General features: G+C 42.5%; 43 protein-coding genes (2 of these 43 cut by a window edge). 23 read left to right on the top strand and 20 right to left on the bottom strand.

Annotated features, from left to right (window positions below; translation table 11 throughout):
• Positions 1-2467, top strand: partial view of a methionine synthase gene (gene metH, locus P1X15_RS16250; protein WP_277339185.1) — the 3' portion only. 1343 nt of this gene lie to the left of the window's left edge; the window shows 2467 of its 3810 coding nt (coding positions 1344-3810); the start codon falls outside the window, past its left edge; it ends in the stop codon at positions 2465-2467.
• A gap of 197 nt (positions 2468-2664) precedes the next feature.
• On the opposite strand, the gene P1X15_RS16245 is transcribed toward metH, so the two are convergent.
• Entirely contained in the window at positions 2665-6042 is a 3378-nt protein-coding gene (locus tag P1X15_RS16245) for a methylmalonyl-CoA mutase family protein (protein ID WP_277339184.1), read from the bottom strand.
• 50 nt (positions 6043-6092) lie between these two features.
• Here P1X15_RS16245 and P1X15_RS16240 point away from each other — a divergent pair, with 50 nt between their 5' ends.
• Genes P1X15_RS16240 through P1X15_RS16230 form a run of 3 tightly spaced genes read left to right on the top strand, consistent with a single transcriptional unit; the run spans position 6093 to position 8868 of the window.
• Positions 6093-6548 carry a hypothetical protein gene (locus tag P1X15_RS16240; protein ID WP_277339183.1) on the top strand — a complete coding sequence of 152 codons (456 nt, stop codon included), beginning with the start codon at positions 6093-6095 and terminating at the stop codon, positions 6546-6548.
• The gene (locus tag P1X15_RS16235) at positions 6545-6874 is read left to right on the top strand and encodes a MerR family transcriptional regulator (protein ID WP_277339182.1); all 330 of its coding nucleotides are present in this window, start codon (positions 6545-6547) and stop codon (positions 6872-6874) included. The genes P1X15_RS16240 and P1X15_RS16235 overlap by 4 nt, the downstream gene beginning before the upstream one ends.
• Entirely contained in the window at positions 6871-8868 is a 1998-nt protein-coding gene (locus P1X15_RS16230) for a hypothetical protein (RefSeq protein WP_277339181.1), read from the top strand. Before P1X15_RS16235 ends, P1X15_RS16230 begins: the two co-directional genes overlap by 4 nt.
• 34 nt (positions 8869-8902) lie before the next feature.
• Here P1X15_RS16230 and P1X15_RS16225 read toward each other — a convergent pair whose 3' ends face one another.
• The 9 genes from P1X15_RS16225 to P1X15_RS16185 form a co-directional block, all read right to left on the bottom strand.
• A complete protein-coding gene (locus tag P1X15_RS16225) occupies positions 8903-11677 on the bottom strand; it encodes an alpha-amylase family glycosyl hydrolase (protein ID WP_277339180.1) in 2775 nt (924 codons plus the stop codon).
• A gap of 2 nt (positions 11678-11679) precedes the next feature.
• Entirely contained in the window at positions 11680-13527 is a 1848-nt protein-coding gene (locus tag P1X15_RS16220; protein WP_277339179.1) for a glycoside hydrolase family 13 protein, read from the bottom strand.
• A gap of 170 nt (positions 13528-13697) precedes the next feature.
• The gene (locus P1X15_RS16215) at positions 13698-15008 is read right to left on the bottom strand and encodes a SusE domain-containing protein (protein ID WP_277339178.1); all 1311 of its coding nucleotides are present in this window, start codon (positions 15006-15008) and stop codon (positions 13698-13700) included.
• Positions 15009-15051: 43 nt separating this feature from the next.
• Positions 15052-16647 (bottom strand): RagB/SusD family nutrient uptake outer membrane protein, encoded by a 1596-nt coding sequence (locus P1X15_RS16210; protein WP_277339177.1) that lies wholly within the window; start codon positions 16645-16647, stop codon positions 15052-15054.
• Positions 16648-16701: 54 nt separating this feature from the next.
• Entirely contained in the window at positions 16702-19674 is a 2973-nt protein-coding gene (locus P1X15_RS16205) for a TonB-dependent receptor (protein WP_277339176.1), read from the bottom strand.
• Between the two features lie 260 nt (positions 19675-19934).
• Positions 19935-21821, bottom strand: coding sequence for a helix-turn-helix domain-containing protein (locus tag P1X15_RS16200; RefSeq protein WP_277339175.1), 1887 nt, complete (start codon positions 21819-21821; stop codon positions 19935-19937).
• A gap of 12 nt (positions 21822-21833) precedes the next feature.
• Positions 21834-22628, bottom strand: coding sequence for a thymidylate synthase (locus P1X15_RS16195; RefSeq protein ID WP_277339174.1), 795 nt, complete (start codon positions 22626-22628; stop codon positions 21834-21836).
• 24 nt (positions 22629-22652) lie between these two features.
• Complete coding sequence (locus tag P1X15_RS16190; protein ID WP_277339173.1) at positions 22653-23270, bottom strand: hypothetical protein; 618 nt, start codon at positions 23268-23270, stop codon at positions 22653-22655.
• A complete protein-coding gene (locus tag P1X15_RS16185) occupies positions 23267-24550 on the bottom strand; it encodes an AAA family ATPase (protein WP_277339172.1) in 1284 nt (427 codons plus the stop codon). The genes P1X15_RS16190 and P1X15_RS16185 overlap by 4 nt, the downstream gene beginning before the upstream one ends.
• A gap of 342 nt (positions 24551-24892) precedes the next feature.
• Here P1X15_RS16185 and P1X15_RS16180 point away from each other — a divergent pair, with 342 nt between their 5' ends.
• The 5 genes from P1X15_RS16180 (at position 24893) to bla (ending at position 30086) form a co-directional block, all read left to right on the top strand.
• Positions 24893-25465, top strand: a complete 573-nt coding sequence (locus tag P1X15_RS16180; protein WP_277339171.1) for a dihydrofolate reductase family protein — start codon at positions 24893-24895, stop codon at positions 25463-25465.
• Positions 25466-25527: 62 nt separating this feature from the next.
• Complete coding sequence (locus P1X15_RS16175) at positions 25528-25893, top strand: DUF2200 domain-containing protein (RefSeq protein ID WP_277339170.1); 366 nt, start codon at positions 25528-25530, stop codon at positions 25891-25893.
• A 49-nt stretch (positions 25894-25942) separates the two neighbouring features.
• Entirely contained in the window at positions 25943-27814 is a 1872-nt protein-coding gene (locus P1X15_RS16170) for a DUF4139 domain-containing protein (RefSeq protein ID WP_277339169.1), read from the top strand.
• A 347-nt stretch (positions 27815-28161) separates the two neighbouring features.
• Positions 28162-29241 carry a serine hydrolase gene (locus tag P1X15_RS16165; RefSeq protein ID WP_277339168.1) on the top strand — a complete coding sequence of 360 codons (1080 nt, stop codon included), beginning with the start codon at positions 28162-28164 and terminating at the stop codon, positions 29239-29241.
• Positions 29242-29294: 53 nt separating this feature from the next.
• The gene (gene bla, locus P1X15_RS16160; RefSeq protein ID WP_277339167.1) at positions 29295-30086 is read left to right on the top strand and encodes a subclass B1 metallo-beta-lactamase; all 792 of its coding nucleotides are present in this window, start codon (positions 29295-29297) and stop codon (positions 30084-30086) included.
• 77 nt (positions 30087-30163) lie between these two features.
• Here bla and P1X15_RS16155 read toward each other — a convergent pair whose 3' ends face one another.
• A complete protein-coding gene (locus tag P1X15_RS16155) occupies positions 30164-31876 on the bottom strand; it encodes a GMC oxidoreductase (RefSeq protein WP_277339166.1) in 1713 nt (570 codons plus the stop codon).
• A gap of 89 nt (positions 31877-31965) precedes the next feature.
• Complete coding sequence (locus P1X15_RS16150; protein WP_277339165.1) at positions 31966-32496, bottom strand: gluconate 2-dehydrogenase subunit 3 family protein; 531 nt, start codon at positions 32494-32496, stop codon at positions 31966-31968.
• Positions 32497-32941: 445 nt separating this feature from the next.
• Here P1X15_RS16150 and P1X15_RS16145 point away from each other — a divergent pair, with 445 nt between their 5' ends.
• The 8 genes from P1X15_RS16145 (at position 32942) to P1X15_RS16110 (ending at position 44714) form a co-directional block, all read left to right on the top strand.
• The gene (locus tag P1X15_RS16145; RefSeq protein ID WP_277339164.1) at positions 32942-33397 is read left to right on the top strand and encodes a cold-shock protein; all 456 of its coding nucleotides are present in this window, start codon (positions 32942-32944) and stop codon (positions 33395-33397) included.
• Between the two features lie 280 nt (positions 33398-33677).
• Entirely contained in the window at positions 33678-34361 is a 684-nt protein-coding gene (locus tag P1X15_RS16140) for an RNA polymerase sigma-70 factor (protein WP_277339163.1), read from the top strand.
• 59 nt (positions 34362-34420) lie between these two features.
• Positions 34421-35440, top strand: a complete 1020-nt coding sequence (locus tag P1X15_RS16135; RefSeq protein WP_277339162.1) for a FecR family protein — start codon at positions 34421-34423, stop codon at positions 35438-35440.
• Between the two features lie 14 nt (positions 35441-35454).
• Positions 35455-39012 (top strand): SusC/RagA family TonB-linked outer membrane protein, encoded by a 3558-nt coding sequence (locus tag P1X15_RS16130; protein ID WP_277339161.1) that lies wholly within the window; start codon positions 35455-35457, stop codon positions 39010-39012.
• 19 nt (positions 39013-39031) lie between these two features.
• Positions 39032-40558 carry a SusD/RagB family nutrient-binding outer membrane lipoprotein gene (locus P1X15_RS16125; RefSeq protein ID WP_277339160.1) on the top strand — a complete coding sequence of 509 codons (1527 nt, stop codon included), beginning with the start codon at positions 39032-39034 and terminating at the stop codon, positions 40556-40558.
• 90 nt (positions 40559-40648) lie between these two features.
• Positions 40649-42094: a GntP family permease gene (locus P1X15_RS16120; protein ID WP_277339159.1), complete on the top strand. Its 1446-nt coding sequence runs from the start codon at positions 40649-40651 to the stop codon at positions 42092-42094.
• Between the two features lie 80 nt (positions 42095-42174).
• Entirely contained in the window at positions 42175-43278 is a 1104-nt protein-coding gene (locus P1X15_RS16115) for a mannonate dehydratase (RefSeq protein ID WP_277339158.1), read from the top strand.
• 131 nt (positions 43279-43409) lie between these two features.
• The gene (locus tag P1X15_RS16110; protein WP_277339157.1) at positions 43410-44714 is read left to right on the top strand and encodes an enolase C-terminal domain-like protein; all 1305 of its coding nucleotides are present in this window, start codon (positions 43410-43412) and stop codon (positions 44712-44714) included.
• A 216-nt stretch (positions 44715-44930) separates the two neighbouring features.
• On the opposite strand, the gene P1X15_RS16105 is transcribed toward P1X15_RS16110, so the two are convergent.
• Both P1X15_RS16105 and P1X15_RS16100 read right to left on the bottom strand, forming a co-directional pair.
• On the bottom strand, positions 44931-45251 hold the full coding sequence (locus tag P1X15_RS16105) for a helix-turn-helix domain-containing protein (protein WP_409049688.1): 321 nt from the start codon (positions 45249-45251) through the stop codon (positions 44931-44933).
• 2 nt (positions 45252-45253) lie between these two features.
• Positions 45254-45601, bottom strand: coding sequence for a type II toxin-antitoxin system RelE/ParE family toxin (locus tag P1X15_RS16100; protein ID WP_277339155.1), 348 nt, complete (start codon positions 45599-45601; stop codon positions 45254-45256).
• A gap of 158 nt (positions 45602-45759) precedes the next feature.
• Between P1X15_RS16100 and P1X15_RS16095 the strand changes: the two genes are divergently transcribed.
• Positions 45760-46566: a carbohydrate-binding family 9-like protein gene (locus P1X15_RS16095; protein WP_277339154.1), complete on the top strand. Its 807-nt coding sequence runs from the start codon at positions 45760-45762 to the stop codon at positions 46564-46566.
• Here P1X15_RS16095 and P1X15_RS16090 read toward each other — a convergent pair.
• The 3 genes from P1X15_RS16090 to P1X15_RS16080 are packed head-to-tail and all read right to left on the bottom strand — an operon-like array spanning position 46563 to position 48266.
• Positions 46563-47054, bottom strand: coding sequence for a DUF4231 domain-containing protein (locus tag P1X15_RS16090; protein ID WP_277339153.1), 492 nt, complete (start codon positions 47052-47054; stop codon positions 46563-46565). The two genes, P1X15_RS16095 and P1X15_RS16090, sit on opposite strands and share 4 nt — an antisense overlap.
• Positions 47055-47071: 17 nt before the next feature.
• Entirely contained in the window at positions 47072-47824 is a 753-nt protein-coding gene (locus tag P1X15_RS16085) for an HpcH/HpaI aldolase/citrate lyase family protein (protein ID WP_277339152.1), read from the bottom strand.
• A gap of 13 nt (positions 47825-47837) precedes the next feature.
• Positions 47838-48266: an ester cyclase gene (locus P1X15_RS16080; protein ID WP_277339151.1), complete on the bottom strand. Its 429-nt coding sequence runs from the start codon at positions 48264-48266 to the stop codon at positions 47838-47840.
• A gap of 313 nt (positions 48267-48579) precedes the next feature.
• Here P1X15_RS16080 and P1X15_RS16075 point away from each other — a divergent pair, with 313 nt between their 5' ends.
• Both P1X15_RS16075 and trxA read left to right on the top strand, forming a co-directional pair.
• On the top strand, positions 48580-49605 hold the full coding sequence (locus tag P1X15_RS16075; RefSeq protein ID WP_277339150.1) for a glycoside hydrolase family 43 protein: 1026 nt from the start codon (positions 48580-48582) through the stop codon (positions 49603-49605).
• 162 nt (positions 49606-49767) lie between these two features.
• Positions 49768-50154, top strand: coding sequence for a thioredoxin (trxA, locus tag P1X15_RS16070; protein WP_277339149.1), 387 nt, complete (start codon positions 49768-49770; stop codon positions 50152-50154).
• A gap of 103 nt (positions 50155-50257) precedes the next feature.
• On the opposite strand, the gene P1X15_RS16065 is transcribed toward trxA, so the two are convergent.
• Positions 50258-52351, bottom strand: a complete 2094-nt coding sequence (locus P1X15_RS16065; RefSeq protein WP_277339148.1) for an ATP-binding protein — start codon at positions 52349-52351, stop codon at positions 50258-50260.
• A gap of 253 nt (positions 52352-52604) precedes the next feature.
• The gene (locus tag P1X15_RS16060) at positions 52605-53525 is read right to left on the bottom strand and encodes a LysR family transcriptional regulator (protein WP_277339147.1); all 921 of its coding nucleotides are present in this window, start codon (positions 53523-53525) and stop codon (positions 52605-52607) included.
• 99 nt (positions 53526-53624) lie between these two features.
• Between P1X15_RS16060 and P1X15_RS16055 the strand changes: the two genes are divergently transcribed.
• From P1X15_RS16055 to P1X15_RS16045, 3 genes are all read left to right on the top strand, one after another.
• Entirely contained in the window at positions 53625-54728 is a 1104-nt protein-coding gene (locus P1X15_RS16055) for an alkene reductase (protein ID WP_277339146.1), read from the top strand.
• A gap of 81 nt (positions 54729-54809) precedes the next feature.
• Positions 54810-55934, top strand: coding sequence for an alkene reductase (locus tag P1X15_RS16050; protein ID WP_277339145.1), 1125 nt, complete (start codon positions 54810-54812; stop codon positions 55932-55934).
• Between the two features lie 140 nt (positions 55935-56074).
• On the top strand, positions 56075-57106 hold the full coding sequence (locus P1X15_RS16045; RefSeq protein ID WP_277339144.1) for a glycoside hydrolase family 113: 1032 nt from the start codon (positions 56075-56077) through the stop codon (positions 57104-57106).
• Here P1X15_RS16045 and P1X15_RS16040 read toward each other — a convergent pair.
• Positions 57086-57671, bottom strand: partial view of a DUF5686 and carboxypeptidase-like regulatory domain-containing protein gene (locus P1X15_RS16040; protein ID WP_277339143.1) — the 3' end only. 2024 nt of this gene lie beyond the right edge of the window; 586 of the gene's 2610 nt are visible here — the last part of the coding sequence; its start codon lies off the right edge, out of view — the gene reads right to left on this strand; its stop codon occupies positions 57086-57088. The two genes, P1X15_RS16045 and P1X15_RS16040, sit on opposite strands and share 21 nt — an antisense overlap.

Here is a 57671-nt window from a genome sequence, read left to right as displayed (position 1 = left end):
TTTCATGGTCGATTCGTCTAAGTGGGAAGTGATTGAGGCGGGACTAAAATGTTTGCAAGGCAAAGCCATCGTCAATTCTATCTCACTGAAAGAAGGAGAGGAAAAATTTATCCAACAAGCCGAAAAAGTAAAACGCTACGGTGCATCAGTGGTGGTGATGGCTTTTGACGAAGTAGGTCAAGCCGACAATTACGAGCGCCGCATCGAAATCTGCGAACGCGCCTATTGGATTTTGGTCAATAAAGTAGGATTCCCTCCACAAGACATCATCTTTGACCCCAATATCCTGACCGTAGGTACAGGTATGGAAGAGCACAACAACTACGCCGTTGATTTTATCAACGCTACTCGTTGGATTAAAGAGCACTTGCCTTATGCCAAAGTAAGTGGTGGAGTCTCAAACGTATCCTTTTCATTTAGAGGAAATGAGCCTGTTCGGGAAGCAATCCATACGGTATTTTTATATTATGCTATCAAAGCAGGTATGGATATGGGTATCGTCAATGCAGGGCAGTTGGGAGTCTATGACGACCTACCCAAAGACATGCTCGAACATTGCGAAGACCTGATTCTCAACCGCCGCCCTGATGCTACCGAAAGGATGTTGGCCTTTGCCGAAACCGTAAAATCTAAAGGTAAAGAACAAGTCATAGATAATGCTTGGCGCGCTCAACCCGTCTCCAAACGCCTCGAACACGCCCTCATCAAAGGACTGACTGAGTTTATAGATGAAGACGTAGAAGAAGCCCGTGCTCAGTCGAGCCGCCCACTTGATGTGATTGAAGGCCCGCTTATGGATGGTATGAACGTGGTTGGTGACTTATTTGGGGAAGGAAAAATGTTTTTGCCCCAAGTAGTAAAATCAGCCCGAGTCATGAAAAAAGCGGTGGCTTATCTTACTCCTTTCATCGAAGCTGAAAAAGCTGGCGGCGCTGCCGCCGCTGGTAAAATCTTGATGGCTACGGTAAAAGGAGACGTACACGACATCGGCAAAAATATTGTAGGGGTTGTATTGGGCTGCAACAACTACGAAATCATTGACTTAGGAGTAATGGTCCCTACCGATAAAATCTTGGCTGCGGCCAAAGAACACAACGTGGACATCATCGGTCTGTCGGGTTTGATTACGCCTTCGCTTGATGAAATGGTAGGTGTAGCCAAAGAAATGGAACGTCAAGGTTTTAAATTACCATTGCTTATCGGAGGAGCTACTACCTCACGGATTCATACGGCCGTAAAAATCGACCCTCATTATAGCGGCCCCGTTATCCATGTATTGGATGCGAGTCGTGCGGTGCCTGTAGCTGGAAAATTGACCCAAAATGAGCAAACTTACGCCGACACCTTGGCTGACATCAAAAAAGAATACACTAAACTCCGCGAAGACCACGCCAAACGCCAACAAGCGAAAGAAGCCGTAACATTGGAAGTCGCAAGAGCCAACAAAACTAAAATTGATTGGGAAAATTTTGAGCCTACCAAACCGAAGTTTTTGGGTAACAAGTACTTCCACGATTATCCGCTCGAAGACATTGCCAAATACATAGATTGGACGCCTTTCTTCCAAACTTGGCAGCTGCATGGTAAATATCCCAAGATTTTTGAAGATGCGACAGTAGGAGTAGAAGCTAAGAAATTATACGATGATGCCAAAGCAATGTTAGCCGAAATCATCAAAAACAAATCTCTGAAAGCCAACGCAGTCATTGGTTTTTATCCTGCCAATTCGGTAGAAGATGATATTGTTTTGCATGAGTTTGAAGAATTGGAAGTAAGTTTTGCAGGACAGGGCCAAGCCAAACGAAAAGATTTTAGAGTCAAAAATCTTGACTTGGAGGCTTCTAGCCTTACGCAAACAGTATTACATAACCTCCGTCAACAAAACCAAAAAGCGGCCAACCTTCCCAATTTGTGCCTTTCTGACTATATCATGCCAGCCTCGGCCAAACGTACCGATTACATTGGGGCTTTTGCCGTTACAGCAGGCATTGGGATTGAGGCGTTGTTGGAAAAATACGAAGCCGACCACGACGATTACAACAGTATCATGCTCAAAGCCGTCGCCGACCGTTTGGCCGAAGCTTTTACAGAACTTATGCACGAACGTGTCCGTAAAGAGTTTTGGGGGTATGCTCAAGAAGAAACATTCAGCAATGAAGAATTGATTTCCGAAAAATACCAAGGTATTCGTCCAGCACCAGGCTACCCTGCTTGCCCCGACCATACCGAAAAACGTACGTTGTTCGACCTCCTAGATGCGGAAGCTCAAGTAGGCATTCAATTGACAGAAAGCTTTGCGATGTATCCTGCTAGTTCGGTGAGTGGTTGGTATTTTGCGCACCCTGCTTCTCGGTACTTTGCCCTTGGCAAAATCGCTAAAGACCAAGTCGAAGACTATGCACTCCGCAAAAACATGAGCCTCGAAGACACCGAACGCTGGCTAGCTCCTGTGTTGAATTATGATTAAAATGCCAACGCAGGCAGGGTTCTAAGGCTACCGCAGGCAGGGTTTCGCACCCTGACTGCGTTTTTCTTTCAAAAGATTGACATGCTAAAGCAGCCTTTTTTGAGATGATTGAGAGAAGGCCAATGCCACCGCAGGCAGGGTTTTGAACCCTGCCCGCGGTTTGTTGCGGTTTGTTTTTCTGCCTGCTTGCATTTTTACTACATATTTCTCCGATACTGCCCTCCTACCTCATACAATGCCGCCGAGATTTGTCCTAAGGTACATACTTTAGTAGCTTCCATGAGCGATTCAAAAAGATTGGCGTTCTGAAGCGCCGCTTCCTTGAGTTGGTTGAGAGCTTCGGTAGCTTCGGCCTTGTGGCGAGTCTGAAAATCTTGTCGATACGATACCGCATATTGTTTTTCTTCTTCGGTAGAGCGAATGACCTCCGCCGGTAAAATCGTGGGCGAACCTCGCTCATCCAAAAATGTATTGACACCGATGATAGGCAATGCCCCCGTGTGTTTTTGCATTTCATAATGCATTGATTCTTCCTGAATCTTGCTACGTTGATACATACGCTCCATCGCGCCCAAGACGCCCCCACGCTCACTAATACTCAAAAATTCCTGATAAACAGCCTCTTCTACCAAATCTGTTAATTCTTCTACGATAAAAGCTCCTTGCAAAGGGTTTTCGTTCTTGGCAAGGCCAAATTCTCGATTGATAATCAACTGTATGGCCATCGCACGCCTGACACTCTCTTCTGTCGGGGTCGTAATTGCTTCATCGTAGGCGTTGGTATGGAGCGAATTGCAATTGTCATAAATCGCCAACAAGGCTTGTAATGTAGTACGGATATCGTTAAAAGCAATCTCTTGGGCGTGCAAGCTCCGTCCCGAAGTCTGAATATGATACTTTAGTTTCTGACTACGCTCATTGCCTTTATACTTGTTTTTCAGGGCTTTGCCCCAAATACGCCTTGCCACTCTTCCCAACACGGTGTATTCAGGGTCCATACCATTGGAAAAGAAAAACGAGAGATTTGGCGCAAAGTCATCAATGTGCATTCCTCGGCTGAGGTAATATTCTACAAACGTAAATCCATTAGAAAGCGTAAAGGCTAATTGAGAAATAGGATTGGCGCCCGCTTCGGCAATATGATAACCCGAAATCGAAACAGAATAAAAATTACGCACCTGATTATCAATAAAATACTGCTGAATATCGCCCATGAGTTTGAGCGCAAATTCAGTTGAAAAAATACAGGTATTTTGCGCTTGGTCTTCTTTTAGAATATCAGCCTGTACCGTACCTCTTACTTGACGAAGCGTCTCTGCTTTGATTTTTTGGTAAACTTCGAGAGGCAATACTTGGTCACCCGTAGTACCCAACAGCCCTAATCCTAGCCCATTGTGTCCTTCTGGCAAGGTTCCATTGTAAGTCACTTTGGGTTCAAAACAAATATCGCTTTGTGCTTGTAGCCATTTTTCGCATTGCTGGTCGATAGCCGCATTCAAAAAGAAACCCAACACAATAGGCGCTGGGCCGTTGATAGTCATCGAAACGGAGGTAGAAGGGTCGCACAAATCAAAACCGCTATAGAGCTTTTTGGCATCATCGAGATTGCAAATACTAACGCCCGAGTTACCCACTTTACCATAAATATCTGGCCGAAAGTCCGGGTCTTCGCCATAGAGTGTTACCGAATCGAAGGCCGTCGAAAGCCTTTTGGCGGGCATTTGCTTGGATAAATAATGAAAGCGACGGTTGGTGCGCTCTGGGCCACCTTCTCCTGCAAACATACGCGTCGGGTCTTCACCTTCTCTCTTTAGCGGAAAAACACCCGCCGTAAAAGGAAACTCACCGGGTACATTTTCGGTCAGCACCCACTTTAAAATATCTCCCCAATCGTTGTACTTAGGCAGTGCAATCTTCGGAATTTTGAGGTGCGACAATGTCTCCGTCCACAAATCTTGCTCAATGATTTTATCCCTCACCTTGAACTGATACTTATCGGCACGGTATTTTTTGACAGTTTCAGGCCAAGTTTCGAGCAATTTTTTACAATCAAAATGCAGACGACTTTCTATTTCTCGGTAAATATCCCGAAGGTTTTCCGCTTTGTCTACAAGCTGAAGTTGAGTCAATGTCTTAATTGTACCCTCAAGCTGATACAACTGACGCGCGATGGCGGCTTGGTCATTGACAAATTGCTCATAATTCCGCGCATTTTCGACAATTTCGGCCAAATACCGTACTCTATCCGGAGGCATTATACTGTTTGTCGGGCCTAATTGTGAATTCCTTTTTTTGGCCGAAAGCTTATTAAACAATTGCCCCTTTGTCCAGTATTCTTGGTTTGCTTGCTTTTGCTCCAGCACCTCCAACAATCTGAGATAGAGCGCATTCATGCCTGCATCGTTGAATTGACTCGCAATCGTCCCAAAAACTGGCAAGGCTTCTTCGGCCACGTCCCAAAGTTGGTGATTGCGACGATATTGTTTTTTTACATCGCGCAACGCATCAAGTGAGCCACGCTTATCAAACTTATTGATGGCGATAAGGTCGGCATAGTCAAGCATATCAATTTTTTCGAGTTGCGTAGCAGCACCATATTCGGAAGTCATTACGTAAAGTGAGACATCCGAATGCTCGATGATTTCGGTATCTGACTGGCCAATACCCGATGTTTCTACAATAATTAAATCAAAATGAGCCGCTTTACAGATATTAATGGCCTCAGAGATATGTTTACTCAACGCTAGATTGGATTGTCGAGTCGCAAGGGAGCGCATGTATACACGTCCACGGGCTATGTCGGGATGCAGAGAGTTCATGCGAATGCGGTCGCCAAGCAGCGCGCCTCCCGTTCTGCGCTTTGAAGGGTCAATAGAAATAACAGCCAATGTTTTATCCTGAAAATCAAGCAAAAAACGTCTAATCAATTCATCAACTAATGACGATTTTCCCGCTCCTCCCGTGCCCGTAATCCCCAACACAGGTGCATGGCTTTGGGGCAAAAGAGATAAGTCATTTTTGGCAAAAGCCTCGGGATTGTTTTCGGCTTCGCTAATTAGACGCGCAATGAGTTTGGAAGATTTTGACAGGGGAAGTTTTTTTAATTGGCCATTTAGTTCCCCTAACTTTGTGGGAAAATCACACTTTTCAAGTAAATCATTAATCATTCCTTGCAAGCCCATCTCCCGACCGTCGTCTGGTGAATACAAGCGAGTGATACCATAGGCGTGCAATTCGGCGATTTCGGCAGGTAAAATAGTCCCACCACCTCCACCGAAGATTTTGATATGCCCAGCGTCTTTTTCGTTAAGCAAATCGTACATGTATTTAAAAAACTCAACATGTCCTCCCTGATAACTCGTAATTGCAATGCCTTGAACATCTTCTTGAATGGCACATTCAACGATTTCTTGCACCGAGCGATTGTGCCCCAAGTGAATCACTTCTGCCCCCGAAGCCTGCATGATGCGCCGCATGATATTGATAGCTGCATCATGGCCATCAAAAAGGCTCGCAGCCGTTACAATTCTGACGTGATTTTTGGGTTGATAAGGTTTGACAATAGTATTTTCCATGTGGTTTGAATCAATAAAATCTCCAACGAAGATAGCTTATTTATTTTTTTATGAATTCAATCATTCCTACTTTGGTCGGAACTTGGTTTATTTGCTTTACCAATTTTCCGATGTGGCTCAAAGGCAACAAAACCAATCCTACTTTTAATTATTCTATCATTAAAGGAAAAGAGAACCAACTCCTCGATGAAGTAAAATTCTTAAAAAAAGGAAAAGAAAAAAGCATTAGAGGCATTGATTATCAAGACAATCAAGTCCCAAGCACCTTTGTATGGCGTGGTCAAGGGATGCTGCGAGTGTTGAAAAGCAAATGGCAAGTCAAATTACTGGATAAAGACGGGCAATGGGCCGTAATCTGGTTTTCCAAAACTCTTTTCACTCCCGAAGGCGTTGATGTCATTTGTCGCCCCCCTCGCCTTGATGCCGATACTTTTAACCACATCAAAAATCAAATGTTACAAGATTCGGTTCTCAAAAAGCATGTTCATACTCTAATCCAATTATGAAACCACTTGATCCTCATAAACTCTACTACAACATCAACGAAGTGGCCGCTCGTTATGGTTTTGAAGCCTCTAAATTACGCTACTGGGAAACTGTATTTCCGATGCTTCAGCCCGAAAAACGAAGCGGGGACAGAATTTATACACCTGCTGATATTGAGCTACTTGACGAGATTGTGTATCTTGTGGAGGATAAGAAACAAAAGCTATCGGTGGCTCGCAAAATCATCGAATCTGGTAAAAGCCAACGCAACAATATCAATCGTGTAATACAACAGCTCGAAACCGTCAAACGTTATCTGGAAGACATAAAAGAACTTTATAAGTGAAAAAAAACATCATGAAGATAGCCGTCAGTGCGGGAATTGTTTTAAGCATTTTTTTTTGGTGGCACACCCACAAAGAGCCTCAAGCAACATGGGTAGCCGAAACACCACCTCCCGCCCTCAAAGCCCTTCCTAAAACTCAGGCAGCTATCGTTCATTTTGAATTTGAGCCCGATCCCAACCGCTACGAAGACCAACAAATCAATCTACGCCTCGAACGCCGTACTGACAATCAACTCTACCTCGTAGATGCATCTCCACGCGAGCAAGGCCGTCAGACTTATTATGCGCTTAATGGGAGCGTCAATCGAGTGGATGCTCGTCAGCTTAGCCAACGGCCTATCTTACCCAATCGTTGGATTCATTTGGTCAAATACGTAACTGAAGTAAGCAATGTCAACTCAGAAAGTTGGCTCACTTCGGCCTTAAATGTAGCCGCCGGACAAGCCAAATTTGCCGCCTCCTATGAAGTCATTTTTTGGGTACGCGATTCTCTCTCAAAAACCTCATCTCCACTTGCCTACACCCAACCTCTGTGGCCCAACAATAAAGCGGTAGGCGATATTAAGATTTTTAAACAAACGCCCGCCTTTAAACTTCCTCCTTCCAAAAGATATGGCTCAGAATCCCTGCCCCTCGACGAGCCTGTTGCCAATCTCCAAAAAGTAAGTTGGAACATGGGCCACAATCGTTTTAAGCTTTACTATACCAACGAAGTATCTTCGATGGTGCAGCACGTAAAACCCACTGGTAGACGAGGTGTAACTCAATTTGATGACGCACAACTCGACAAAGCAGCTGATTGGCTGGCTCACAATAGCCCCTCCGACATCGTATCGGTTGATTTTGAACCTGGGAATGCTTCTGAAAAATGGCTTTGGGATATGTCTGATCCCAATTTCCGAAAAACCATGTACCGACTTTCTGAACGTATTTATAAAAAACACGGAAAATTGTTTTATTCATGGATTGGAGAGCCATTAACTTTTGATTTTCAAGGCAAACATTTCAAATTGGATGGCTACGCCAACGACAACTGGAGTGCTGACAAAAAAAACATTGACGATTATCTTGCAGTACACCAAAACCCGAAAGCAATCCAAAATATTCAACTGCCTTCGCCCGTGATATTGATGACGGGTTTTGGCTATACTTCCTCTACTATCAATACAGCCGATGCCACCGACCAGCCCGCCCAAGTATGGAAAGCACCTATCAACTGGTATTTACGAACTTTAGATATATTGAATCTCAAGGCATTGACAGCTCCGCCCAATCTTAAGCTTATGAATTTCTTTTGGCCTTATGAAGACAAACCCGCCGACGCTCGCCGTAGCCTCACACGCCGTTTTTCGGTAGGGAATGGTACCAAAGGTTTTATTCGACAAATTGATAATCGGGTGATGTACCCCATGAATCTCGTAAGAGATGCGGTGTTTGTTCATCTCTGCAACCCGCGCGTTTTTTATAGTAATTATTGGATTTTTGGACAATCCTACCATCCTTACCAAGCCCTGCGGTACGCCAAAATCAACGGGACTCTCTCGTGTATTTCCCAAAATACGGGCGGGTATTTTGTGTATGAATACCAAGGCCCCGACCAACCCCCTTGTCCTAGTCTCAACGAAGATTATATCGGAAAAGATGCCCTTGGCGTAGCTGTTATGGTACAAGCCCACGAGTTATTTGCCAAGTATCAAGGAATTTTGGATGGCACTCAGCTAAGAGAAAGCTATGGATTTGAATACCAACGTAGTAACCAGAAAAGCACCCAAGCCATTTGGAACAACGATACTGGCGAATTTGCACGGGCGTTTAAGTACAACCAGCCTTGGCTCCAAGTGTGGAAAAACCCAAAAACAGGCAAAAGCCTTCTGCTGTTTCAAGACAATTTTGCAGAAGCTTTTGAAAAAGTAACCTTTACGACTATAATCAATGGTAAAAAGATACAACGTACCGCTGAAGGTAATGCCCTTTATATAGAAGCATTAGATTAAGCCTTGGCAGCGTTTTTCAACGCCGCCAAGGGTGTTATTGTTTAACAAAACGTTTTACTTGCAAAGAATCTCCTTCCACAATTCGGAGGAGGTAGGTACCAGTCGGTAGTCCTTTTACAGAAATCTGTTGTCGAATAGAGTGAGTTGTTTTTTGGGGTAAAAAATGTTGAATCCGCCCTCCACTTATTTCCACAATTTCAATTTTTACTTCACCCTCGTATTTGCTTTCCCATTCCAAATGTAGCCATTCTTGGGTGGGATTGGGAAATAAAGCTATCTCTTCAATTACTTGGGGTAAGATAGAAGTTACGGTCTCCAGCCGCCACGGTACTAGGTTTGCCTCGGGAGTAGGAAGCTTCACCGAAGTCAAAATATGAAATTGCCCCGCCTGAAAATTAAAGGGGAAGTTGGAAGAAGTGACGTCTATTTCTGCACCCGTAAAATAGTCGTACCACCGTCCTACAGGCAGTGTTGTAGTTTGCATTGACAAACCAAAATTGGCAATCACCCGTACTTCCATACTAGGATGTACAAGTGTGAGGCGTTTGAGGGTTTCGGAAGTTTCGAGCGAGAAATCATTGGTTTTGGTGCTTGCTTGGGTAGTTTTGAAACGAATCAGCTCCGAAAAAACCTTGTACAATTTGAGTCGATTGGCATCCCTAAAATATTCCCACCGAATGGGTTTATTGCCAGTTCGACCGTTTTCATCAATAGATACATCATAGCCCAATTCACCAAATTGCCATAGCAGCTTAGGGCCGGGGGTCAAAAAAAGCAAAGCTGCGGCAGCCTTGATACGTTCAAGTGCCGTGGCTACATTTTTGACTTCAGGGCTACCGTTCATGATAGCATCATACATGACTCGCTCTTCGTCGTGACTTTCCATAAAACCAATCACGGCAGGGCGTTGGAACCCAGCGTGATTTCGCCAAGAAATCCTGTTGAAATTCCCCTTTCCTGTTTTGATTGTTTCTCGAAAAGCACCATTTTGATTGTCCCAGACCATCATACCATAATTCGTAAGTTCGGCTTCTTCTTGGTCGTCGGCAAAGTGCTCCAAAATCACGTAAGCGGTAGGGTCAGTTTTCCGGATTTGGTCATAAATGCGCTTCCAAATCGCAATTCGGCTTGCGTCATAACGCCCCCACCGCGCCACATCCGTTCCAGAATTGGTTTGGGTAAAACCTTTGGAAAGGTCAAAACGATAACCATCAAAATGGTATTCTTTCAACCAAAACTCATTGACGCGTTCTACATAGGCTTTGGTGGCGGGAGCTTCGTGATTAAAATCAAAAAATACGCTAAAGGGGTGCGTTGCTTGCTGATTAAACATGGGGCTATTGGCCGATGGCTGCGAGCCGTCCCAATACATTTTCACGTATGGAAACTCATAATCGGCCTGATTGAGTACCATATCCAAAATCACCGCCATCCCGTTTTCGTGACACTTGTCAATCAATGCTTTTAAGTCGTGCGAAGTACCGTAGGCTTTATCAGGGGCAAGGTGAAACGTAGGATTATAACCCCAAGATTCATTACCTGTAAACTCCATAATGGGCATTAGCTCAATGGCGTTGATACCCATTTTTTTTAGATACGGAAGCGTATCGGCTACGGTTTTATACCAACGACTTCCCACAAAATCACGCACTAGCAGTTCATAAATGACCAAATCTTCAGAAGCAGGACGTTTGAAATCCTTCACTTTCCAATCATAAGGCGTTTGATTGGTTTGCAACACCGACACCGTATTTCCTTGCGCTTTGGTAGGGAAAGGCATCAGATTAGGATAAGTGCTTTGAGGGATGAATTTGTCATTGTTTCGATCCAAAATCTTTTCGGCATAAGGCTCAGCCACACCTACTGTGCCATCTACTAAATATTGAAAAGCATATTCTTTTTGGGATGCTAAGTTTTTGATTTCGAGCCAATAAGTCTGACCATCGGAAGTCCGATTCATCAAAAATTCAGGCTTACTTTGCCAATCATTGAAATCACCTAATACGTATATAAACTTTTTTTCTGGGGCAAAAAACACCAACGTAGCTGACGAGGCCGAAGTATAATTGATACCTGTCCGCAAGCCCGACGGCAGCGGTACTACCAAGGGTGCAGGGTTGACGGTAAAACTAAATTCGTCAGTCACTTCTTGGTTATTGGCCGTGGCGGTTACCCTCACAATATGCTTTTGACTCGTGCTATTTCCCGTCGAAATCGTGGTGGATAAGGTCGTATCATTGGCCGAAGCTACCACTTTTCCATCCAAAGTTAGGGTCAATTGAGCTTTGGAAGAAGTACTCACCTGAATGGGCAATGGCGTATTGGCATCTACAAAGAAGTTTTTTTGCGTTGGAGTTTTGAAACGTACAAACAACTGATTGGCAGAATATAAGTCAAATAAAAAATCTTCGGTTTGGGCAGAGCCGCTAGCATTTTTGACTAAAACTCCCATCCAACGTAACGTTTTTCCGGCCGAAATACTTAAATATTTGGAAGGAGTGAGTTTGATACTCCAGCGATTGTCTCCCACGCGCGTCAATAGGCCTGGAGCAAAGGCTTGCCCAAAGTTGCTTTGGCCTGAGGGGCTAAACTCAGCCGTTTTATTGTCAGGATTACTTCCTCCCCACGCCCAAATATACAACCCGCTTGCTTGGTTGAGCAAGCCTGCTTTGCGACTGTCTTTTGCTTGGCTTAGGTCAAAAGTGAGGGTGATTTCCCCATCGGCTGTTGGGAAATCGGGCTTCACTACCAATGCTTGTGACCAAGCTACTTGCTGTGCAAGTAACCAAAAACTAAAGATTTTTTTCATGGTTATTTTATTTCTAAAATCATCGCTGTGGTTGCCGCTACGGTCAGTCCATCTGCAAGCGATGTCGTTTCGCCCGTAAACACATTTTTGGCGGAGTTGGCACTTTTAAGCATTTCGGCGTATTTATTCAAATCGAGCTTCAAGGGTTCTTTGTTTTTATTCATCACTACCATCACTTTTTGTTTGTCATTGTAACGAAAATATACATAAAGCCCATCACGTGCCGCGAAATGTTTCAGTTGGCCTGTCTGAACAGCAGAGGTGGTTTTTCTCCATTGAAGAAGTTTTGTCAAAAAATGTTTGGCTTCTACTTGCTGAGGAGTTAGACCTTTTTCGGTAAAAGCACTTGCCGTGTGGTCGGACCAGCCGCCGGGCATTTCTTTCCGAATCAAATCATCGCTTTTGGCCAGAGGGCTAGTCATGAGGACTTCGGTTCCGTAGTAAATTTGGGGCAATCCTCTGGAGGTACAAATGAAAGCCATACCCATTTTCCATAAATCAAAATTTTCGTGAATTTGGGAATAAAAACGGGTAATGTCGTGATTGTCAGCCATAACGACGAGTTCGGCAGGATTAGGATACACAAAATCTTGAGAAAGAGTTTGATATAATTTCGTCAAACCTGTGTTATAGATTTTATCGTCGTCGTTGAGGGCTTCAATCAAGGCCATTTGCAGCGGAAAATCAAACATACTTGGCATGGATGAAACGTAGCCATTGGCATTTTTTTTGCCGCGTTGCCAAAACGCCACAATCGCAGGATTGGCCGACCATTCTTCACCCACCATGTTGAAATTGGGGTACTCGCTCATCACTCTTTGCGACCATCTTGCCATGAAATCTTTATCAGAATAAGGGTACGTATCCACTCTAATACCATGCAAATCAGCGTATTCAATCCACCAAATCGAATTTTGAATCAAGTAATTTGCCATCAAAGGGTTACGTTGATTGAGGTCGGGCATAGTTGGTACAAACCACCCACTTGCGTGCAGTTCTTTATCGTATTCGCTGGCATGAGGGTCTTGAACACTCTCGCGGGCGTGGTGCGTGATTTGAATATTTTGTTGGAAATTGAGCCAATCGTCGGTAGGGAGGTCACTCATCCACCAGTGTTCGGAGCCGCAATGATTAGGCACCAAATCAATCACCAATTTAATCCCTCGTTTTTGGGCTTCTTTAGATAAGTTTCGATAGTCTTCGTTGGAGCCAAAACGAGGGTCAATTTTGTACAAATCCGTCATAGCATAGCCGTGATACGAGCCCATTTTTTGATTGTTTTCTTGAAGAGGGCAAATCCATAAAGACGAAAACCCTAAATCTCGAATATAGTCTAGGTGTTCAGTAATACCCTGAATATCACCGCCATGTCGCCTATCTTTTCCGTTTCTGTCTACTGGGTCAAGCATACCTGATACATTGTCGTTGGCAGGGTTGGCATTGGCAAAGCGGTCGGGAGCAATGAGATACATGGCATCGGCTGATGTAAAACCCTGACGAAGCGCGGAATTAGGCGCTCGGTTTTTGAGTTCATAATCGTAAGAAAAAACCGTTTTTCCGTTTTTATTAAACTTTATAGGAAATTTCCCCGCTTTAGCTTGCGGACTGATTATCAAATCAATAAAAAGGTAATTAGGGCTTTTGACCCGGATTACTTTTTGGAGTTTTACGCCTGCAAAATTTAATTGGGGTTGGGTCTCACCAATGTTTTTTTCATATACCAACAATTGGAGTTTGGTATCCTTCATTCCTACCCACCAAAAAGAGGGTTCAACACGTGAGGGATTTGCAAGCCCTATGAATGAAATCCATGAAAAAATGACAAAAAAAGAAGTAAGTTTAGAAAGCATAGGATAAGCCGTTTTTCAAGGTATAAGCTTCTGATTTTATGTGAGTGATATAAAAAAAGCACCGACAAAACTTCATCGGTGCTTATCTGAGTCACGAGATTCTATCAGTTTTTAATAAGTTAGAAGTGAAATGCAACACTAAGTGGATTCATCTACTTTTTGAAAAAACATTACTTTTTGGTGAGCTTATAAATGGGCTTGCTTGCCACCGAGAAGTCGAGTACAATATCATAAGTACCTGCTTTGACTACAATATTAGCTCCACCAGCTTCGAGTACCCCGTCGGCTTTGTCGTCACCCATATTTACGCCCCAATCATTGTTTTGACGAAATTTGATTTCTCCATCTTTGAGCGTGATGTTGTTGAGTTTCCAAATTCCTTCTGATCCAAAATCGGGCATAAAAAAAGCATCAGGACCATCCCAACCATTGGGTGCGCCACTTCCTACAAGTCCCCATACTTTATAAGGCTCGATGGTATATTTTAAGGATTTAAAATCGACGGTTATGAGATAGATTCCGGCTTTCACGGCGATGTTGTCACCCCCAGCTTCGAGCGTACCATCAGCGCCTTTGTCGCCATAATTGAGATCCCAAGCTTCATTTTGGCGGATTTTGATTTCACCGTCTTTGAGGGTAGCAATAGCGCGCCACTGGTCAGAGGAAGGGTCGTAGTTCAATGCCACATCAGGAGCATTCCAGCCATTGGGAGTAGCACTTCCTACAAGGCCCCATGAGAGTTTGTCGATGCTATATGTAAAGGCCGCTGCATCAAACGTAATTTTGTAAGTTCCGGCTTTTACTTTGATGTTGTCGCCTCCTGCTTCAAGGGTTCCGTTGGCTCCCGTATCGCCATAGTTTACGTCCCATTTATTGTCTTGGCGGAATTTGATTTCGCCTTCTAGCAGTCCTACATAAGCTACAAACACATTTGCTTTATCAGTTTTGTAAAAAGGTACATCTAGGCCATTCCAGCCATTGGGCGTAGCACTTCCTACTACACCCCAGTTGGTACTCAAATCAAGCTTGTCGAGATAAGGAGTCACTTTTACTGACATTACAGCCGAATTGAGTGTGGTACTTCCACCCAAAAAAGACTGCACTTTGATGTCAATGTCGCCTACCGTAGCCGGTTTTAAACCCATTTTCAATAAAATTGGATTCAACTCCGACGTTTTGAATACTTTCTTCAATTCGGTACCTGTAGTGATAGCCGTTGCATTGGAGAAATCTCCACCTTTTTTATCAATCAAAACCGTGTAAGCAGCGGGCGCATCAAACCCATAGTCGGGCTGAGGCCAAGAGACAGTCAAGGCGTCTTTATCGGCATTTTCTTTGATCAACACCACCGTTTGCGACGATAAGGTAGGCATAGGCACTGTGCCCGTTTTCATGACAGCCTTAATTTCGTCTTTTTCGCACGACCACAATACTGTGACTACAGTCGCTGCATATATGAATTTATGGAACCAATTTTTCATTTTTGTGCTCAATTAATTAGAGAAACAACTCATTTCTAGCCTATTAGTAGCCTGTATTCTGAATCAGATTAGGATTGGCGGTAAGGTCGGTTGAAGGAAGCGGAAAGATTTTGAGGTAATCTTGCACCGAAGCGCCGTCTTTTACGCCACCTTTCCACGACCATAAGTACGATGAACCTGTGTATTTGGCAAAGCGAATCAAATCGGTACGGCGGCTTCCTTCCCACGACAGTTCGCGAGCACGCTCGGCCAGTACAAAATCTGGCGTAAGCTCACTGGAAGTGATGTTGCCAGTAGCATTGCCATAGGCTCTCACGCGGAGTTTATTGACATACTCCACCGCTAAGGCCTTATCTCCTGCACCGCGTGCAGCAGCTTCGGCATACATCAAGTACGCATCGGCCAATCTAAACATCGGAAAATCGGTATCAGGATGCGTGAGATTGCTCCCAACGGCTCCCGTAGAGGTGATGTTTTTGTATTTAGGCATGGCATAGCCGTCGGTAAAAGTCGGTATTTCGTTGATTTCTAACTTTTGGCCGTCCGTATAAAACATCGCTCTTTTGTCGGTCTTGCCCGTAGGGTCAGCAAACAGTTTGACAAAAGAAGGCGTTACGCGTACACCGCCCCAGCCTCCGTCAAGACCGTAGCTAGAAGCAGGCATCGAACCACCCACTGGCGCATGGCAAAGAAAAGTCATCCCACCCCAAGTTTGGCTGCGATTGCCATCAGCGGCCAGTGCCCAAATCACTTCTGGCGAATTGTGGTTGTCGGCTTTGAACAAATCCTCGTATTTGGCTTGTAAATTATAGCCCGCATCAATTACCTTTTTGGCGTAAGTGGCGGCATCAGCGTAGCGATTGCCTTGACCCTGCGCTTCCGCATTAAGGTATAGTTTTGCCAAAAGCATCCAAGCGGCGGCTTTGTCTGCGCGAGCGTATTCGTTTTTGCGCGCATCAACCAACTCACCATCAATGGCTTTTAACTCCGACTCAATGTAAGCAAACAAATCTTTGGCATTGGTTTGTTTAGGAGGGGCAGAGCCTACTAGGTCGCTTTCGGTCACAAAAGGTACATTTCCACCAAATAAGTCAAGCGCGTGCCAGTAGCTCAATACCCGCAAGAATCGAGCTTCGGCGCGTAAGGCTTTGGCATCGGCCAACACCGCCCCTGTCACTCCTCTTTCCGAAAGTTTAGCATCGCTTGTTTCGCGAATAAATTCATTACAAGAAGCGATTTGATAAAATACTCGATTGTAGAAACCTCTCACGAAAGCATTGTTGGAAGACCATTTCATTTGGTGCAATTCTGGCAAACCAGCATCGTTCCAAGCGATGACGGCCTCATCGGTAGTGAGTACTTGCAGATACCAATAGTTTCGTAAATAGCTCGAAAAGCCTTCATCTTGGCCTTTGATATCTTTGGTGCGGTCGTCGCCAGCAGGGCCTTGCTGCCCTGTAAGCATCAAGCCAGCGTATAGTTTTGCGCCTACTTGTTTGTAAGCGGCGGGGTCGTTATAGACCGTAGCGGAAGTGACTTCATTGAAAGGCTGACGATCCAGGTCTTTGATACAAGAGGATACCGCCAACGATAAGGCAATTCCTCCTAAAGCTATATTTTTATTGATGAAATTCTTCATTGTATTGTTTTTGAGAAACAGTTTTATCAAACTCAAATCCATTCGTTTTTGTGCTTAGAAACCGATGTTGAGACCAAGGGTGTAAGTACGCGGAATGGGATAAATATTGTTGTCGATACCGCCGCTTACTTCGGGGTTTAAGCCAGTGTATTTCGTAATGACAAATAAGTTTTGAACCGTAGCCGCAATGCGAGCGGTGGTTTTTCCACCAAAAACATTACCCAAATTATAGCCCGCAAAAAGATTGTCCATACGCAGGAATGAGCCGTTTTGCATATAATAATCAGAGAAGTACTGAGGCGTAGCAAACTGAGTCACGTTGACATTAGGCACTACGTTGGCAAGGGAGTTGTTGGCACCTTGAAAAGCCTGCAACACACCATTGGCCGAGACGACGTTGTTGTACACATAGTTTCCAAAATTGCCTCTCATCACAAAACCACCGCTCCACTGTTTATAAGTAGCTTGGGCATTGAATCCTAAGAATACCCTTGGGGCGGGAGACTGATAATGATAGTAGTCGTCGATGGTAATTTTGCCGTCTTTGTTACGATCTACATACACCCCTTCAATGGGCTTGCCAGCTTCGTCGTATACTTGCTGTGCGACAAAAAACGAAGACGCAGGGTAGCCCACCGAATGAATCTGAATTGTACTTCCAACCCCTCCAGCGATACCTCCTACGAGTACTCCTTTATAATTCGGGTCATTGGCAGAGGTGAGTTTGGTGATTTTGTTTTGGTTGTAAGTCGCATTGAAGCCCAAATCCAACGTAAAATCTTCGGTATTGATGGCATTGTAATTTAATAGTAACTCAACGCCTTGGTTTTCAATCGAACCTACATTCGACAAGATTTCGTTGGTCAGGTTGGTGCCTGCGGCGATAGGCACTACATTGAGAAGATCAATGGTTTTTTTGATGTAATAATCGACACTTCCCGAAAGGCGTGCTTTTTTGAAAGCAAAATCCAAGCCTACATTTTGGGTCGTGGTTTGCTCCCACTTGATGTTGGCGTTGTAGCCTTCGGCACGCAGTGTGGTATAGAAAGTATTACCAAGTTGTTGTTGTGCGGTAGCTGTACTTGGCGTATAACGCGCCAAATAAGCGAAGTTTTGACCTACATCTTGCTGACCCGTAACACCATATCCCAGACGTAACTTCAAATCAGACAACACATTAGAGCCTTTCAAGAAATCCATTTCGTTGATTTTCCAAGCAAAGGCTGCCGACGGAAAAGTACCCCAGCGGTTTTCTTTGGCAAAACGTGAGGAACCATCACGACGCAATGTAAACGTGAGTAAATAGCGGTCTTGCAGATTCAGATTGGCACGCCCAAAAAAGGAAACCAACGTATTTTGGGTTTTATAAGGACTATCATTAATGATTTTTGTTTCGGCGGCATCTTTCGTAATGCTCGTAGTCGTATTGATAAAATCTTGGTACGAATAGCCTGCCATCAAATCAAGGCGAATGTCTTTGGCGATGTCTTTGACGTAATTGAGATAAAAATCAAGGAGTTTGTTGCTACGGTCTTGAGTATAGACTGTTTTTTCGCCCCCATTGCTAAAATTGGAAGCCGCCGAAGCTGGAATAAGTTTGTTACCATCGCTTTTTGAAAGGTCGTACCCCAGGTTTAAGTTGGCATGGAGTTCGGGTAGGAAATGGAATTTATAATCCAACTGCATATTTCCGATACTGCGCAGCACCTTACTTTTATCATTGGTCAAGTTCAATAGACCTAGCGGGTTTCGGGTGGCGATAGTGTTGGGTTTGCCATCAGCATTGACCCATTCGTAATAGCCGCCATAGGCTTCATTTCCTGAAAAAACAGGCTGCGTAGGGTCAAAAGCTACTGCCGCCCCAATCGCTCCTTGATTGGCAAAAGTATTGTTGATAGAAGAGCCTTTTAGGTTGATGTCAACCTTTAAATGGTTATTGAGTAGCATGGGTGTTAAGCCAATAGAAGCTGACGTACGCCCCATGTTTGAAGTTTTCAAAATACCGTTTTGATTGGTATATCCTACCGAAACCCGATAAGGAGTACTTTTCAGTGAGCCTGTTACGCTCAGGTTGTTGTCGGTACTGATAGCGGTGCGGTAGATTTGGTCTTGCCAATTGGTATTAGCAGCGCCAAGGAGAGATTTTTGAGTAGATGTTCCGTAGGTATTTACCAAAGTCCGAAACTCGTCTGCACTCAGTACATCGATTTGACCATTACGCTGGGCTACCGATGCTTGCGTGCTGAGATTGACACGCATTACATCCCCTTTTCTGCCTTTTTTGGTCGTAATCATAATTACCCCATTAGAAGCCCTAGACCCATAAATGGCCGTAGCTGAGGCATCTTTCAGGATGTTGAATGATTCGATGTCGTTGGGATTAATCAAACTCAGGGGATTGGCCGCGCCTCTCACTTCGCCATTGTCGAGTGGCACACCGTCTATCACAATAAGAGGGTCGTTGCTAGCATTCAAAGAAGCTCCGCCTCTAATCCGAATAGTGCTACCTGCTCCAGGCGCCCCGCCGTTGGGTGTGATTTGCACCCCCGCTACTTTACCTGCCACAAGTTGGTCAGGAGTTGCGATGTTGCCTTTGTTGAAGTCAGCAGAATTGATAGCGGCAATAGAACCCGTAAGGTCTTTTTTACGTTGTGAGCCATAACCTATCACAACCACCTCAGCAAGTTGCTTGTTGTCGTTTTCCAAAACCACGTCAATAGTGGTGCGTGTGGCTACTGGAACCTCTTGCGTAAGCATTCCCACAAAACTAAAAACCAAAGTGGCATTGGCCGGAACCTCCAATTTGTAATTTCCATTGCCATCGGTTTGGGTTCCTCTTACAGTACCCTTTACCAACACACTCACGCCCGGCAATATGGCTCCGTTGCTCTCGGTTACTTTTCCCGACACTGCGCGGTCTTGGGCCATTAGCGACATACTCGCCAAAACCCATACCATCATCAAGTATCCTAATCGTCTCAAACGTACATTTGACCGATTTCCCAACTGATAGAATTGAATAATCATAGGTTTGAATTAAAAAAAATTAGTAGTTAAGAAGCAGAAAATTGACTTTGAATAAACTAATAGTCAAATTGTTCTTGCAAAAGTACCATAGATATACCCCATCGTCGTTCCACTTTTTGAGATGGAACCTATTTTTCAGAAATACGTACAACAAATTGACAATGAGTACATTACAACAAATAAGTGTGTACCACTTTATAAGGTGGCACCTATTTTAGCAGAAAAAGAAGAAATAAATGGCTTGAATGAAGAGGCAATATCTAATCTTCTACGCGAGATTCGAAGAAGTATTCACGGGGAGTTTGTTGTGTCATTTTTTTGAAGGCACGATTAAAAGCCGTCTTGGAGTTAAAACCCACCTCAAATGCAATAGCCAACATGGTATATTGCCGGTTTCGAGGGTCTTCAAAACGCTGCTTAAATTCTTCGATCCGGTATTCGTTGATAAAATCAAAGAAATTTTTGTCGTACCCTTCATTGATGACTTTAGAGAGAAGATGCGGCGACATCTTTAGTTTAGAGGCGAGTTCATTGAGGGTTAGGCCAGCATTGGTATAGGGTTTTTGTTTATTCATAAAACCCTCAATTTTTTCTTTGTAGCTGTTGAGATTTTCCAGAAGCTCAGGTTCTTTTTCAATCAGGGGAGTCATTGCATCCTGAATCACTACCGAAGGCGATTCGTTGGGATTTAAGAATGGAATAGGTTGATTGGGGAGTTTGAAAATCTCAGGTTGGTGAATAGCAAAATACCCTAAGAAATAGGGAATCGTAGAGAAAGCAAGCCAAATAGTATCGATACTTTTGAGCACAATAAACCCTGTATCAATGCCCAAGAAATAACCAATACAAAAAATGACCCCCGAAAACAGCCATAATGCTAAACACACAGCCTGTAGCACAAGCACCGTAGATAGGTATTGGAGGTTTTGTTCGTAAGAGGATTGGGTAGTATAAAGCACCCGGTAGCTGCGAATCACCCTACGACACGATAACCAATAATAAACGTTGACAATCCATGCGATACTCCCCATACCCCAAAAAAGCCATACCAAATCAGCTTCGCGGTTTACAATCTTGAGTTGAAGGCTTTTCTCTTCCATAAAAAAATACGGAAGATATAACATCAACTGAACGCCCGGCAGTACAAAATGCCCCCACCATTTGGCGGGAAGTTTGGAGGTCTTGAAAAGTAATTTTTGAATATAAAAGTAAAAGAGAGGCGCGTAGAGAAACAAAACAAAATCAGGCACTAGCAGCAATTTGGTATAATTTTGAGCCACTTCTTTATAAGCACTTACGACCCTAATAAACACAATCAACGCACTAAAGCCGAGCGCTACCACCAGCCACCGATTGGCTGGACGGTTGTAATCTTGCATAGAAGTAATGGCAATAATCAATAGCAAACTCTGAAATGCCGAAAACAACAACAACAAATCATAGACTGAAATAGAACGAAAAGTACCTGAAAGGTCTTCCCAACTGATGATTTTTACTTCAATGTTGTCATTATTAGTTACTTCTTCGCGATATAACAGCCTATTGGGAAGGGTTTTCCCATTTTCTCGACCTTCTACTGTGTCCCAATCACCTCGCGTAAATTTATATTCAATACGCTCTAAATCAGATACAATCGTAACCCGATAAGTGCCATCAACTTGTGGGCTAAGGCGGTGGTATTCGTCGCCAGGATCCCATTTGTTGAAGTTTCCTGTAATATAAAGGGTGGCATCCTTGGGAGTATTGGGAGGGATTTCGGTCACTACAAACCGATACGTAGAATGTGACTCCCAACCGTCAAGTTTTATTTGGATAAGTTTGGGATTGGCCTCTGCTGATTGCTCATAAGTACGGTCAGGTCGGCTATTTCCGTGGGCATCTCCTTCTGCTAATCCCCAGCTTCCTTGCGTAATTTTATACTTAAAGTGACGAAGTGTATCAGGTAAATTCAAGAAATAAGTACCATCTTCTTGACGCTTAAATTCATATTTGAGGTCGCCAGGCTGCCAATTGTTGAAATCCGAAGCCAGAAAAAGGCGGTGGTTTCCCGTTTTGAAAGGCGCGTGTTGGATTACTTCCATCCTGATTTGGGATTTCCCCCAAAAAGGTACAAGCCAACACAGCACCAACCCAACGATATACCTCATTTTTATCAATTTTTACACAGCCACTGGTGCTTTGATGGCAGGCCAAGGGTTGTAGTTTTCAAGCGTAAAGTCTTCAAATGAAAAATCAAATACACTTTTTATCTCTGGATTTAATTTCATCACGGGCAACACTCTCGGTTCACGCGATAATTGCAATTCTACTTGCTCCAAATGATTGAGATAAATATGCGTATCACCGCCTGTCCAGACAAAATCGCCGTACTCAAAACCACACTCTTGGGCAATCATCATCGTCAATAAAGCATAACTTGCTATGTTGAACGGCACTCCTAAAAACACATCAGCACTACGCTGATAGAGCTGACAAGAGAGCTTGTTGTCTGCCACATAAAACTGAAACAAAGCATGGCAAGGGCTTAAAGCCATCTTAGGCAAATCTACTGGATTCCAAGCAGATACAATGATTCGGCGCGAGTCAGGATTGTTTTTGAGTTGTTTCAATACATCCTGAAATTGGTCAATCACTCGCCCGTCGGGAGCTTCCCAGCTACGCCATTGTTTGCCATATACGGGGCCCAAGTTTCCGTCGGCATCGGCCCATTCGTCCCAAATACTCACGCCATTGTCTTTGAGGTATTTGATATTGGTATCTCCCTTCAAAAACCACAAAAGCTCATGAATAATGGATTTGGTATGCACTTTTTTGGTAGTAACCAGCGGAAAACCGTCTTGTAAATTGAAGCGCATTTGATACCCAAAAACACTAATAGTACCCGTACCCGTACGGTCAGTTTTGCGAGTACCGTGGTTTAAAATATGGCGAAGTAAGTCGTGATATTGTTGCATGAAAAAATTTCTAAAATCTAATTTTTATTCAAACATAAACCTAAAATCGTAATCCGACAATACGGGGTTGTCATCTTTATCATGACGTTGGAATGAATGCCTCCTACTTATGCAAAGGCTAATATGGTTTAAATCAAGGATTTCAATGGTCTTTTCTGCACTCTCTCGTTCTAGGAATGAAGCTAAGGGATTCGGTAAAATTTTATGCTGTATATAGTCATATACAAAATAACGATTGTATTGATAATCAGCGCCATCTGGCCTTAATAGTTTTTCCTCAAAATCGTCATCTTTTGCTTCTTGGCAATGCTTACAAGCAATGTACAAATTCTCCCATTTACAAACTTCTTCATAAAACGCTGGATTTGTTTTTGGATGAAAATGGTCAATGGTATCATCTCCTCTTTTCAGGGGAAACCCGTCACAGTATGAGCAATGGTCATCAGTCATTGCCTTCAAATCAGGTAAAAGATGTTGGTTTAGTGTTTTGCCTTTTACTTGCGGCCATTGAAACTTGAACAAAGGTTTGGCTTTGGCTAAACGTTTTTGAGCATATTCCTCGCCATAGACCTGCCAAAGGGGTTTACCATCTTTTATTACTGTTAAAATTTCAGGGGCTTCGCTCCGATAAAATCTTCTCATACACTCGTCAATGAAAAATCATGATTTGTAAGTCTTTTCAATTGGCGTAGCTCCATGCCAAGAATACTGTCTAATTCGGTACTTTGTCCAGAAAGCTCACTTATAATGCTGCGCAACTTTTGACTATTTTCTTCATTTTGAATAGAAATAAACTCCTCTTTAATCTTTTGAAAATCAGACAATTTCTTCTCTACCTCTACTCCAAAACGCTTCTTGATTCCAAATATCTCTTCCAAAATGTAGTCATAACTGTTCGCATCTTCTGACAAGATTGGAGGACCTGCCAAAACGCTGTAACCATCTTTTTTCTCAAACCGATGCACCCAAGCACCATCTACCGAACCCACCACAAAAGGAGAATGAGTTGAAATAAAGATTTGTGCGTTTTTGAACAACTTTTGAACAACGGGCAAGATTTTTCGCTGCCATGCAGGATGCAGATGCACTTCGATTTCGTCCAATAACAAAATAAAATTCCGTTCCAAAATAGGCGTATCATTCACCCATTTCAGTCTATCCATTCTCATCAATAAGTCCCCCATCCAGCTCACCATGGATTTCAAGCCGTCGGCAAGCTGAGCAAAGTTTAGCAATTGTCCATCAACCTTGATTTTTACCCCTAAAGGATCTTCTTCTAAGTCAAATTTCACCTCAGATTCAATGATTTCGCCTAAGGCATTTTCAATGATTTCAATAGTATTTCGGTATTGCCTTGCTTTCTGACTGTCCCCTTTTCCTTTGGCTATGAGTTCACGTGTTTGGATATTGACTAGCCATTGAAAAAGGTTTTGCGGATTAATTGAGTTTGTAAAGTCGTTTGCTCTATACAGAGGTTTATCATTAATTTCCTGAATCCCTGTCACTTTAAAATCATTAATTTGACGATATCCCGAATAAGCTAAAATGATAAATTCAAACTCAACCATATTTGATTCTGCTCCTATCTTACTATTGTATTCATTAAGTATCGGCCCCCAATGGTCACTACGAAGTTGTCCTTGGTTTAAGTACCACTTCATAGGTGGTGAGGAGACAGAATATTGGATAGTAAAAGAACTCAAAGGTTTTGTCGTCCAAAATTTATTGACAATTACTTCTCCACTGGAAAATTTAGGAAAAGACAAACACTGCAAAATGGTACTTTTCCCTGTTCCATTCTCACCTGTAAGAATGTGAATTTCAGCTTTATCAACTTCCTTCTTTGGGTTAAAACTTATATCTATATCTCTAAAAGGCCCAATCTGTGCGACTTGTAATCTCTCAATCCGAAAGTTTTCCATTGGATTTGTGGTTAATTCTGTTTCAAAATAACAAAAAATGCCCCGCTATTACTAGCGAGACATTTCTGAAATCTTACACCAACACTCCCCATTTTGGTCTAATCACGATACTTGACCAAGTATTGCCTAAAAACATACCGCCTCTCCCAAATCGCCGTTGTGTATCTACAGAAATTGCCATGAATTGCAAAATTCCCCTAATGCTCTAAGATACGCTAAGTGTAGTGTTGAAACTATCCCAAAAGACAAAAACGACTTTTGGTGATTAGAATATAACAACTTTGTTCGTCAGAAACCTATCTTTGTCAAATATTGTAGATAAGCCCTCTAAATAAACCTTGTATGAGAAAAATTATTTCATTTATGCACATATCGCTCGACGGTTTCGTAGCAGGCCCCAACGGTGAAATGAATTGGATTGTCGTTGACCAAGAAATTTTTGATTATGTTGGTCAACGCATTAGCCAAGGCAACACTGCATTATATGGAAGAGCCACTTACCAGATGATGGAGAGTTACTGGCCTTCGGCGGGCGACAAACCTGATGCCACCAAACATGACATTGAGCATTCACGGTGGTATAACAGCGTCCACAAAGTTGTTTTATCCAATACCCTAAAAGACGCTGATTTGACTAACACTACAATTATTAATGACAACCTTGCGGACAGGATAAATGACATAAAACAACAAGAAGGTGGAGATATCTTACTTTTTGGCAGTCCCACCGCCACACATTCACTGATTCAGCAAAATTTAATCGACGGTTATTGGCTATTTGTTAATCCCATTATTCTGGGACAAGGTATTCCTTTGTTTGTAGACATCAAAGACCAAATAAAACTAAAACTAATAAGTACCCGTCAATTTACTTCCGGAGTAACCGAACTCAACTACGTACTAGACAACCAATAATGCCCCCCAACAAGGGCTATGTAGCTACATCGAATTCATTAAAATCAACCCATAACAGAACTATGAACGATACCATTCTGCATGATGAACGAATCGCAAAAATGACTTTTGCTTCTGTCTATCCACATTATGTGACAAAAGTTGAGAAAAAAGGCCGAACCATAGACGAGCTCCATAAAGTAATCCAATGGCTTACAGGCTTTGATCAAAAAGCCTTACAAAAACTCATAGATGAGAAAGCAACATTTGAACAATTTTTTCAGGAGGCAACTCTAAACCAAAACGCACATTTGATAACAGGTGTGATTTGTGGCTATCGCATCGAAGAAATCAAAAACCCATTAACCCAAAAAACGAGGTACTTAGACAAGTTGGTAGATGAGTTGGCAAAAGGCCGAAAAATGGACAAAATTTTACGCACAATTTAATATGAACACAAAAGTATTATTTCTATTGATTCTATAATATGTATATAAAATGAAAATCATTTTATTTTTTTTGTTAACAGCCCTTACGCACCATTTATTAGCTCAAACAAAACAACAAATCGTTGCTTCAACCATTGAAAAAGTAACCATTTTCTCAAGCGGTGGGCAAGTGACAAGAAAGGCAAAAACAAGTATTTCTCCGGGCAAAATTGTATTAGTCTTTTCAGGGATTTCACCCAACATTGACAAACAAAGTGTTCAAATAAAAGGCGAAGGCAACTTCACTATTCTATCTGTTGTTCATCAAAACAACTATTTAAATGAGCAAAAAAGGCGTGAAGAAACCAAAGTTTTAGAAAATCAAAAAGAAACCCTTAAAAAAAAGGCGAAGATAGAAAAAAGCACTTTGGCCGTTTTCAAAAATGAGGAAACCATGCTCCTCAAAAACCAAGAAATTAAAAGCTACAATACAGGCATTAAAACAGCTGACCTGAAAGAGGCGGTAGATTTCCACCGAAACCGACTGAGTGAGGTATTTTTAAAACAAATAGAAATTGAAGCCAATATCCAGAAATTAGACAGTAGTATTCATAAAATTGACCAACAGCTAAAAGCCCTCAACCAACCCAAAGACTTTGCAACAAGCGAGGTGTTAGTGACGGTTTCGGCCAAAGAAAACATAAATGCTAACTTTGAACTAACCTATTTTGTCAAAGATGCAGGTTGGTTTGCCAATTACGATTTAAGAGTAAAAGATATTACAAACCCAATTGATTTAACTTTAAAAGCCAATATTTTTCAAAATTCGGGCGAAGATTGGAAAGATGTTAAACTCACTATTTCAAATGGAAATCCCACAGAAAGTGGCGTCGCACCTTCTTTACAACCGTGGTATTTGCGCTTTGGTTATCCCTCAAATGACAATCTAAAACTATTGCAAAGTCGCGTCTCAGGAATACCTTTGGGTGAAAAAGGGAAAGAGGTAGCAGGTAAGGTAACTGATAAATCTGACGGAACAACGCTTGCAGGTGTGAATATAACAGTAAAAGGGACTAGCATCGGGACCGTGACTGATGCCAATGGCAACTATTCATTAAGGCTCCCCGAAAAGGCCCAAAACTTAGTTTTTTCGTTCATTGGTTATATAAATGAAGAAGTTCCTATCAATTCAAATTTGATAAATATGGCATTAGTTCCCGATCAGCAAGCCCTCCAAGAAGTAGTGGTGGTAGGATACGGTGGTACAAAAAGTGCAAAACCAAAAACGCGAAGCAATAGCCCCATTCCACTAGAAACTACCGAAAAATACCAAGCTACTACTCTAAATTTTGATATCGAAATACCTTATACGATTTTGAGCGATGGAAAGGTTTATACGGTTGATATTAAAAACCAGACGGTACCGGCTCTGTACGAATATTTTTTAGTTCCTAAATTAGAAAAAGCGGCTTATTTGACCGCAAAAATTACGGATTGGCAAGAACTCAACCTTTTAGACGGCGAAATAAATTTATTTTTTGAAGGTGCATTTTTAGGAAAATCCATTTTGGATGTACACCAGGCAAGCGACACACTTAATATTTCTTTGGGAAAAGACAAAAGTATTGTTGTGGATCGAAAAAAACTGAAAGAGTTTTCAAGCAAACAGTTTTTGAGTAGTTATAAGACCGAAAATAGAGCCTATGAGATTTCGGTAAGAAACAATAAATCACAAAGCATCCAGGTGGTTGTACAAGATCAACTTCCCATTTCTACTACCAAAGAGATAAGCATTGAAGAAGAGGATTATAAAGAGGCCATGTTTGAAAAAGATACTAAACTCCTTACTTGGAAATACGAACTCTCGCCCAAAGAAGAAAAAAAACACACGTTCAAATACCGCGTCAAGTATCCTAAAAATCAAATAGTTGTAATTGATTAAGCTATATCAACGCTAATAAATCAACCAACGCCGCTTAATTCACTCTTCGGGACCGCTAAAGTATCATAACTACTTATGCTAAAAATAAAAACCTATTTTGAGAGACTTGGTTTTGAAGGAGATGACCTTGAAAAAATACTAAGCGCTTTTGAATTACGCCATTTCAAAAAAAACGATTTCATTGTGGATTAGGAGTTTTCAGCTCAGCAATTTATATATTAGCTCAGGCAGAACTATGGTTATTATAATTTTCTCTATTTTTGGTTGGTAATACCTCCCCCACTTATCTGACATAAGTGGGGGTTTTCCCTTCTCTTATTAACAGTCATATTAAAAAAACATTTAAAATGAGCAAATTAACAACTGTTCTATTTGTATTTATTACCCATCTATGTCTTGGACAAAAAACCCTTTCATTTGCCGACTCCATTCGTAAAGCGCACCTTATTCCCGAAATTAGCTATGCCGTTATCGATAGTAAAACCACATTGGAAATTGCCGCTTTAGGCAAACACTCTGTTGCGCTTCCAGATACAGCCACCCTAAACGACCGATTTCACATTGGCTCAAATACCAAAGCCATGACCGCTTTTATCATTGCAAAATATGTGGAAAAGGGAAATTTAACATGGACTACCAAACTTTTTGACTTATTCCCAGAATGGAAAACAGAAAGTAAAGCCGAGTACGCGAACATCACACTTCAAGATTTACTCTCTCACAAAGCAGGTATACAGCCTTTCCAAGGAGAAAACGATCCACAAATTCCCGATTTCAAAGGCACAAAGCAAGAAAAAAGGAAGCAATTTGGGCGATTTGTGCTAACCTTAGACCCCCTAAAGCTCGACGAACAGCATCCATTTGTTTATTCAAATGCAGGATATACTTTGGCCACATTAATGGTAGAAAAAGCAACGGCTAAGAGTTGGGAAGAATTAGTAGAAATTGTATTTAATAGAGATTTAAAATTGGATGTAAAATTTTCTTGGCCCGAAAACCAAAAACAAAAAGATACATGGGGACATAGCTTTGACAATGAAAAACTCACTCCTATACCTTCAACCGTTGATTATCATTTAGATTTTACGGAGCCAGCAGGCGACCTAAACATTAAGCTCAAAGATTACATCAAATTTGTTCAACTTAATTTGGAAGGACTTAAAAGTCATAACAATTATCTTAAATCCGAAACATATTATTTTATTCATAAGGGTATTAAAAACTATTCAATGGGCTGGTATAATATTTATGAAAACGGAAAAGAGCTTTCTACACATTCTGGGACCGCAGGTACCTACTACACCCTTGTGCATATAGATAGACTCAACCATAAAGCTTATATTATTTTCACTAACTCATTCAGTCCGAATACTCAGCAAGGTGTAAGGCTTTTGATGCGAAGACTTAAAGCAAATTATGGAGGATAATTTTTTTAAAATGTATAACAACCTATTATTAAACAAGCATACAAAACAATCACATGAAAATTTTCTTCAAAGTTTTTTTGACACTTATAGTATCTATAACAATTTTTAATTGTAGTTCTCCGAAGAAGTATGGATTCAAATCCAAAAAAATTTATAAATCAGAAGATTTAATAATAACTCAGATTTCTGAAAATACTTTTGAACATACATCCTTTAAACAAACCAATGATTTTGGGTATGTTCCTTGTAATGGCCTTATTGTGAGAAACAGCAATGAAGCTATTATTTTTGATACGCCCACCAACGACCAAAGCGCCGAAAAATTGATTAAATGGGTCAATGAATCACTTCATTGCAAGATAAATGCCATTATCCCGACCCATTTTCACGACGATTGCTTAGGTGGACTAAAAGCTTTTCATAACCAAAATATCCCATCTTATGCCTATTTTAGAACCATCGAACTTGCTAAAGAAGATGGACTTGAAGTTCCTAAAAATAGCTTTATAGATTCACTTATTTTAAAAGTAGGAAATGAAACTATTGTAGCAAAATCATTTGGTGAAGGTCATACAAAAGACAATGTGATAGGTTATTTCTCAAGCGAAAATGTAATGTTTGGAGGATGTTTAATCAAAGAAATAGGTGCTAGCAAAGGATATTTAGGGGATGCTAACGTGGCAGAGTGGTCAGGCACCGTCGAAAAAATAAAAAAGCAATATCCGAATGTTCAAATTGTAGTCCCGGGACATGGAAAGTATGGAAACAAGAAATTGCTTGACTACACCATCGGCTTATTCAATACACAAGCATTTGGAAGTCAGATGTTCAACAAAAATCCCTAATCAGCTTGCTAATAAATTAAAAAGGCGTTGACCAAACTTCCGCTTTGTCAACGCCTCAGTTAAGGATATTCTAAAAATTAAATATTCCCTTTTTTCTTTTCTTTTACGGCAAAATCAGCCGCACGAGCCGTAAGAGCCATATAAGTAAGCGAAGGATTTACGCATGAGGCCGAAGTCATACAAGCGCCGTCGGTCACAAATACGTTTTTGCAAGCATGCACTTGGTTGTTGCCATTTAAGACCGAAGTTTTAGGATCGCGACCCATACGTGCCGTTCCCATTTCGTGAATCGCCATTCCAAGCCATGAACCACGGTCGTTGATTTTCACATTTTTTACACCTGCTTTTTCGAGCATCTCAGCGGCGTCGTTGCCCATATCAACGCGCATTTTACGCTCGTTTTCTTTCAGTTCAGCATCAAATACCACCAATGGCATTCCCCATTTGTCTTTTTCTTTGAAGTCGAGATACATTTTGTTTTCGTGGTATGGGAGGGTTTCGCCAAATCCACCCAAGCCCATCGACCAAGGCCCTGGTTTGGTGAGTTCTTCTTTGAAATCAGCCCCAAAACTCAATTCGGCTACATTGCGCTGCCATCCCGAACGGCTTCCGCCACCTTGGTATCCAAATCCACGGAGATAATCGCGCTTATCATTGCCGATATTGCGATAACGTGGAATATAAATACCATTGGCCCGACGACCAAAGTAGTATTTATCTTCGTCGCCTTCCCAAGTACCACTTGCTCCGACACGGAAGTGATGATCCATGAGATTGTGACCAAGTTCGCCACTATCATTACCAAAACCATTAGGAAAACGATTAGAAGTAGAATTCAACAAGATAGCAGTAGTACCCAAAGCCGAACCACATACAAAAATCAAGCCCGCATTATAGATTTTTTCCTCCAAAGTTACGGCATCAATAACACGCACCCCCGTAGCTTTTTTCTTGTTTTCGTCATAAATCAAATTGGTCACTACCGACTCAGGACGCAAAGTAAGACGTCCTGTTTTTACGGCAGGAGGCAACGTACAAGATTGCGTACTAAAATAAGCCCCGAAAGGACAGCCCAAAGAGCATTTGTTACGAAACTGACAAGCAGCCCGCCCGTTGTTGATTTGAACAGTGGTAGGTTTTGACAAATTGGCCACCCGCCCAATCGTCATTGTACGGCCAGGAAAATTCTTCTCAATGCGTTTACGTACTTCCTTCTCCACGCAATACATATCCATAGGTGGCAAAAACTCACTATCGGGAAGTTGAGGAAGTCCTAGTTTTTCGCCCGAAATCCCCGCGATTTTCTCCACATAGCTATACCAAGGAGCAATGTCTTTGTAGCGAATAGGCCAATCTACTGCAACGCCGTCCTTCAAGTTGGCTTCAAAATCGATGTCACTCAATCGATACGACTGACGTCCCCACATGATTGATTTTCCACCTACGATATTAGGGCGATACCAGTCAAATCGTTTTACTTCTTTATAAAGTGAATCAGAGTCATTCATCCAGTACTTTTCGGTCATCTCATTGTAGGGATAATCTCGACTCAACTTTGGATGGGTTTCTTTTTGTTCCATGGTCAGGCGGCCATTATATTGGGTCTGCCAAGGGTCTTTCATGGCGTTTTCGTAGCCGCTTACATGTTCGAGTTTATGCCCTTTTTCGAGCATCAACACTCGCAATCCTTTCTCTGTCAACTCTTTGGCAGCCCAGCCACCACTTACCCCCGAGCCAATCACGATGGCATCGTAGGTCATTTCTTTTTGGGAATCTATATTTAAATACATTTCGGTTTAAGGGAATTTGTGGTTTGTGTTGTGTAGCTTCTCTTCAAACACTCCCACACGTGACACATGAATACAGAACTTCTACTAGCTTATAAAGCCCAAGCTTTTTGACCAGGCTTAAGCGGTACACATCCTTCAAATCTGCCCGGAATCGGTAGATATTCTAGCGCTTGCTTAGCTCCGATTTCAGACGTAAAATAGCCTGTTACGGTCAATTCTTTCATTCGTAAAAAGAAAGGCTTATCATTGGACGTTGTATGCTTTACCATTTCGATTTTTTGGGTACCATTAAGTTCACTAAATCCTTTCCCAAACTTCGATTTACTTTCAGAATTGAGCTTTGTAAGACCCGTATAAAACGCCTCTTGGTCTTCTTTGGGATAGCAGTCGCGCATTACTCTGACGATAAACTTCTCAACGCCCGCAGCCTTAGCTCCTGGAGTAGAAGTAGTGGGGATAATCACATCAGCTACTTCGGCCAACAAAGCCTCTTGTTCGGCGGAGACGAGTACACTTTCCCCTAAATTAGTTTTTTGGCCCAATACACCGGCCATGGTTGGAGCAGAAATCATAGTCCCCAAAAGGAGGGCAACCTGCTGAATAGCATCTCTACGGTTCATGTTTTTTCGGGTGGTTTAGTAATGATAAAGAATGAATCGAGTCAATCTTACTAGCTCGGTTTCAAAAAACTATGCAAATAATAACAAAAGCCCAAAACTAAAAAATAACCCTTCAAATTCATGAGGTAGCTCACCGAAATAGCTACTGTCTGCTACCTCTTATAGGGATATCTATCTACTTGCTTGGTGTTCACTCCCTGAGTGAGTTTTTTTGATATAATATTTGAAAAAGCGAAATTATTAATCCAAAAATCACGTTATTTGTACTATATAGACTACCAAAGCCCTATTTTCCTTTGTAAACTTGTAGTTCTACAACTCTTATAGGCAATTAAGCAAGTCACTAAGCCGACCCACTTTAGTTATTTGGTATATCTCTTCACTCATCTGCTTTTTTTGTTACTTCCCAAAAAAGCAGATACAAACACCCAAGCAAAAGAAAAATATGGCCAGTTCACAAGAAACTTTCAGTAAAAAAGAACGCGAAAAGAAAAAACTAAAAAAGAAGAAAGACAAGGAGGAAAAAAAAGAAGAACGGCAAGCCAATGCCAAAAAAGGTATGTCGTTGGATGATATGATTGCGTATGTTGACGAAAACGGCAACCTTACAAATACTCCTCCTGACCCCCGCAAAAAGAAAACTATCAATACCGAAGACATTCCAGTCGGAATCTCAAAACAAGAAGACATCGATCCTGTAGAAACTGTCAGAGAAGGAGTGGTAAGTTTTTTCAACGAACAAAAAGGGTTTGGTTTTATTAGAGACCTCAAAACCCAAGAAAGTATTTTTGTACACGTTCATGAACTGTCTGGCCCTATCAAAGAAAACGATAAAGTCACTTTTGAAGTAGAAATACGCCAAAAAGGGCCCAGTGCCGTTTCGGTCAAAAAAATCAGTTAGCATTCGTTGATACTCTCATAGCAAACGCCTCCAGAAGTGAATTCTGGAGGCGTTTGCTATTTTACACATCCAATACCCTCATTATCAACAACATATCATTCATTCACACGCATATAAATGAACATTTCTCTTTTTTATTTCAATACACAAATAAATATCGTTCAAAAAAATAAAAATATTTTCCTATTGCTGTAAGGAGTTTTGTGTACACTGTTTGTCTTTATGATAAGTTACTCAAAGTTTAACAATTCCCACAGGAAGTTGTCATAAAGAAAGAAACATGGAGCAAGTCTATCCCGACCACAGCGACAACAAAGGCTCTACCCCTTTTGGAGAATCTCTTCCTCCTCATGCCGCTTCCGAGAATTATAGTTCTCATTTTGAGACTGATGATGAGCTGTTTATTCGAAAAACACTCGAAAAAAATCTTCGTTTAGGTGTAGAGTTGCTCTACAAGAGGTACTATCAGCCGATGTGTACTCATGCCGTCAAATTTGTAGGTTCAAGGGCAACAGCCGAAGACTTGGTATCAGAGATTTTTTTTCAATTTTATACCAAACAGACCTTCCTCGAAATCGACACCTCTTATCGTCTTTACTTATTTCGAACCGTACGCAATCGCGCCTACAATTATCTTCGTTGGGATTTGGGCCGCAAAGCCGACCTACTCGAAGCATCCCAAAAACCCATTTTGGACGAATCCCAACCTGACCAAATCAGTCAGTTTGAAGAATTGTATCATGACGTGGAAGAAGCCGTCAACAAACTTCCTCTTGAACGCCGTCGAATCTACCTCATGCGCAAATTTGAAGGAAAGAAGTACCAAGAAATCGCCGACGAACTCAACCTCTCTGTCAAGACGGTAGATGTCCAACTCAACCGCGCCAGTCAGTATATCCGCAGCCTCCTCAAAGACAAGTGGATGCTCTCCCTTATCAGCTTGCTTTCAAGTCTTTTCTTTTAAGATTTGGTAGCGTCTCTATGCTTTGACCGGTTTTTAAGAACTATTACTCTAGTGCATCAATGAAGGCAGAAATCAACAAAGAATTCATATTTAGCTATTTGTCAGGTAAGACATCGGCTTTACAAAAACAAATGGTGGATGAGTGGGTAAAACAGCCCGCCAACGAGGAGTTGTTCTATAAGTGGCTCGTCGAATACGAATATCAGCATCCGCAATACCTCACCCAACTCCCCGAGGCTCTCAAACAGTTTCATGCCTATGCCGACAAGTTTGAAGCCGATCCCACTTATGAAATCTTCAAAGAAACAAAGGCCTCATTAAAGTCTTCACCGAGGTTTTGGAATACACTCATGATAGCTGCCTCTTTAAGCCTCACTTTGATAGCATTAGGGTGGTTTTTTGAGGACCATATAGTGTATCAAACCCACTCGACTACGTTTGGAGAAACGCGCTCTATTTTGCTTTCGGACAAGACCCAAGTTACGCTCAATGCCAACTCTTCGCTTCGGGTGCCAAGGTTTGGATTTGGAGCAAAAACCCGCGAAGTATTCCTAAAAGGGGAAGCAAATTTTGCTGTCACACACCAAACCAACAATCAAAAATTTGTGGTTAAAACAGATAAAGATTTTGAAGTAGTGGTATTGGGGACGGAATTTACGGTCTATTCTCGCCAACAACGCGCCAAAGTAGTCCTCAACAAAGGCAAAGTACAGCTACGCTACCAAGAAGGCCAAGCTCAAAAGCAGGTCATGATGAAACCTGGCGATCTAGTAACCCTCGACCAACGCAATCATTTACAACAAATCGTAACCTCACAACCCGAAAAATACGCCGCTTGGAAAGACCATCGATTTGTGTTTGATGATACTACCCTAGAAGAATTGGGCAAAATCATGGAAGAAAACTACGGTCTCAAAGTCAAGATTGAAGACCAAGCATTGGCCAAACGCACTCTAGTAGGCTCTTTCAGGGCTGAAAATGCCGACGAACTTCTCGAAATCATTTCTCAAATCTTCAATATCAATATCGTCAGAAATGGCGACTCAGTAATACTTACCGATCATTCAACTGCCCCTTAAACCCTTTTTGTAAAATGAAGGAAAACCTACACAAATCATGCTGGATGGGGATATTTCTCCTTTCGCTGCTCTTATGCGGACGACCTAGCTGGGCTCAAACCTACGCCAGAGCTCATCAACTACCCAAAAAAGCGGAAACCCTCTCCGCTCCCACTACGCTCAAATTACGCGATGTACTCAAAGATTTAAAAAGCAGATACCACGTCGATATTTTGTTTGAGGGAGGGCTGATTGAAGGTATCACCGTTTCTTCTGATTTAATCAATCCCAATGCTCAACTTGAGCAAAATTTAGAGCAGGTCTTAAAAGCCACGGGATTGGGTTACAAAAAAGTCAAAGATGGCTCATACGTGATTTTAGAAGCCAAAAAAGCAAAAAAAACGGCTGCTGCCGAAGCCCGATTTCAGGAGAGTATCAGCCCCGAAATCTCTACCGAAAAGCCCCAAATTGCAGATATTCCGCTTCTAAAAACGTCGACTCGCATCGAAGTCATAGAGCAAGCAGTCAAGGGTAAAATAGTGGATGAAAAAGGGCAAGCTTTGCCTGGCGTGAGTGTTCTTATCAAAGGTACTCAAAGAGGCACCACTACCAATGCCGAAGGCGGGTTTCAGTTGGAAGTCCCTAGTTCCTCTTCCATATTGGTATTTAGCTATGTAGGTTATGAAAGCAAAGAAATAACCGTTGGCAATCAGACCAATATCAGCCTTGCTTTAGCCCCCGAAAGCAAATCGCTCGGTGAGGTAGTAGTGACGGCGCTCGGTATCAAAAAACAAGCCAAAAGCATAGGCTACGCCACCGCCACTGTAGGTACCGATGAAATGACGATAAACCGTACCGCCAATTTCATGAATGCCCTTCAAGGCAAAATGGCAGGTGTCAATATCACTTCGCTAGGCTCTGGTCCTGCGGGTACGAGCAAAATCAGGATTCGGGGTCAATCTTCTTTTGGAGGCAACAACTCCCCTCTTATCGTAGTAAATGGGGTGCCAATTGATAACACCAACAACGGAGCGCGCGGAGACGTGTCGGAAAGAGGAAGCAACCGTACCTCCGACGGCGGCGACGGCCTGAGTAGTATCAATCCCGACGATATCGAAGCCATGACCGTTTTGAAAGGCGCGGCAGCTTCGGCGCTTTATGGCTCACGCGCAAAAGATGGCGTAATCATGATTACGACCAAAAGCCGTGGCGCTGGCTCAGGGGTTTCGCTCAGTTACAATTCCAACTTTACTTCCGAAACTCCGCTCGATTATACTGATTATCAATACGAATACGGGCAGGGTGAAAATGGTGCTAGGCCTACCGCTCCTTTTCCTACCTCTGGACAATGGAGTTTTGGCGAAAAATTCCAACCTGGCATGACCCAAATTCTATTTGATGGGGTGCAAGTACCTTACGAGCCACAGCGTAACCAAATCACGAAATATTATCAAAAAGGATATACTTGGACTAATACTCTCTCTCTTTCGTCGGGTGGAGCTAATGGCGGCTTTAGCCTTTCGATTTCAAACCTCGACAACCGCACCATTTTGAGAGGCTCAGGCTACGACCGCCGTACTGTCAACCTAGGCTTTACACAAACATTGGCCAAGAAATTGACCGTATCGGGCAACGTCAATTACTCAAACGAATTTCGTAAAAATCCACCCAACATCGCCGAGCAAGATTATAGTCCCGTGGTGATTTTCAACATGGCTAATTCTATGCCGCTAGATTTGTTGGAAAAATACGCCGAAGATGCCAACGGAAACGAAACTGTTTGGTCGAGATTTACCAACCGTACCAATCCTTATTTTGCCCTTAAGCGTTTCGACAATATCCACAACGACCGTATCTTTGGAAACCTCACAGCCCGGTACAATTTTACGCCTTGGTTGTTTTTGCAAGGTCGTATTGGACAGGATTATTACTCACGTGAGCAAGATTACAATCTCCCAACGGGTACCCAACGCCAGCCTGCCGCACCTGCGGGCTTCGTGAATGGGCAATATGTACAAGATGCTCGCAATGTACGCGAGCTCAATGCTGACTTTTTGTTGGGTGCCAATCGTACTTTTGGGGCGATTGGAATCAATGCCAACGTAGGTGGCAACCAAATGTACCGCCGCATTAGCCGGCACAACGTGTTTGTCCAAGATTTTTATACAAGAGGCCTGTATACGATTGGCAACAGCCGTCAACGAGATGCCGTTTATGATTTTTCAGAAAGACAAGTTAATTCATTATACGCTTCGGCAGAGGTGTCTTACAAGGATTATATCTTCTTGAACGGAACCGTCAGAAACGACTGGTTTTCAACCCTATCTCCTGCCAATCGCAGTATTTTATATCCGTCAGTTACGGGAAGTTTTGTCTTCTCACAAGCTTTTGCTACTTCTTTACCCACTTGGATTAGTTTCGGTAAAATCAGAGCTGCTTACGCTGAAGTGGGTAGCGATACCGACGTTTCGCCTTATGCCAACAACTTATTTTACAACATCAATCCCCAGCAATTTCCTTCACCAACTGGTGTAGCTCAACCACTCGCTAGTATCAATGGCTCAACAGTGCCCAACGCCAACTTGCGCCCCATGCGAGTCTCGGAAAAAGAGTTTGGTTTTGAACTCAAATTGTTCAACAACTTCTTAGGAATCGATTTTACGTATTACGACAAGCTTTCATCTGACCAAATACTACGCGCACAGACTTCCAATGCAGGTGGCTATTTAACCCAACTCATCAACGTAGGTCAAAGCCGTAACCAAGGAATTGAAATGCTTTTCAATTTAAACCCCATCAGACGAGATGATTTCAGCTGGAACGCTATTTTCAACGCCGCTTACAATAAAACCAAAGTGCTAAATCTTGGAGAAGGAGTAAGCGACAACATGATTACGGTAGGTACTGGCGATTTCACGGGAGAGCTTCGCCAAGTGGTAGGTCAGCCGATGGGGCAATTGTACGGATTTGGGTATTTAAGAGATGCCCAAGGCCGTCAGGTGTTTGACGCTGGTAATGGTCGCCCATTGCGTACTCCTACCCAAATCGCATTTGGCAGCGCACTTCCTTTGTGGGTAGGTGGTATCACCAATAGTTTCACTTATAAAGGCATCAATCTTTCGTTTTTGATTGATTTCAAACTAGGTCACAAGATGATTTCGGGTACCAATCACAACGCTTGGCGCCACGGTTTACACAAAGCAACCCTCGTAGGGCGTGCCGAAAACTTTGTGATTGGCAATGGTGTAAACCCCAACGGGGAAGTTAATCAAACCAAATCGGGAGTACAAGCTTATTACGAAACGGTACGTTCTCAAAACATCGCCGAGGAGTTTGTGTACAACGCGGGCCTTTGGCAGCTTCGCCAAATCACGCTAGGGTATGATTTTTCAAAATTCTTGCCTAGTTCGTCACGCTTTGTAAAAGGCATCAGACTGAATGCCGTTGCCAACAACGTGGCAGTTCTCAAAAAATGGGTCCCTAATATTCACCCCGAGCAATTTGGATTTCCTTCCGACAACCTGATTGGCCTCGAAGCGACAGGTTTGCCTATTACTCGCAATATTGGATTTAACCTTAATGTTAAATTTTAATTCATAAAAACGACTCAAAATGAAGACATTAAACAAATATATTGGTGCGACCCTAACTAGTTTGTTTCTATTTGGGTGCGACAAAGGATTTGACGAAATGAATGTCAACCCCATTGCCCTTACGGCGGTAGAGCCAAGTTATCAACTCAATACGGCCATTGTAAATACCGCTCCTGCTTACGGTAATTTGAGTTATGAGACAACTATCGTAAAACAAATGATTACGCCTTTTAGTGGTCAAGGTTCGGCCGCCAATTTCAACCAAGACAATCGTTCTGTAGCAGCCGGCAATTGGAATACATTTTATCAGACCAATATCAAAGAGCTAACGGATGTCATTGCCAAAACCAAAGATGTACCTGCTCGCTCCAACCTCTACAATATGGCTCGGATTTGGCAAGCCTATAGTTTTATGATTCTTACTGATACTTACGGAGACATTCCTTATACGCAAGCAGGAAGAAGCTACTTAGAAGGCATTGCCACTCCCGCTTACGACAGTCAAGAATCGGTTTATAATGCTATTTTGAGCGAATTGGACGCAGGTTCGGCGGGACTAGATGCCGCCAAAGCCAAAGTAGCAAGCGATTTGCTTTATGATGGGGATGTCGTCAAATGGAAACGCTTGGGCTATTCTTTGTTGTTGAGAGCGGCCATGCGCCTTTCAAAAGTCAACCCCACCAAAGCCGCCGAATACGTAGCCAAAGCCGTGGCAGGAGGGGTAATGCAATCCAACGCCGACAATGCCATCATTCGACATAATGCAAGCTTTACCAATCCAATAGGTTCTCAGCTCAACGGTGGACAATCGGCTTTCTTCTATTTGGCGGAAGATTTTGTGAGTTATTTAAGCAAAAACAACGACCCACGCCTAGCTTCGATTGCCGTGCGTTATGTAGGAGCTACAAGTGGAGCGCAGCAAGTAGAAGCCCGCGCCAATCGTACGCCTGCAGTTCAGATTGGTGCTCCTCTTGGGTACGACAATACCACTATCAGTTCGGCGGTAGCTGCCCAAAAATTGGCGAGCCTATGGGATTATAGTCAATTGGACCGTACACGCATGGCAAGTCTGACGGCGCCGAGTTTTTTGATTACTTATGCCCAAACCCAGCTCCTACTCGCCGAAGCTGCCTTTAGAAAATGGACAACTGGCGACCCCGCTACTTTTTATAGTAACGGTATCAGAGCCAACATGCAACAGTTTGCGAGCTATGGAACCAATACCGCTATTGCCGACGCCGCGATTATCACTTATGTACAAGCCAATCCACTTGCTACGGGTAAAGAATTAGAGCAAATCAACACCCAATATTGGGTAGCTACTTTTTTAAATGGTCCCGAATCGTGGGCCAATTTTCGTCGCAGTGGGTTTCCGATTCTTACTCCCAATCCTTTTCCGGGTAGCGATCTCAAAACGGAGCCTTTTATTCGTCGTCTGACCTATACGGATGCCGAGCTGAATGTCAATAAGGTAAATGTGGAGCAAGCCATAAGTCGCCAAGGCCCTAATCTCCTCGATACCCGAATATGGTGGGACAAAAAGTAACACCTTTATTTAATATTTATCATACAAACCCCGCCCCAAAGAGCTGCCTCCAAGTAGCCCTTTTACATAAATCCTAAACCTATTTTTTTGATGTCAGACCCTCTGTTTATTTTATCCGTTGGTGTAGTTATTGTGGTTGGCGGTATTATTGGCCTCAAATTACATCCTTTTTTAGCTTTATTGTTAGGGGCATTTGTAGTAGCACTACTCACTCCTGCCTCCGTGATTGAGCAATACGCCCTAGCCAAAGGTACCACTCCTGCGGCTGCGCTGGCGCTGTCTAAAAAAAGTATTGGCGAGCGTATTGCCACTGAGTTTGGAAATACTTGCGCCAAAATCGGTATTTTGATTGCAATGGCCGCAATCATAGGCAAATGTATGCTTGAAAGCGGCGCCGCCGAGCGAATCATCCGTTCGATGCTTCGCTTGACAGGCATCGAAAAAGCGCCAATTGCGTTTCTGGTGAGTAGCTTTTTCTTGGGCATTCCTGTTTTTTTTGATACGGTTATCTTTCTGATGATGCCTCTCGCCAAAGCCATGACTCTCCGCATCGGGAAAAACTACCTTTTATTGGTACTTTGTATCATGGCGGGTGCAGCCATGGCCAACTCCCTTGTTCCCCCTGCACCTGGGCCTTTGTTTTTGATTGGCGAAATGCACATTCCCATTGGCTTGATGATGATTGCCGGAACGGTTGTGGGACTTTTTACGATTACTTCTGGCTATTTCTTTGCTCTTTGGGCCAACAAAAAATGGCCTATCGAACTTCGTGATTCTTTAGATGCCAAGCTCGAAGATATTAAATCTATTGCGGCCAAAGAAGATAAGCATTTGCCTGCATTAGGAGTGTCGTTGCTGCCTGTCATGATTCCATTGGTTTTTATTTGTGCTGATACTGCTATCAACGCGCTCTATAAAGCGGCTGATATTCAAGCGTTTTCTCCCTTGGTACAAAATTTCATCGCGTTAGTTAAATTTTTTGGCGATAAAAACATCGCGATTGTTACGGGGGGAATTGTGGCTCTATTGATTTTGGCCCAGCAGAAAAAAAACAACAAAGACGGCCTGACACCTTTTGTGCAAGCCGCCCTTATGAGCGGAGGGGGGATTATATTAATCACCGCCGCTGGAGGAGCTTTTGGCGGAATGCTCCAACAAACAGGCATCAGTTCTCGCATTGCCGATATGACCAAAGAATACCAAATGGCGCTTATTCCGTTGGCATTTTTGATTGCGGCAGTGGTACGCACGGCACAAGGTTCGGCCACGGTAGCACTTATTACGGCTTCGGGGATACTATCAGGAATGGCTAGCAATGCCAACTTAGAGTTTCACCCTGTATATCTAGGATTAGCGATTGGGTGTGGCTCAAAGCTTGTGCCTTGGATGAACGACGCTGGCTTTTGGATTATTTGCAAACTCAGTAATCTTACCGAAAAAGAAGCTCTTAAAACTATCTCACCCTTGTTGGTTGTAATGGGACTTACGGGTCTGGTAGTGATTATAATTGGGGCTAAATTGTTTCCTCTGATCTAACAACTAATCTCCCTCTTTTTTCAAACTACATTTCTCTAAAATTGAAAACAAATTTCGGAACCTTTCAACCTATCATACTTATGAATCGTAACAATTTTCTAAAAGTCATAACGGCGGGTTCGGTAGGAGCGGCTGTCTTAGAATCCAAACCTGCCCAAGCCACCCCTCCTAAAAAAGTACTGATGAAAGTGGGCTGCCAATCAGGTGGAACTTCAATCGAGAATCTCGAATTTAAAGCACGCCACGGCGTATATAACCTTGACGGCGGTGCCCCTAAGACGATTCCGGGCAAAGGTTGGGATTTGGAAGATTCGCTAGCCAAAAAGGAAGCTTGCGAAAAATACGGCATCAGTCTTGATGCTTATCACTTCCCGCTGAGTTCGGCGGGTATTGACCGCGTCGAATATCCCAATATCATGCTTGGCAAAAGCCCTGAAAGAGACCGCGAAATTGAAATTTTACAACAAATGATTCAAGTAGCGGGCAAAAGCGGCATCAAAGTATTAAATTATAATACTACGATTTTGCCCGTACTACGTACTGGCAAAACTATTGACCCCAAACGTGGCAATGCCGCCTACAGCACGTGGAATTATGAAGAAGCCATTAAACGTAACGATCCCAAAACCAGAGCGGGAGATGTATCTATCGATCAGATGTTTGAGCGAATCACTTACTTGCTCGACCGTATTTTACCCGTTGCCAGAGAATACAAAGTAAAACTCGCCAACCATATCGCCGACCCTCCCACACCCGTAGGATACCGAGGTATTACCCGCTGGAATAGCCCTGATGTCTTCAAAGGCATCCAGAGATTTGCCAAACTTTACGACACTGAATATCATGGCTTTAACCTGTGTATAGGCTCAATCGCGGAAGGCCTCAAAGACCCTAAAACTGAAATACTTCCTATCATCAAATGGGTGGGTGAACGCAATCAAATCTTCAATGTGCATTTACGTAACATCAAAGGCGGTTGGAACAATTTTCAAGAAGTATATCCCGACAACGGCGACATGAACTTCGTACAGGTCATTCGGGCTTTGCGAGATGTGGGTTATTCGGGAATGGTGATGCCCGACCACGTACCCACTCACCCCGACCCCAATAGCGGCTTACAAGCATTTTCTTTTTGTTATGGTTATATCAAAGGATTGCTCCAAACGGTCTCGGCTGACGTCTAAAATTATTTTTCCCTAAAAACACGGACTTATTACATAAAATTAAAACTGGTTTTGAACGCTAACTATTAGAATATCGGGACTGCCGGCTTCTATGGTTAGCGTTTATTTTTTCATTTACAAAGTTTACTCTTATGACTCACAAAACGGGCCCTCGCATCAAGGAAATGTACATTACCCCGATTGCCATCGTTGACCCTCCTCTCCTCAATGCCGCTGGTTTGCATGCTCCTTATGCTCTGCGGACAGTCGTAGAGCTAGTGACCGAAGATGGCATCTCGGGTATCAGCGAAATCCCGGGCAATAAAGACATCGACATCGCCTTAGAAGCTTCTCGTGCATTGCTTATCGGGAAAGATGTATTTCAGCTCAATCAAATCAGACACGTTTTAGAAGGGCATTTTGGCACCGAAACCGCCGCCCAACGTGGCGAAGCTCCTTGGGACCAACGCAAACTTGTACATATTTTTAGCGCGGTTGAGGTAGCTTGCATGGATATTATTGGCAAAATTACCGAACGCCCTGTGGTAGATTTATTAGGTGGCAAAATGCGCGACCACGTTCCTTTTTCGGCTTACTTATTTTATAAATTTGAAGGTGCTGGCGGAGAGTTAGGTTTCAACATCGACCCCAATGCTACAGGATGGGCAGCGGCACGCCAAGCAAGTGCACTCAACCCCGCCGAAATCGTAACCCAAGCCAAAGCCATGTGCAAAGAGTTTGGCTTTCAGTCGATTAAACTCAAAGGTGGAGCCTTCGAGCCTCGTCAAGAAGTAGATGCTATCATCGCCCTACGCGAAGCATTTGGTCCAGATGTGCCGCTTCGTCTTGACCCTAATGCCCTCTGGACGGTGGAAACAGCCATCAAATACGGGAAAGAAATGGAGCCTATCCTCGAATACCTCGAAGACCCCGTACGTGGCCAAGCCAATATGGCATTGGTAAGAAAAGCCCTCAAAACGCCCTTGGCTACCAATATGTGTACTACCTCCTTTGATGATATTCCTAATAGCATTGCCGTAGGTTCGGAAGATATTATCCTGAGCGACCACCATTTTTGGGGAGGGCTGCGCTCTTCTATGACCTTAGCAGGCATCTGCGAGACTTTTGGAAGGGGATTGTCGATGCACTCCAATAGTCATTTGGGTATTTCATTGGCAGCTATGGTTCATTTAGGAGCAGCACTACCGAGTATGAAATATGTTTTGGATACCCATTATCCGTGGCAATCAGACGAAATCATTATGGGAGGACGTTTAAAATTTGAAGAAGGCTCAGTAGCAGTACCCCAAGGCCCTGGACTAGGAGTGGAACTTGACCGCGAAGCCCTTGCCAAATTGCACCAAAACTACCTAGCCTGTGGCCTCACCAAGCGCGACGACGAAATCGAAATGCAAAAGGTAGTTCCGGGCTGGAAGTTCCAATCCGTTCGTTGGTAGTTTGTTTTTTGCAAAAGAGATGGGTACGTATTGGCAATTTTGAAATGGCTATTTTATGATAATGGTTATCTCTCTATTAACAATATGTATCCTAAATGATGCTTAAGTGCTAAAGCACAAGTTAATCGTTATTTCCCAACTGTTATTTGTTAAAAATCAACAAATTACGTCCAATAAAACACCCTAAAACTTTTGCTTTACTACTTAATACCCCTATCAATAAGCAAATTTTTCGTTACTGAGTTCTACATTAAAATTTACTTTTGCTCCTAGTGCATCAAACACTTTCAAGATAGTTTCAAGTCTAGCATTTTTTACACTATTTTCAATTTTAGAAATTTGAGCCTTTTGGACTCCCACAAGCTCTCCTAATTGCTGCTGCGTTAAATTTCGCTCTTTTCGAGCTTGCCTGAGTGCATGCCCTAACAAATCTATCCTTAACTCATTTTCAAACGCATCTCGCTTCTCTGTACCTAGTTTTCCAATGTGCTTATCAAGCATTGTATCTAAAGAGACTGTTTTGAGTTGGTCTTTCATAATCATTTTTTCTTGGTTTTATTACTCACATATTGTTTTCTCAGTTCTTCTGCTTTATCAATCTCTTTAATGGGAGTTTTTTGAGTTTTTTTTAAAATACCATGCGTTGCTACAACTAACGTTTCCTTTCCGTCTATTTTATCCCAAAATGAAAAAAGCCGGTAAGCCTTTCCTTGAAATAATGTCCTAAACTCCCAAATATGTTCATTAAGTTTTTTAAAAAGCTCGCGATCATTCACAAATTGCGATTTTTTGATATTGTAATAGATTTTTTCTCTTGCTTTCTCGTCAAGGCTTTCTAGAAACTCTACTGCTTCTGGTAAGAAAGCTACATCAAAATTTGGCTTCATTATATTTTTGCTAAAAATATAGATTTCCCAATCAGGAAACAACACTTGGCAATCTTTTAGTTCTGTATTTCACAAAGTTTGCAGAACACAGCCCCTAAGTTTGTATTTACAATCTAGGTTTTGTTTTTTTAAGCAAACAAACTCATTCCTCAACTTTTATGGCTTCCTGTGCAGATTATCAAGCAAAGAAAATAACCGAAACCATTACAATCGACGGCAATATCCAGAAAGATATTTGGGAAAAAGCCACTTGGAGCAAGCGTTTTGTGGACATGACCACTGGTGAGGCTGGTATGTACAATACCCAAACGGCTCTGCTCTGGAATGACACCTATCTTTACATTGCTTTTGTGGCCGAAGAGCCTTTTGTAGAGGCAAAACTCACCCAAAGAGATAGCATTATCTTTCTTGAAAACGATTTAGAAGTGTTTATCGACGGTGAAGATTGCTATTATGAACTAGAAATTAACGCCGCCAATACCCTATACGAAGTCTTCTTTATTTGGAAAGATGCTTATACCAAAGGAAGCAAATTTGATATCCCACAGTTTGATGTTCACCAGCCTCAGGCCTATACTTTTGGCGGAGACTACGACCGGAGCGGGGCTACTTTTTGGAAAGGAACTCATCCAAGGGGCATTCGTTGGGCGTTTACGAACTTTGACATGCCTGGCCTCCAAACAGCCGTACAAGTGGATGGTACGCTCAACGACCACAGCGATATTGACCAAGGCTGGAGTGTCGAAATCGCCATTCCTTGGCAGAGTTTGGAGTTACTTGCCCATGGCCGCACCCTTCCTCCTACCCACGGTGATATTTGGCGTATGTTTTTGGGAAGGTTTCAAAAACTTATGGTAGGAGGCAAAGAAGTACAACCTCACCCCGCGATGGCTTTGAATAGCCACGGAGTTTATGACACGCACCTGCCCGACCAATGGAGTAAAATAGAGTTTGTCAGTTTTTAAGTTTTTTTGGTAGGAAAAGAGGCAATAAAATTACTTCCATACAGCGAAAAATACTTATTAGACTGTTCGTTTTCGAGTTCGTTGGTCTTCTGCGTAATCGTCTCAAACAGTTGCTGAAAATCCTCAGGCATTTTACATTTCAACAGCTCACTGTTAGCATAATTGACCAGATTGTGAAACGAAATACGCCCTTCTTCGCGCAAACGCCACGTTTCAAAGATTTTAAATTGCAATACTACCGTCGAAGCCAACGAGCCAATGAGAGGAATAATGGCACAAATAAGTTTGATATTGGGTGTCCAAGTAGCTTTTGTTTGGAAAGCTACAAAAATAGACGTCAAAAATCCACACAATAATGATACAAGCTGAAGACTATACCACACGCGGTGGTTTCGTTTAGAAACCTTAGCATACCAAATTTCGTATTGGTGATGTACTTTGTCAATCAGCCGCAACAGTGCTTCTCGGGTGTTTTGTTCATCATTCATGGTTTTTAAAATTTAGTTTAGGTTGCTTTCACCAAATCAAGGGCATTTTTGGCAGCAGCGGCTATTAAGAATACATCCGCCCCCAAAGTCACAATCCGAAAACCTTCGTCGATACGGAGTTTGGCTTGCTGCGCATTCCCCACAAAGATGCCACAAGGCACGCCCGCTTTCAGGCAAGCCGCCAATACTTTTTGGACTTCGATTTCGAGCAGAGGATTTCCCAGATCATTTTGGAGATTCATACTTCCTGCCAAATCAAGTGAGCCGACAATAACTCCATCGAGGCCCTTCACCGCTAAAATCTCTTCGATATTTTGAACCGCCATGATGTGTTCAATCATAAAAAGCGTCACAAGCTTATCATTAGCGGTTTTGATGTATTCACCCAAAGTCTGCCCATAGGCCTGCGCTCGTCCTAGTCCTATTCCTCGTTCGCCGAGAGGAGGGTATTTAAGGGCTTTGATCGCTTTCTTGGCTTCGTCGGGAGTATTGACCGAAGGGACAATAATGCCACCCGGTCCCGTATCCAGCACCCGCTTTATGGTAGTAGCGTCGTTGTTATCCACTCTCACTATGGTGGTAGTAGTGGTACCATTGACCGCCTGCAACTGTGCCAAAATATCTTCCAAACTCATGGTAGTATGCTCCGCTTCAATCCATATCCAATCAAAGCCTAAATGAGCGATGATTTCGGCAATTTTGGGAGAGCCAAGCGTCAGCGTAAGGCCATAGAGTATCTCTCCCGCCTGAAGTTTTTCTTTGAAAGTCATTAGAAGAGAAGGATTAAATCATGCCGAGTTGTTTCATAAGACTATAAGAATCATAAGGATACCACCAGATTTCGGCGACTTTGTCATTTTCAAAGCGGCAAATCATGTTGTATCTAAACTCACACACTTGGCCATTGGGGGGAGTACCATTAGGAAGAGGTGCCACGAAAGTACCCGTATAAGAAAGCTCGAGCGTAACTAAGTCATCTTCTCCATATAGGTGGTGAATCGTATGCACTCCATCAGGAAACGCTACAGCTTCGGTCAGATAAAAGAAATAGCTCAAGGCTTTGTTGCCGCGCAAATCGCCCGGAACAAAATGATTGTGTCCTACAAAATCTTCGGAAACTACGTCTAAATAGGCGTCAAATTGACGCGCATCATTGCTTTCTACAATGCTACGCATGATAGCTTTGTTGCGTTCTACGTTGGCTGTCGCCATTGCGGTAAAGGATTTAGGTTTTCTTAACGATTGAGAATTTTATCTGCCCAAATGTAATCATTTATTACATGCCTTTTATACAAAGTCTTATTAGATTATTTTTCGGTTTTCAGATTAGTCAACCCCCTCATAATCTGTGAAGTTTGTTATGTCAAAATAGGCTTTAAAAAGCGTATTTTAAGTTGGCTTGCTTCCTCTTGCGCGCTGCCCAATGAACTTATCTAGAAAGTAATTTTGCCTTTGTTGTGTCTTTACAGCTAGTAATACTTAAAGTTCCCGACGCATTTTTTAGTAAACTAACCACCGTTCACAAATGAAAAATTTCCTTTTTCTCTTACTTATCCCCACCTTATTACAAGCCCAGACTTTCAAAAACCCTCTCCTACCCGCTGGAGCTGACCCTTGGTCTTTTTATAAAGATGGTTATTACTATTATATGCATACCACCACCCGAGACCTCAACATCTGGAAAGTCAAAGATCTATCTGAGCTTCCTACTGCTCAAAAAGTTACGGTATGGACTCCTCCTGCCACGGGGCCTTATTCAAAAGAAATTTGGGCGCCTGAACTTCACTTTCTAAGGGGAAAATGGTATATCTATTTTGCCGCTGACGATGGCCGAAACCGCAATCACCGTCTTTATGTCTTAGAAAATACCGCTGCTGACCCTACGCAAGGTACATGGACGATGAAAGGCGAACTCAAAACACCCGAAAACAAATGGGCTATCGACGGGTCGGTTTTTGAACATAAAGGGCAGCTTTATCTTACTTGGTCGGGCTGGGAAGGAGATGAAAATGGTCGTCAAGATATTTATCTATGCAAAATGAGCAATCCTTGGACCTGCGTAGGACCCCGTGTACGAATTTCTGACCCTCAATTTGACTGGGAACAACATGGCTCGCTCTATCGCCCAGGACCTGATGATAAACCTATCGTTTTGGTCAACGAAGGCCCGCAATTCTTAAAAAGCCCTAATGGCAGAATCAACATTATTTTTTCAGCAAGTGGCTGTTGGACGGACTACTACGCTTTAGGAATGATTTATGCCGCTCCTGATGCCGACTTGATGAATCCCTCTTCTTGGAAAAAACACCCTACTCCTGTTTTTTGGGCCAACAACATCAAAGGAACTCACGCGGCTGGTCACAATAGTTTTTTCAAATCTCCCGACGGAAGTCAGAATTGGATACTCTACCACGCCAATAGTGAAGCAGGCCAAGGATGCGGAAAAGAGCGCTCCCCTCGTATGCAACCTTTTACTTTCAGTGCCAACGGCACACCCGTATTTGGAAGTCCGCTATCAACCAGCATTGAATTGTCAGTACCTCGTCGCTAATAGTTAAAGTTTCTAACTTTGCTACCTGCGTTAGATGTAGCAAAGTTAGAAAAGGCGTTTTTAGAGTTACATTGATAGATTATGTGACAAAAGTTGCATTATATGCAAAAAAAATGACCGAGATTTGTTCAAATTTTACATACACACTAAATATATCTGAAGATGAAACGACATAGTTTTGCATTTATATTGACGTTATTGTGGCTATTAGGAGGGTGTGGTACGAAGCAAAATCAGCAAGAAAACCTTGTCAATATGACTCGAACTCAGTTTGACGCTTTACTAGATTCTGACAAACTGATCTTAGTAGATTTTTACGCAGATTGGTGTGGCCCTTGCAAAAAAATGACCCCTTACCTCGAAGAAATCAAAACCGAAATGTCGGACAAAGTCACGCTTGTTCGTATCAATACCGACGACAACCCCGAACTAGCCCAACAGCTCAGTATTGAAGGTCTACCCACCTTATTGTTGTTTAAAAACAAAAGCCTAGTCTGGCAAAATGTAGGTTATATTCCTAAAGAAGAAGTGGTGAAGCAACTAAACTAACGGTTTTCGTCCTACCCCTATTATTCAAAAATACTTACTGAGGACAAGGTAGACAAAAAGAAAACTTCCCAAAAACAAATGATTTCTTGTGCGATAAACACAATCATTGATGATTTGTGGATAGTGGTAACTCCACAAAAAATACTGTTCCTTGCTCTTGCTGACTTTCAAACCAAATATGACCACCGTGAGCGTTCACTATCTGTTTGGAAATCGCTAATCCCAACCCAAACGACTCTTCACCCTCGGTGCCTGCCCTACCGATTTCGCCAGTTGTACTGAAGAGTTTGTTTTTTAAATCTTCTGGAACCCCAATACCTTGGTCAATTACAGCGATTCGCGCTTTATCGCCCTCTTGGGATAATTTCACCTTAATGATAGCCTCGTATGTGCTGAATTTAATGGCATTGGTGATAAGATTGCTGACCACTCGCCATATTTTTTCGCTACTTCCCAACACCACCAAATCAGTCCCGTCGAGTTCGATATGCTGCTGTTTGCTGTAGGCTCTAGGTTGTAGTACATCGATGCAGTCTTGGAGGATTAGACGTAAGTTGATTGGAGAAAGTTGTAGTTGTTTTTTTTGGGAATGAGTGTGTAGTAAGTCATTGGTAAATGCCAAAGTATTGGAGCAAGCATTTTGTATCATTGTCAAAAACTCCATTCTTTCTTCCTTCGTTAGATTATCACTTTGCAACAACGAAATACAAGATGCAATGCTACTGATAGGAGAACGCAAATCGTGAGCTACGATGCGCAAGAGACGGCTATTGTCTTCTTGACTTTGCTCTAAATCTCTCAATGCTTCTTGCATGTGGAGGTTTTGGTCTCCAATGAGTTGATTGAGCCGAGTGAGTTCTTTTACTTGTTTGGAAGAACGTCTGTAATTTACCCAAACCACTCCCAGAAGAAGCGCAAACATAGCCGAAAACCCAGCAACCATCAGTAAGGTTTGCTGCGCGATTTTGTTGTCTTTTTCTAATAAAGTCAATTGATATTGTTGATCTTTTAATTGAAAAACAGAGCCAATATCTCTGGGTTGCTTTTTGGTGTTGATACTAGCGATAGAATCCTGCAAACGTTGATATGACTTCAAAAACTGATAGGCTCTACTACTATGTCCAAGGCTATCGGCCAGCGCCCAACTTAGGCGATAGTAAGGGAGCAATGAACTACCTACTTGCCTTTTCATATGCCGGAGTTTGTCAATTCCTGCCTGTACTTGCCTCAAAGTACTATCGGCCTTAGCATACTGCTTAGATTGAAGGTAGAGTTCTGCTAGTTTGATTTCTGCCGTAAGAGCGTCGGGCATTTCGTATCCAGGACGTTTATTGATTTGAATGCTTTTTTTTAGATACAATTCGGCAAGGCTAGCATTACCCAGCTTGCGATATGCTCCGCCCATATTGCCATATACCACTCCTCTTGCTCTTTCAAAATAAGAAGCTTTTTCGGGAAGAAATTCTGGTGCTCGATTATCAAGAAAAGATAGACTCTTCTGATAGTAAGCAAGGGCACTATCTAGCTTGCCTAGTTTTTCGAAGCACAGAGCCATAGCATTGAGCGCGTTGTAGGGAAGCATGAGTCGTTCATTAAATCCTGAGCGGCAACGGCTGTTTTCGGTCAGAAACTCTCTGAACATGGTGTTGGCTTCTTCATATTGTTCTTGTTTATAACGTACGATTCCCAAACCGTAGCTAAATGTGGAATATTTACAGGAATCCAAGTGTTTTTTTGCAAAATCTTTGCCTCGGTAATAGCGGTCAAAAGCATCAGAATAGAGGTACTCATTCATCAGAGCGTCTCCTTCCGAAAAAAAAGTTTGTGCATAAAGTTCTTTATAAGGCCCATTTTCTCCTCCTAGCACCGTATACATACTATCGATGACATTTCTTAATAGGGTAGGTGTATATTCGTGATAAAGATAGTATTCAAATTTGAAGCGATATTTTTTCCACAGGTCTTCCGGCCCAGCGTTAGGAAATCTATGATAGGCAGAATCTAAATAGCTTATGGCTCGTTGAGGGGTTTCGGTAGGGCCCAATTCGCCCGCATGATCAATAATTTTGTTGGAGATATCAGGATAGTTGACCTTTTGGGTAGAATTTGTCTGACAAGAGGTTAAGAAAGCTATAAGCACCAAAAAAACAATAGTAATGGTGTAACCATTTAATCTAACCCCCTTTAGAGTATTCATACGTAAATTTAGTTACGGAAATTTTTCCTTCTAAAAGCTATACATTCTTCTCAAGTATACCGCCATCAGTATACGTATACTATATTTTTGCGCGTCAAAAGAAAAAAGTATTGCTTCTTAAAAGGTACAAATCTAAAAGAACTTATCAAATTGACCACAAAATCGACAGTAACCTTTTCTAGGAGCAAAAACCATGAAACGACACTTATGGATACAATAATTGTCGTTTCAATCATCCTAGTTTCACTACTTATCAAGGAAATAGTTTTTCGGTCAATTCCCATTTTGCTTTAAACAAGGTTTCAAGTTGAGCTATTTCTCTTTCATAGATTGTTTTTTTGCGAGTACCAAAATAAAGAGTGTTTTCCAATGGGTTACTTCCTTCCCAAACCAGCTTGATTTTGCCTGACAGGATGGCATCACGACACAAAAAATCTGGCACCACCGAAAACCCCGTACTATCACTTAAGCATCTTATGATAGAACTGATGTTGGGAACAATGTAATTGGGACTAAAATCTGGATGCTCTCCAAAGTGCTTTAGCCAGAAGTTTTTGAGGTGCTCCATATCAGCAGCGGTGCTGTACCAGAGCTGCTGCTTGAGCAACTTAGCTGCTTTGGTCGTATGCCCACTGTGCAGTAAGGCCTCTATGTCAGCGGTCTTGGTTTGATTGCCTGCGATTAGTACAATTCGTTCTTTTGAAAAAGGTTGATATTGCAAATTTTGCTGATTTCCTTTCTGCGGACTCACAATAAGATCCAGCAGTCCATTGTCCAAATCCTGTTGCATCTGTGGATATTCACCAAACTTAATAATGAGATTGAAGGGAAGCTCATTAATGTGTTCTTCAAGGGTATACTGAAAAGTTTCAAAGCACATCCCCACACTTATCGTAGCTCTTTCTTCTTTAGAGCGTTTATGAAAGTGCTGTTCGCCGGTTTCTAGCTTTTTTAAAGGCTCCAACAAAAAGTTGTATAATATTTTTCCCTTTTCAGTAGGTACCATTTTCCGAGCTGCTCTATCAAATAGCTTATATCCTGTATAAGCTTCCAACGAATTAAGGTGAAGGCTTACTCCGGGCTGGGATATAAATAGTTCCTGCGCTGCGGCAGAGAGAGTTCCTGTTTCGTATATGGCTTTAAAAGTACGCAGCCATTCTAAGTTCCATCGCATATCTATTATTTTTCTGATACAAATGTACAATTTAAGTTATTTGTATGATAATATTTTCTGATAGAAATTTGCATTATCAATCATTTAAGTAATAACACAATGCTATTTCAAGCGTATAATTTAAAAAATCTCAGCTTAAAAAACAGGATAGTAATGCCTCCTATGACTCGTTCTAGAGCTGGCAAAGGTGAGACACCCACCAACCTGATGGCGGAATATTATGCCCAAAGGGCATCGGCAGGGCTCATTATTTCTGAAGGAACTCCCATCAGTCGTCAAGGAAGAGGCTACGCCTGGACACCCGGAATTTATACTCAAGAACAAATCCAAGGTTGGAAAAAAGTAACTAATGCAGTCCATGCAAAGGGCGGGAAAATATTTGTTCAGTTGTGGCATGTAGGCAGAGTTTCTCATACTTCTTTACAGGACCATGAGCAGGCACCCGTTGCGCCCTCCGCCATAGTCGCTGAAGGCGTGAAAGTATTTTTGGCAAAAAACGGCAAAGATGCAACCTCCGGCGAAGGCTATATGAAGCAGCATTCTATGCCTAGAGAATTGACGATACCCGAAATCCAGCAAATTGTGCAAGATTTTGAACAGGCTGCCCGCAATGCAATAGCAGCGGGTTTTGATGGGGTAGAATTGCACGGAGCAAATGGCTATCTAATCGAACAATTCATTGATTCCCAGACCAATCACCGAACAGATAAATATGGCGGTTCGTTAGAAAATAGATTACGTTTTTTGAAAGAAGTAACCACTGCGGTAGCGGAGGCTATTGGAGCCGACAAAGTAGGGGTTCGTCAGGCACCACTTACTACCTTGATGGGAGCCATGGACGATCATCCTGAGGAGACTTATATCGCCGCTGCCAAAATCCTGAATGACATTGGCATTGCCTATATTCATGTTGCTGAAGCTGACTGGGACAATGCCCCGGTGATGTCAGTTGAATTTAAAAAAGCTTATCGACATACTTTTGGAGGTGCCATGATTTATTCTGGAAAGTATACGGTCGAAAGAGCCGAACAAGCCTTGCAAAGTGGTTGGGCAGATTTGATTGGTTTTGGCCGCCCATTCATTGCGAATCCTGATTTGCCCTACCGCTTGCAAAATGGATTACCCCTCAATGAACCTATTCGTGAAAAATTCTTTGGTGGTGGTGCAGAAGGCTATACCGACTATCCAAAGATAAAGGAGTGAGGAGATGTTTGGGATACCACAAAAAAGAGCCGTAAACATTGACAGCCGCGAAAGAAAATATTAACAAAAACAACAACAGAGATGAACATTAACATTTTTGAAGCAGCTACTATAGGCGTTTTAAAGCTTAAAAACAGAATTGCAATGGCACCGATGACGCGGGCCAGAAACGAAGACGGGATTCCGAAAGATTTTAACGCAACTTACTACGCAGAGCGCACTGGGGCTGGATTGATTATCACCGAAGGTACGGCGATTTCGCCTACTTCAAAGGGAGTATTGCACATCCCAGGTCTATATACCACCGAGCAGGTAGAAGGCTGGAAAAAAGTAACCCAAGCAGTTCACGAAAAAGGTACTAAAATATTTACGCAGCTCTGGCATGTAGGTAGGGTTTCGCATACTTCTATCCAGCCCAATGGCGCTGCACCCGTGGGTGCTTCAGACCTACAAGCAGCCAATTCGTATGCGTGGGGCTATGATGAAAGTGGGCAAGAGGGATTTGTGATTTGTTCTCCGCCTAGGGCTTTAGCAACCGAAGAAGTAAAGCAGATTGTGCAAGATTTTGCAAATGCCGCAAAAAACGCCCTAGCAGCGGGTTTTGATGGAATAGAATTGCACGGAGCCAATGGCTACCTGATTGAGCAGTTCCTCAATCCAGCTATCAACAATCGAACCGACGAATATGGGGGAAGCATCGAAAATCGTTCACGTTTTTTGTTGGAGGCAATTGATGCGTGTATTGCGGCGGTTGGGGCTGCCAAAGTCGCAATTCGCCTTACCCCTTACGGTGGTTTGCACGAATTACCCCATTATGACGAAATCGAGGCAACTTATCAGTATTTAGCGAGCGAATTGTCTGCCAGAAAGATTGCTTATCTCCACATCATGGATCAAAAATCAAGAGGAAGTTTTGGCTTGCCAGATGGTTTTTTGGAGAGACTTCGAACTTGGTATGATGGTGTTATTATTTTGGCTGGAGGTATGGATCGACAAAAATCTGAATACCTAATCAATGTTGGAACAATCGATATTGCAGCCTTTGGAGAGCCTTTTATTGCCAATCCCGATTTGGTGGAGCGTCTCCAAAACAATTGGCCTTTTACTCCACCCAAACGAGAACTTCATTATGGTTTGACAATGAAAGGTTATCTGGGTTGGAAAACTTACAAAGAACAAACATTGGCCTACGCACCCGATTTGTAGGTAATATCAAAAAAATAGTATCTCGTTGGCTTCGGCGGTTGCTTCACCCTGTATTATCATAGGTTGCAAAATGATTTTTTGTAAACACAAAAAGCAGTAAGCTTACAAAGGTGAAGGCTTTTGTTGTGAAAAAATAGACCATGCCTATCAGAGCCTTTTTGTTGTTTTTGATGGTACTGTCGGGATGCACGCGTACCTCACCTCCTGTGTATCAAGGCACTAAAATACGGGGTATCAATACAGTAGCACCTTCCGAGCCTATTGATTCGGCAGCGTTTGTGCCTATCAAAAATATAAATGCTGAGTGGGTCGCGGTGATTCCTTACGGTTTTTGTCGCGAGGGCGAACCGCGATTTTATTTCAATATGGAGCGACAATGGTGGGGAGAAAGCCTAGATGGAACGGCAGAGACGATTAAACTAGCTCATCAAAATGGCCTTAAAGTGATGCTCAAACCCCATGCTTGGGTTGGTAGAGGGACTTACACAGGTGATTTGGATTTTAAGTCAGAAGCTGAATGGTTGGCTTTCGAAAAAGATTTTGGAGCCTATATCTTGGCCAACGCCCGTCTGGCAGATTCGATGAAAGTAGAACTCTTTTGTATCGCCACCGAAATGGACAATTTTGTCCGTAAAAGAGCTTCTTTTTGGCGCTCTATCATTAAACAAACACGCCAAATATACCACGGAGACCTTACTTACGCCGACAACTGGAACCACTACCATCGCAATCCATTTTGGGCCGATTTAGATTATATCGGAGTAGATGCTTATTTTCCTCTTTCGCCCGAAAAACACCCTTCAGTAGAAACCCTTCAAAAAGGTTGGAAAACCCATTTGGAAGGCTTGGAAGAACTAGCTACGACCCTTCAAAAACCAGTTCTTTTTACCGAATTAGGCTACAGAAGTGTTGACTTTGCAACAGCCAAACCTTGGGAGTCATACCAAGAAAGTCCTCAAAATCATGAATTACAGGCGAATGCTTATCGAGCTTTTTTTCAGGAAGTGTGGGACAAAAAATGGCTTGTGGGCATGTTTGCTTGGAAATGGTTTTTGCACCGCCCACGCCGTTTTCATGGCGATAGAGATAGCTACTCACCGCAAGACAAACCTGCCGAACAAGTCCTAAAACTGGAGTTTGGAAAAGCCAACTTAGATATTAAACCAAAATGAAAACTTCACCGCAAAGGGACTAACATTAGGATTTTGGCGATAGGTAAGTCGATGGATAGCGTCTACCCGCAACACCTTAAAAATGTTATCAACGGCGTAGCCTACTTCTACATAAGGCAATCGGTCGAGGGTATTGAAGCCCAAAACAGGCCGCCCTTGTGAATCGGTTGTCGCCAAAAGCTCCATATTTTCGGGACGGGTAGTACCATAAAGCACCCGAGCATTGGCCAAAAAGCGCCACTTCAAACGTCGAATCAGCGGAATACGATTAAAAAACAAACCTTCAAAATTGTGCTCATAGCGTAATTGGGCATAAGTATCATTCACAAACTCAAAGTAATTCATGAGATTGAAGGCATTTTCGACATAAAACAACGACTCATTGCCCAAAGGTGTATAAAGCATAGGGTAAGGAAGTGTAGACGGAATATAGCCTAGCGTAAGGTTATAATAAGAGCGTCCCCAGATGCCTACCCTAAAATTTTGTTTGATGTTTAGCGAAAGGCGGTGGTAATTGAAATCGCTATTGAGTAATTTTTTCATCCCCATTTGATACCTAAAAATC

Source organism: Runella sp. MFBS21 (assembly GCF_029433105.1).
In the GTDB taxonomy this organism is placed as follows: domain Bacteria; phylum Bacteroidota; class Bacteroidia; order Cytophagales; family Spirosomataceae; genus Runella.
Note: the sequence above shows the minus strand (reverse complement) of the source record. Positions and strands in the feature narration are given on the sequence as shown.

Bases quoted from the DNA above. Each gene is read 5' to 3' on its own strand.
- P1X15_RS16105 (WP_409049688.1), bottom strand. From the start codon at position 45,251: ATGAAAGACCAACTCAAAACAGTCTCTTTAGATACAATGCTTGATAAG.
- P1X15_RS16190 (WP_277339173.1), bottom strand. From the start codon at position 23,270: ATGAGAAGATTTTATCGGAGCGAAGCCCCTGAAATTTTAACAGTAATA.
- P1X15_RS16135 (WP_277339162.1), top strand. From the start codon at position 34,421: ATGAAGGCAGAAATCAACAAAGAATTCATATTTAGCTATTTGTCAGGT.
- P1X15_RS16220 (WP_277339179.1), bottom strand. From the start codon at position 13,527: ATGCTTTCTAAACTTACTTCTTTTTTTGTCATTTTTTCATGGATTTCA.
- P1X15_RS16125 (WP_277339160.1), top strand. From the start codon at position 39,032: ATGAAGACATTAAACAAATATATTGGTGCGACCCTAACTAGTTTGTTT.
- P1X15_RS16205 (WP_277339176.1), bottom strand. From the start codon at position 19,674: ATGATTATTCAATTCTATCAGTTGGGAAATCGGTCAAATGTACGTTTG.
- P1X15_RS16145 (WP_277339164.1), top strand. From the start codon at position 32,942: ATGGCCAGTTCACAAGAAACTTTCAGTAAAAAAGAACGCGAAAAGAAA.
- P1X15_RS16180 (WP_277339171.1), top strand. From the start codon at position 24,893: ATGAGAAAAATTATTTCATTTATGCACATATCGCTCGACGGTTTCGTA.
- P1X15_RS16075 (WP_277339150.1), top strand. From the start codon at position 48,580: ATGAAAAATTTCCTTTTTCTCTTACTTATCCCCACCTTATTACAAGCC.
- P1X15_RS16215 (WP_277339178.1), bottom strand. From the start codon at position 15,008: ATGAAAAATTGGTTCCATAAATTCATATATGCAGCGACTGTAGTCACA.
- P1X15_RS16080 (WP_277339151.1), bottom strand. From the start codon at position 48,266: ATGGCGACAGCCAACGTAGAACGCAACAAAGCTATCATGCGTAGCATT.
- P1X15_RS16245 (WP_277339184.1), bottom strand. From the start codon at position 6,042: ATGGAAAATACTATTGTCAAACCTTATCAACCCAAAAATCACGTCAGA.
- P1X15_RS16045 (WP_277339144.1), top strand. From the start codon at position 56,075: ATGCCTATCAGAGCCTTTTTGTTGTTTTTGATGGTACTGTCGGGATGC.
- P1X15_RS16065 (WP_277339148.1), bottom strand. From the start codon at position 52,351: ATGAATACTCTAAAGGGGGTTAGATTAAATGGTTACACCATTACTATT.
- P1X15_RS16175 (WP_277339170.1), top strand. From the start codon at position 25,528: ATGAACGATACCATTCTGCATGATGAACGAATCGCAAAAATGACTTTT.
- P1X15_RS16140 (WP_277339163.1), top strand. From the start codon at position 33,678: ATGGAGCAAGTCTATCCCGACCACAGCGACAACAAAGGCTCTACCCCT.
- P1X15_RS16195 (WP_277339174.1), bottom strand. From the start codon at position 22,628: ATGCAACAATATCACGACTTACTTCGCCATATTTTAAACCACGGTACT.
- P1X15_RS16130 (WP_277339161.1), top strand. From the start codon at position 35,455: ATGAAGGAAAACCTACACAAATCATGCTGGATGGGGATATTTCTCCTT.
- P1X15_RS16240 (WP_277339183.1), top strand. From the start codon at position 6,093: ATGAATTCAATCATTCCTACTTTGGTCGGAACTTGGTTTATTTGCTTT.
- P1X15_RS16165 (WP_277339168.1), top strand. From the start codon at position 28,162: ATGAGCAAATTAACAACTGTTCTATTTGTATTTATTACCCATCTATGT.
- P1X15_RS16210 (WP_277339177.1), bottom strand. From the start codon at position 16,647: ATGAAGAATTTCATCAATAAAAATATAGCTTTAGGAGGAATTGCCTTA.
- P1X15_RS16090 (WP_277339153.1), bottom strand. From the start codon at position 47,054: ATGAATGATGAACAAAACACCCGAGAAGCACTGTTGCGGCTGATTGAC.
- P1X15_RS16055 (WP_277339146.1), top strand. From the start codon at position 53,625: ATGCTATTTCAAGCGTATAATTTAAAAAATCTCAGCTTAAAAAACAGG.
- P1X15_RS16100 (WP_277339155.1), bottom strand. From the start codon at position 45,601: ATGAAGCCAAATTTTGATGTAGCTTTCTTACCAGAAGCAGTAGAGTTT.
- P1X15_RS16115 (WP_277339158.1), top strand. From the start codon at position 42,175: ATGAATCGTAACAATTTTCTAAAAGTCATAACGGCGGGTTCGGTAGGA.
- P1X15_RS16150 (WP_277339165.1), bottom strand. From the start codon at position 32,496: ATGAACCGTAGAGATGCTATTCAGCAGGTTGCCCTCCTTTTGGGGACT.
- trxA (WP_277339149.1), top strand. From the start codon at position 49,768: ATGAAACGACATAGTTTTGCATTTATATTGACGTTATTGTGGCTATTA.
- P1X15_RS16060 (WP_277339147.1), bottom strand. From the start codon at position 53,525: ATGCGATGGAACTTAGAATGGCTGCGTACTTTTAAAGCCATATACGAA.
- P1X15_RS16155 (WP_277339166.1), bottom strand. From the start codon at position 31,876: ATGTATTTAAATATAGATTCCCAAAAAGAAATGACCTACGATGCCATC.
- P1X15_RS16225 (WP_277339180.1), bottom strand. From the start codon at position 11,677: ATGAAAAAAATCTTTAGTTTTTGGTTACTTGCACAGCAAGTAGCTTGG.
- P1X15_RS16185 (WP_277339172.1), bottom strand. From the start codon at position 24,550: ATGGAAAACTTTCGGATTGAGAGATTACAAGTCGCACAGATTGGGCCT.
- bla (WP_277339167.1), top strand. From the start codon at position 29,295: ATGAAAATTTTCTTCAAAGTTTTTTTGACACTTATAGTATCTATAACA.
- P1X15_RS16085 (WP_277339152.1), bottom strand. From the start codon at position 47,824: ATGACTTTCAAAGAAAAACTTCAGGCGGGAGAGATACTCTATGGCCTT.
- P1X15_RS16050 (WP_277339145.1), top strand. From the start codon at position 54,810: ATGAACATTAACATTTTTGAAGCAGCTACTATAGGCGTTTTAAAGCTT.
- P1X15_RS16095 (WP_277339154.1), top strand. From the start codon at position 45,760: ATGGCTTCCTGTGCAGATTATCAAGCAAAGAAAATAACCGAAACCATT.
- P1X15_RS16170 (WP_277339169.1), top strand. From the start codon at position 25,943: ATGAAAATCATTTTATTTTTTTTGTTAACAGCCCTTACGCACCATTTA.
- P1X15_RS16200 (WP_277339175.1), bottom strand. From the start codon at position 21,821: ATGAGGTATATCGTTGGGTTGGTGCTGTGTTGGCTTGTACCTTTTTGG.
- P1X15_RS16110 (WP_277339157.1), top strand. From the start codon at position 43,410: ATGACTCACAAAACGGGCCCTCGCATCAAGGAAATGTACATTACCCCG.
- P1X15_RS16235 (WP_277339182.1), top strand. From the start codon at position 6,545: ATGAAACCACTTGATCCTCATAAACTCTACTACAACATCAACGAAGTG.
- P1X15_RS16120 (WP_277339159.1), top strand. From the start codon at position 40,649: ATGTCAGACCCTCTGTTTATTTTATCCGTTGGTGTAGTTATTGTGGTT.